The 41154-nt window shown below is 65.8% G+C and carries 38 protein-coding genes (1 of these 38 running past the window's edge); 22 read left to right on the top strand and 16 right to left on the bottom strand.

All coding sequences use genetic code 11. The annotated features are described in order from the left end of the window. The 5 genes in view from B0E49_RS18805 to B0E49_RS18825 are tightly spaced (at most 44 nt apart) and all read left to right on the top strand, a layout consistent with a single transcriptional unit that may run on beyond the window. A protein-coding gene (locus B0E49_RS18805; RefSeq protein ID WP_077564097.1) for a redox-active disulfide-containing membrane protein crosses the window boundary here: on the top strand, nucleotides 1-401 show its 3' portion. The gene continues 334 nt to the left of window position 1, outside the view; only the last 401 of its 735 coding nucleotides appear in the window; its start codon lies beyond the left edge, outside the window; the stop codon is at nucleotides 399-401. A gap of 22 nt (nucleotides 402-423) precedes the next feature. Further along, on the top strand, nucleotides 424-1632 hold the full coding sequence (locus tag B0E49_RS18810; RefSeq protein WP_077564098.1) for a COX15/CtaA family protein: 1209 nt from the start codon (nucleotides 424-426) through the stop codon (nucleotides 1630-1632). Beyond that, entirely contained in the window at nucleotides 1629-2525 is an 897-nt protein-coding gene (gene cyoE / locus B0E49_RS18815; RefSeq protein WP_077564099.1) for a heme o synthase, read from the top strand. The genes B0E49_RS18810 and cyoE overlap by 4 nt, the downstream gene beginning before the upstream one ends. A gap of 6 nt (nucleotides 2526-2531) precedes the next feature. Then, the gene (locus B0E49_RS18820) at nucleotides 2532-3137 is read left to right on the top strand and encodes an SCO family protein (protein WP_077564100.1); all 606 of its coding nucleotides are present in this window, start codon (nucleotides 2532-2534) and stop codon (nucleotides 3135-3137) included. A gap of 44 nt (nucleotides 3138-3181) precedes the next feature. Next, nucleotides 3182-3409: a sulfurtransferase TusA family protein gene (locus tag B0E49_RS18825; protein WP_077564101.1), complete on the top strand. Its 228-nt coding sequence runs from the start codon at nucleotides 3182-3184 to the stop codon at nucleotides 3407-3409. Here the strand turns inward: B0E49_RS18825 and galU are convergent, their stop codons facing one another. Continuing rightward, complete coding sequence (gene galU / locus B0E49_RS18830; RefSeq protein WP_144264629.1) at nucleotides 3410-4309, bottom strand: UTP--glucose-1-phosphate uridylyltransferase GalU; 900 nt, start codon at nucleotides 4307-4309, stop codon at nucleotides 3410-3412. 110 nt (nucleotides 4310-4419) lie between these two features. On the opposite strand from galU, the gene B0E49_RS18835 reads away from it, so the two are divergent. Further along, nucleotides 4420-5385 carry an NAD(P)-dependent oxidoreductase gene (locus B0E49_RS18835; protein ID WP_077564103.1) on the top strand — a complete coding sequence of 322 codons (966 nt, stop codon included), beginning with the start codon at nucleotides 4420-4422 and terminating at the stop codon, nucleotides 5383-5385. 28 nt (nucleotides 5386-5413) lie between these two features. Here the strand turns inward: B0E49_RS18835 and B0E49_RS18840 are convergent, their stop codons facing one another. From B0E49_RS18840 to B0E49_RS18855, 4 genes are all read right to left on the bottom strand, one after another. Further along, nucleotides 5414-8395, bottom strand: a complete 2982-nt coding sequence (locus tag B0E49_RS18840; RefSeq protein WP_077564104.1) for a valine--tRNA ligase — start codon at nucleotides 8393-8395, stop codon at nucleotides 5414-5416. A gap of 73 nt (nucleotides 8396-8468) precedes the next feature. Then, on the bottom strand, nucleotides 8469-8657 hold the full coding sequence (locus B0E49_RS18845; protein WP_077564105.1) for a DUF2783 domain-containing protein: 189 nt from the start codon (nucleotides 8655-8657) through the stop codon (nucleotides 8469-8471). Nucleotides 8658-8676: 19 nt separating this feature from the next. Then, nucleotides 8677-10431 carry an FAD-dependent oxidoreductase gene (locus B0E49_RS18850; RefSeq protein ID WP_077564219.1) on the bottom strand — a complete coding sequence of 585 codons (1755 nt, stop codon included), beginning with the start codon at nucleotides 10429-10431 and terminating at the stop codon, nucleotides 8677-8679. A 93-nt stretch (nucleotides 10432-10524) separates the two neighbouring features. After that, the gene (locus B0E49_RS18855) at nucleotides 10525-11154 is read right to left on the bottom strand and encodes a VOC family protein (RefSeq protein WP_077564106.1); all 630 of its coding nucleotides are present in this window, start codon (nucleotides 11152-11154) and stop codon (nucleotides 10525-10527) included. A gap of 267 nt (nucleotides 11155-11421) precedes the next feature. On the opposite strand from B0E49_RS18855, the gene B0E49_RS18860 reads away from it, so the two are divergent. From B0E49_RS18860 to queF, 7 genes are all read left to right on the top strand, one after another. Next, complete coding sequence (locus B0E49_RS18860; protein WP_077564107.1) at nucleotides 11422-11847, top strand: rubrerythrin family protein; 426 nt, start codon at nucleotides 11422-11424, stop codon at nucleotides 11845-11847. A gap of 86 nt (nucleotides 11848-11933) precedes the next feature. Further along, the gene (locus tag B0E49_RS18865; protein WP_077564109.1) at nucleotides 11934-13283 is read left to right on the top strand and encodes a (Fe-S)-binding protein; all 1350 of its coding nucleotides are present in this window, start codon (nucleotides 11934-11936) and stop codon (nucleotides 13281-13283) included. A 5-nt stretch (nucleotides 13284-13288) separates the two neighbouring features. Then, nucleotides 13289-13879 (top strand): DUF3501 family protein, encoded by a 591-nt coding sequence (locus tag B0E49_RS18870; protein ID WP_077564111.1) that lies wholly within the window; start codon nucleotides 13289-13291, stop codon nucleotides 13877-13879. A 202-nt stretch (nucleotides 13880-14081) separates the two neighbouring features. Continuing rightward, nucleotides 14082-14858: a peroxide stress protein YaaA gene (gene yaaA, locus B0E49_RS18875; RefSeq protein WP_077564113.1), complete on the top strand. Its 777-nt coding sequence runs from the start codon at nucleotides 14082-14084 to the stop codon at nucleotides 14856-14858. Between the two features lie 8 nt (nucleotides 14859-14866). Then, nucleotides 14867-15733: a 2OG-Fe(II) oxygenase gene (locus B0E49_RS18880; protein ID WP_077564221.1), complete on the top strand. Its 867-nt coding sequence runs from the start codon at nucleotides 14867-14869 to the stop codon at nucleotides 15731-15733. A 39-nt stretch (nucleotides 15734-15772) separates the two neighbouring features. Then, nucleotides 15773-16666, top strand: coding sequence for an alpha/beta fold hydrolase (locus B0E49_RS18885; protein ID WP_077564115.1), 894 nt, complete (start codon nucleotides 15773-15775; stop codon nucleotides 16664-16666). A gap of 25 nt (nucleotides 16667-16691) precedes the next feature. Further along, nucleotides 16692-17537, top strand: coding sequence for an NADPH-dependent 7-cyano-7-deazaguanine reductase QueF (queF, locus tag B0E49_RS18890; RefSeq protein ID WP_077564117.1), 846 nt, complete (start codon nucleotides 16692-16694; stop codon nucleotides 17535-17537). 44 nt (nucleotides 17538-17581) lie between these two features. Here the strand turns inward: queF and B0E49_RS18895 are convergent, their stop codons facing one another. After that, complete coding sequence (locus B0E49_RS18895; RefSeq protein ID WP_077564118.1) at nucleotides 17582-18448, bottom strand: enoyl-CoA hydratase-related protein; 867 nt, start codon at nucleotides 18446-18448, stop codon at nucleotides 17582-17584. A gap of 14 nt (nucleotides 18449-18462) precedes the next feature. After that, nucleotides 18463-18765 (bottom strand): hypothetical protein, encoded by a 303-nt coding sequence (locus B0E49_RS18900; protein WP_286138124.1) that lies wholly within the window; start codon nucleotides 18763-18765, stop codon nucleotides 18463-18465. Between the two features lie 206 nt (nucleotides 18766-18971). Here B0E49_RS18900 and B0E49_RS18905 point away from each other — a divergent pair, with 206 nt between their 5' ends. Both B0E49_RS18905 and B0E49_RS18910 read left to right on the top strand, forming a co-directional pair. Next, on the top strand, nucleotides 18972-19550 hold the full coding sequence (locus B0E49_RS18905) for a ferritin-like domain-containing protein (protein ID WP_077564120.1): 579 nt from the start codon (nucleotides 18972-18974) through the stop codon (nucleotides 19548-19550). A gap of 2 nt (nucleotides 19551-19552) precedes the next feature. Further along, nucleotides 19553-19942, top strand: coding sequence for a c-type cytochrome (locus B0E49_RS18910; protein ID WP_077564122.1), 390 nt, complete (start codon nucleotides 19553-19555; stop codon nucleotides 19940-19942). Between the two features lie 43 nt (nucleotides 19943-19985). Here the strand turns inward: B0E49_RS18910 and B0E49_RS18915 are convergent, their stop codons facing one another. Then, nucleotides 19986-21227 carry a DNA polymerase Y family protein gene (locus B0E49_RS18915; RefSeq protein WP_077564124.1) on the bottom strand — a complete coding sequence of 414 codons (1242 nt, stop codon included), beginning with the start codon at nucleotides 21225-21227 and terminating at the stop codon, nucleotides 19986-19988. A gap of 125 nt (nucleotides 21228-21352) precedes the next feature. Here B0E49_RS18915 and B0E49_RS18920 point away from each other — a divergent pair, with 125 nt between their 5' ends. The 4 genes from B0E49_RS18920 to B0E49_RS18935 all read left to right on the top strand — a co-directional run bounded on the left by B0E49_RS18920 (nucleotide 21353) and on the right by B0E49_RS18935 (nucleotide 26610). Beyond that, nucleotides 21353-22249 carry a c-type cytochrome gene (locus B0E49_RS18920; RefSeq protein WP_077564126.1) on the top strand — a complete coding sequence of 299 codons (897 nt, stop codon included), beginning with the start codon at nucleotides 21353-21355 and terminating at the stop codon, nucleotides 22247-22249. Between the two features lie 58 nt (nucleotides 22250-22307). Next, entirely contained in the window at nucleotides 22308-23129 is an 822-nt protein-coding gene (locus tag B0E49_RS18925; RefSeq protein ID WP_077564224.1) for an isocitrate lyase/PEP mutase family protein, read from the top strand. Nucleotides 23130-23334: 205 nt separating this feature from the next. Next, a complete protein-coding gene (locus tag B0E49_RS18930; RefSeq protein ID WP_077564128.1) occupies nucleotides 23335-25257 on the top strand; it encodes a chloride channel protein in 1923 nt (640 codons plus the stop codon). Between the two features lie 261 nt (nucleotides 25258-25518). Further along, complete coding sequence (locus tag B0E49_RS18935; protein ID WP_077564130.1) at nucleotides 25519-26610, top strand: tellurite resistance/C4-dicarboxylate transporter family protein; 1092 nt, start codon at nucleotides 25519-25521, stop codon at nucleotides 26608-26610. Nucleotides 26611-26615: 5 nt separating this feature from the next. On the opposite strand, the gene B0E49_RS18940 is transcribed toward B0E49_RS18935, so the two are convergent. The 6 genes from B0E49_RS18940 to argH all read right to left on the bottom strand — a co-directional run bounded on the left by B0E49_RS18940 (nucleotide 26616) and on the right by argH (nucleotide 34440). Beyond that, entirely contained in the window at nucleotides 26616-27761 is a 1146-nt protein-coding gene (locus B0E49_RS18940; protein ID WP_077564132.1) for an alpha-hydroxy acid oxidase, read from the bottom strand. Nucleotides 27762-27836: 75 nt separating this feature from the next. After that, a complete protein-coding gene (locus tag B0E49_RS18945; RefSeq protein ID WP_077564134.1) occupies nucleotides 27837-29330 on the bottom strand; it encodes a Do family serine endopeptidase in 1494 nt (497 codons plus the stop codon). Between the two features lie 96 nt (nucleotides 29331-29426). After that, nucleotides 29427-30806 (bottom strand): phospholipase D-like domain-containing protein, encoded by a 1380-nt coding sequence (locus B0E49_RS18950; RefSeq protein ID WP_077564135.1) that lies wholly within the window; start codon nucleotides 30804-30806, stop codon nucleotides 29427-29429. Nucleotides 30807-30917: 111 nt separating this feature from the next. Beyond that, entirely contained in the window at nucleotides 30918-32261 is a 1344-nt protein-coding gene (locus tag B0E49_RS18955) for a sensor histidine kinase (RefSeq protein WP_077564137.1), read from the bottom strand. After that, nucleotides 32258-32917, bottom strand: a complete 660-nt coding sequence (locus B0E49_RS18960) for a response regulator (RefSeq protein ID WP_077564139.1) — start codon at nucleotides 32915-32917, stop codon at nucleotides 32258-32260. Before B0E49_RS18960 ends, B0E49_RS18955 begins: the two co-directional genes overlap by 4 nt. A gap of 107 nt (nucleotides 32918-33024) precedes the next feature. After that, nucleotides 33025-34440, bottom strand: coding sequence for an argininosuccinate lyase (gene argH, locus B0E49_RS18965; protein WP_077564141.1), 1416 nt, complete (start codon nucleotides 34438-34440; stop codon nucleotides 33025-33027). Nucleotides 34441-34461: 21 nt separating this feature from the next. Here argH and B0E49_RS18970 point away from each other — a divergent pair, with 21 nt between their 5' ends. From B0E49_RS18970 to B0E49_RS18980, 3 genes are read left to right on the top strand one after another with little or no spacing between them, the layout of a single operon-like run. After that, a complete protein-coding gene (locus tag B0E49_RS18970; RefSeq protein ID WP_077564143.1) occupies nucleotides 34462-35508 on the top strand; it encodes a sensor histidine kinase in 1047 nt (348 codons plus the stop codon). A 22-nt stretch (nucleotides 35509-35530) separates the two neighbouring features. Next, entirely contained in the window at nucleotides 35531-36280 is a 750-nt protein-coding gene (locus B0E49_RS18975; protein WP_077564226.1) for a LytR/AlgR family response regulator transcription factor, read from the top strand. A gap of 29 nt (nucleotides 36281-36309) precedes the next feature. Further along, nucleotides 36310-37491: an AI-2E family transporter gene (locus B0E49_RS18980; protein ID WP_077564145.1), complete on the top strand. Its 1182-nt coding sequence runs from the start codon at nucleotides 36310-36312 to the stop codon at nucleotides 37489-37491. 12 nt (nucleotides 37492-37503) lie between these two features. On the opposite strand, the gene B0E49_RS18985 is transcribed toward B0E49_RS18980, so the two are convergent. Both B0E49_RS18985 and ppc read right to left on the bottom strand, forming a co-directional pair. Beyond that, the gene (locus tag B0E49_RS18985) at nucleotides 37504-38046 is read right to left on the bottom strand and encodes a sterol desaturase family protein (RefSeq protein WP_077564147.1); all 543 of its coding nucleotides are present in this window, start codon (nucleotides 38044-38046) and stop codon (nucleotides 37504-37506) included. Nucleotides 38047-38138: 92 nt separating this feature from the next. Further along, the gene (gene ppc, locus B0E49_RS18990; RefSeq protein WP_077564149.1) at nucleotides 38139-41024 is read right to left on the bottom strand and encodes a phosphoenolpyruvate carboxylase; all 2886 of its coding nucleotides are present in this window, start codon (nucleotides 41022-41024) and stop codon (nucleotides 38139-38141) included. Nucleotides 41025-41154: the final 130 nt, after the last annotated feature.

Genomic DNA, 41154 nt, shown 5'->3' on the forward strand with positions numbered 1-41154 from the left:
TCGAGGGTCAGTGGCTGCTGCTGAGTGTGGCCGATGCTGCGTGTAACGCCGACTGCCAGCAGCGGCTGTACCTGCAGCACCAGATGCGCGTGAGCCTGGGCAGGAACATGGACCGTGTGGACTGGGTCTGGCTGGTGGCCGACGACGCGCCAGTGCCTGCCGCCCTGCTCCCGGCCCTGGCGGACGCGACCGTGCTGCGTGTTCCCGCAGCGACGCTGTCGCAATGGTTGCCGCCGGCCGCCGGGCATGACCTGCGTGAGCATTTGTATGTCGTCGACCCGATGGGCAATCTCATGATGCGGTTTCCGGCGCATCTGGAAATTGCCAACGCCGGCAAGGCCAAGGGCGACCTGGACCGGCTGCTGCGCGCCTCCGCGGCGTGGGACAAGGCCGCGCGCTGAGGCGCGTGATCAAGGCATATCGATGGCTGCTCAACCGCTGTACGACCTGTCACCGCTGGCGCAACTGCTGCTCGCGGGCATCCTGGCGGCCTTGGGGCCGCTGGTGTGGGTCTGGCTGCGCAACCGGCAATCCTCCAGTGCGCGCTGGCTGCAGGCCTTGACGCTGCTGACCCTGTTCCTCACGTTCGACCTGGTGCTGTTTGGCGCGTTCACGCGGCTCACGGACTCCGGCCTGGGCTGCCCGGACTGGCCGGGCTGTTATGGCAACGCCAGCCCGGTCGGCGCCACTGCGGCCATCACGGCCGCGCAGACCGCCATGCCCACCGGTCCGGTGACCCACGGCAAGGCCTGGGTCGAGATGATCCACCGCTACCTGGCCACGGGCGTCGGCGTCCTCATCCTGACGCTGACCGTTACCGCCTGGGTGCAGCGGCGCCGAGCTGCCCGCGCGGGCGCTTCCGCTGCAAGTTCCACCATCAACCCCTGGTGGCCCACGCTGACCCTCTTGTGGGTCTGTCTGCAGGGCGCGTTTGGCGCGCTCACCGTGACCATGAAGCTGTTCCCCGCCATCGTGACGCTGCATTTGCTGGGCGGCATGGTGCTGCTGGCCTTGCTGTGCGCGCAGGCGGTGCGCGCGACACAGGCGCTGGAAGGTGGCGCCGCCGCGGCGCTGCCCATCTCAACGCGCCTGCTGCTCGGGCTGACCTGTGCGCTGACCGCCTGTCAGATTGCGCTGGGCGGCTGGGTCAGCACCAACTATGCCGTGCTCGCATGCACCCAGTTCCCCATGTGCCAGAACAGCTGGTGGCCTGCCATGAATTTTCATCAGGGGTTTCAGATCTGGCGCGGCCTGGGCCTGACGCCGGACGGCGGCCACATTGATTTTTCCGCGTTGACCGCGATTCACTTCACGCATCGCCTGTTTTCCTATGCCGTGTTCCTGGCCCTGGGTTTGCTGGCCTGGCGCCTGCGCCCCACCGCCCTGCGTCCGCAGGCGCGCTGGATCGCCGCGCTGGCGCTGTGCCAGTTTGCCACGGGCCTGAGCAACGTGGTGCTGGGCTGGCCACTGGTGGCCGCGGTGTCGCACACGGGTGGCGCGGCGGCGCTGGTGCTGGTGCTCACGTGGTCCTGGTTCGCCAGCCGCAGCGCGCCTCGCCCGGCGGCGGACGCGGCCGTCAATCATCTCGCCACGGCGTCCCAACGTTCTCCCTCAACAAGGCTATCTGCATGAATACCGTGGCCAGCGCGACCCCGATGTCGCATTTCAAACAGTATTACGCGCTGACCAAGCCGCGCGTGATTCAGCTCATCGTGTTTTGCGCATTGATCGGCATGTTGCTGGCGGTTCCCGGCCTGCCGTCGGCCGCCGATGTGCAGCGCGCCCTCATTGCCTGCGTGGGCATCTGGCTGGTGGCCGCGGCCGCCGCCGCATTCAATTGCCTGGTCGAGCACAACATCGACGCCAAGATGAAACGCACCGCGTGGCGCCCCACGGCCAAGGGTGAACTCGGTGACGGGCAGGCCCTGCTGTTTTCGGCCGTGCTGTGCTCGCTGGGCTCGTGGGTGCTGTATGTGTGGATCAATCCGCTGACGATGTGGCTGACCTTCGCCACATTTGTCGGTTACGCGGTGATCTACACCGTGATCCTCAAGCCGCGCACGCCGCAAAACATCGTCATCGGCGGGGCCTCGGGCGCGATGCCACCGCTGCTGGGCTGGGCCGCCATGCGCGGCGACGTGGGGCCGGAGGCGCTGATCCTGTTTCTGATCATTTTTCTGTGGACGCCGCCGCATTTCTGGGCGCTGGCGCTGTACCGTGTGGACGACTACCGCAAGTCCGGCCTGCCCATGCTGCCGGTCACGCACGGCAACGCCTTCACCCGGCTGCAGGTGTTTTTGTACACGCTGATTTTGTTCGCCGGCTGCCTGATGCCGTTCATCTACGGCATGAGCTCCTGGCTTTACCTTGCCGCCGCGGTGATCTTGTGCACCGGTTTTTGCACCTACGGCTTTCGGCTCTGGCGTAACTACTCGGACGCGCTGGCGCGCAAGACCTTCCGGTTTTCCCTGATTCACCTGAGCCTGCTGTTCGCGGCGCTGCTGGTGGATCACTACCTACTCTGATCGATCATGCATAAACGTAACGCTATTAGATTGATAGCCGGTAGTGCTTTGTTGGTGGGGGCTGCAGGCCTTATTTCTGCATGCTCGAAGGACAAGCCAGCGTTCAGGAACATCGACATCACGGGCGCCGACTATGCCAAAGACTTCTCGCTGACCGACCAGAACGGCCAGCTGCGCAGCCTGAAGGATTTCAGGGGCAAGGTGGTGATCCTGTTCTTCGGCTACACCCAGTGTCCCGACGTGTGCCCGACCACCATGGCCGAGCTGGCCGAAGTCAAGAAGGCGCTCGGCAAGGACGGCGACAAGCTGCAGGTGCTGTTCGTCACGGTCGATCCCGAGCGCGATACGCCGCAGGTGCTCAAGGGCTACATGACCAACTTCGACCCGAGCTTTCTGGCGCTGCGTCCCACGCCCGACAAGCTCGCCGAGGTCGCGAAGGACTACAAGGTGTATTACAAAAGGGTCGATGGCAAGACGCCCACCAGCTACACCATGGACCATTCGGCAGGCAGCTACGTGTACGACCCGCAGGGCAACCTGCGGTTGTACTACCGCTACGGCAGCGGCACGCAGGCGCTGGTGTCGGACATCGAGTTGTTGCTCAGGGCCTGATCCCGAATTGCTTAAAATTGCGGCAACCCCAAGGATTTCAAACCATGCAAGTTAACAAAGAACTCGACACCCGCGGCCTGAACTGTCCGCTGCCCATCCTGAAGGCCAAAAAGGCGCTGACCGATATGCTCAGCGGCCAGCTGCTCAAGGTGGTGGCGACCGATGCGGGCTCGGTGCGGGACTTTCAGGCCTTTGCCAAGCAGACCGGCAACGAGCTGGTCGAGCAGCAGACCGTGGGCGCCGACTTCATTCACATCCTGCGCCGGCGCTGATCAAATCTGGAGGCCCTGCAGATAGCTGCGGAAGTCCTCGCCCACCTCGGGGTGCTCGAGTGCAAGCTCCACGGTGGCCTGCAGAAACCCCTGCTTGCTGCCGCAGTCGTAGCGCTTGCCCTCGTATTGCAGCGCGTACACCGCCTCGGATTGCATCAGGCGCGCGATACCGTCGGTGAGCTGGATTTCCCCGCCGACACCGCGTGGCTGGTTGCGTATCTGCTCGAAAACGCCGGGCGTGAGAATGTAGCGCCCGGCCACACCCATGCGTGACGGCGCGGTCTCGGGGCTGGGTTTCTCCACCATGCTGCTGACCTTCAGCACGCGCTCGTTGTGGAGCCCGGCGACCGGGTCACCCGCCACGATGCCGTAGCGGCGCACCTGATCCAGCGGCACTTCCTGCACCGCGAGCAGCGAGCCACCGAGACGCCCGAAGGCGTCCACCATCTGGGTCAGCACGGGCGGCCCGCCCGCGGGCCCGACCATCAGGTCGTCTGCCAGCAGCACCGCAAACGGCTCGTTGCCGACCAGGTGTTCGGCGCACAGCACCGCATGCCCCAGTCCGAGCGAACGCGGCTGGCGCACATAGGAAAGGTGCATATCTTCAGGCTGCAGGGAGCGCACCAGGGCCAGCAGCTCGTCCTTGTGGCTGGCCTCCAGCTCGCTTTCCAATTCGTACGCGGTGTCGAAATGGTCCTCGATGGCGCGCTTGTTGCGTCCCGTCACGAAGATCATGTGGCGAATGCCTGCGGCATAGGCTTCTTCCACGGCATACTGGATCAGCGGCTTGTCCACCACCGGCATCATTTCCTTGGGCTGGGCCTTGGTGGCTGGCAGAAACCGCGTTCCCAGACCGGCAACAGGGAAGACGGCTTTCCTGATGGGCGTGATTTTTTGCATCGACATGAAAACCGTTCGTAGTTAAAGTATTGAAGCACGGCGAATGCCGTACCCCATGTGCAGCGCCTGGCGCGGCGTCAAAAAATGCGAATGAGACAAAGGCAGGCTCGTTGGACATCTTACTTCTAGAGACGTTGATACCGCAGGCCAGGCAATGGCTCGAGACGCGCCACACTGTGAGCTACCAGCCGCAACTCGCCGACGACCCGAGCGCGCTGCGCCGCGCCGTGTACAAGACGCAGGCCCTGCTGGTGACGCCCAAGGTCGCCGTCACCCGCGAGTTGCTGGGCTTCGCGCCCCGCCTCAAGGTCATTGCCTGCCTGTTCGATGGCACCGACAACATGGATCTGGAGGCTTGCCACGAGCGCGGCATCCGCGTGATCCAGCCCGCCAGCGCCCCTGTGCGGGCCCATGCCGAATACCTTCTCGGCGGCCTTTTGATGCTGCTGCGCCGCGGCTTCGGCGTCTCGCTGGGCGGCAGTCGCCGTCCCGACATTCGCCTGGGCCGCGAGCTGGGCGACAGCGTGATCGGTATCCTGGGCCTCACACCGGCCGCCCACACCCTGGCGCACATGCTGGCGCCGCTGGGCGCCAAACTGATCGGTTACGAGCCGGCGCTGCATCACAGCGCCGCCATCTGGGAGCGCCTGCACATCCAGCCGGTCGGGCTGGCGGAGCTGATGGCGCAGGCCGATGCGGTCTCGCTGCAAATGCTGTATGCCTCGCGCTATGCCGGCTTCATCAATGACGCCGCGCTGATGCACTGCAAGCCCGGACAGGCCTGGGTCAGCATCAGCCGCTCGGCGCTGTTCGAGCCGCAGGCGCTGGCCAGTGCTTTGAGGGACGGGCGCATCGATGCCTGCCTGCTCGATGGCGTCGATTACCGTCTTGTGGCGCAGGGCGCGCCGCTGCACGGCCTGAACAACCTGATCGTCACGCCCTGCGTGGCCGCGCACACGCGCGAGTCGCGGCTGCGCGCCAACTGGTATCTGGTGGACCGCATCCATGAAGCGGCGCCCGCCGCCGCCGGCATGGCGCCGGCCGGGCCTGCCAGCGCGCGCGTGGCGGCGCGTTAGCCCGCCAGCCGTACCGGCGCCGTGTGGGTCAGCCCAGGCGCGCGAGCTGCTCCTGCACCTTGATCAGCGTCGCCGTGAAATCCGCCAGGCGTTTGCGCTCCTGATCGATCACGGCGGGTGGTGCCTTGGCGACAAAGGCCTCGTTGCCCAGCTTGCCCTGGGTCTTGGCGATCTCGCCTTCGAGACGCGCGGCTTCCTTGCCCAGACGGGCTTTCTCGGCGGCGACGTCGATCTCCATGTGCAGGCAGATGCGCGTCTCGCCGACCACCGCCACCGGTGCGGCCTGGGCGGCGCCGGCCCACGCGGCCTCATCGTCGAACACTTTCACTTCGCTGAGCTTGGCCAGCGCGCGCAGCACCGGCGCCGCCTGCTGCATGAAGGCGGTCTCATCGGCGTTGTGCGCCAGCGCGAAGAGCGGTAGGCGGGTTGCGGGCGACACCTTCATTTCGCCGCGCAAATTGCGGCAGGCATCGACCAGCGACTTGAGTTTGGCGACGTGCGCGATCGCGGCTTCGTCGATCTTGGCCGGCTGGCTGACCGGGTAGGGCGCAATGCTGACCGACTCCCCGCCAATGCCGGCCACCGGTGCAACTTTTTGCCAGAGCTCTTCCGAGATGAACGGAATGAGCGGGTGCGCCAGCCGCAGGATCGCCTCGAGCGTGCGGATCAGCGTGCGGCGCGTCGCGCGCTGCTGGGCAGCGTCACCGGTCTGGATTTGCACTTTGGCGATCTCCAGGTACCAGTCGCAAAACTCGTCCCAGACAAACTGGTAGAGGGCGCCGGCCACGTTGTCGAGACGGTAGTCTTCGAAGCCCCGGGCCACCTCGGCCTCGACCTTTTGCAGCAGCGAGCTGATCCAGCGGTCCGCGGGGCTGAAGCGCAGGTAGCCGTGAAAGGGCTGGCCCGGTGCACATTGCGCCTTGGTGTGTTCTTCGAGGCCACAGTCCTGACCCTCGCAGTTCATCAGCACGAAACGCGTCGCGTTCCAGAGCTTGTTGCAGAAGTTGCGGTAGCCCTCGCAGCGCCTGGCGTCGAAGTTGATGCTGCGCCCCAGGGTGGCGAGCGCGGCGAAGGTGAAGCGCAGCGCGTCGGCGCCAAAGGCCGGGATGCCGTCGGGAAATTCCTTCTCGGTGTTCTTGCGCACCTGCGGCGCCGTCTCGGGCTTGCGCAGGCCGACCGTGCGCTTGTCGAGCAGGGGGCCAAGCGCAATGCCGTCGATCAGGTCCACCGGATCGAGCACATTGCCCTCCGACTTGCTCATCTTCTGGCCGTGCGAGTCGCGCACCAGGCCGTGGATGTAGACGTGCTTGAATGGCACGCGGCCCGTGAAGTGGGTCGTCATCATGATCATGCGCGCGACCCAGAAGAAGATGATGTCGTAGCCGGTGACCAGCACGGAGGAGGGCAGGTACAGGTTGTAGTCGTCGGTGGGCGCATCGCCCTGGTTCGGCCAGCCCATGGTGGAAAACGGCACCAGCGCCGACGAGTACCAGGTGTCGAGCACATCTTCGTCGCGCGTGAGCTTTTTGCCGGGCGCCTGGGCCTGCGCCTCGGCCTCGTTGCGCGCCACATAGACTTGGCCAGCTTCGTCGTACCAGGCCGGAATCTGGTGGCCCCACCAGAGCTGGCGGCTGATGCACCAGTCCTGGATGTTGTTCATCCACTGGTTGTAGGTGTTGACCCATTGCTCGGGTACGAAGCGCACCGCGCCGCTGTCCACCGCGTCGATGGCTTTTTGCGCGATGCTCCGCGTGTCGCTGACCTGTTCTCCGGCGCCGGGCCGCCCCAAGCCGGGGATGGCCCCCTCGGGGGGCAGCGAACCACGCGAAGCGGGGAGCGTGGGGGCTCTGTTCATGGCCACGAACCACTGGTCGGTTAGCATGGGCTCGATCACCTGGCCGGTGCGGGCGCAGCGCGGCACCATGAGCTTGTGCTTCCTGACCTCCACCAGCGCCCCGATGGCTTCGAGATCGGCGACCACCTGCTTGCGCGCCACGAATCGGTCGAGTCCGCGGTATTTCTGCGGCGCGTTGTCGTTGATGGCGGCGTCCAGCGTGAGCACGCCGATGATCGGCAGTCCATGGCGCTGGCCCACGGCATAGTCGTTCACGTCATGGGCCGGGGTCACCTTGACCACGCCCGTGCCGAAGGCCCTGTCCACGTAGTCGTCGGCAATCACGGGAATCTTGCGGTCGCACAGGGGCAGCATCACTTCCTTGCCGATCAGGTGCCGGTAGCGCTCGTCCTCTGGATGCACCATCACGGCGACGTCGCCGAGCATGGTTTCGGGGCGCGTGGTGGCAACCGTGAGGGCGCCCGAGCCATCCGCCAACGGGTAGGCGATGTGCCACAGAAAACCGTCTTCCTCCTCGCTCTCGACTTCGAGATCGCTGACCGCGGTTTTCAGCACCGGGTCCCAGTTCACCAGGCGCTTGCCGCGGTAGATCAGGCCCTGTTCATACAGCCGCACGAAGGTTTCGGTCACCACACCGGACAGCTTGGGGTCCATGGTGAAGTACTCGCGGCTCCAGTCCACGCTGTCGCCCATGCGGCGCATCTGCGTGGTGATGGTGTTGCCGCTTTGCTCCTTCCACTCCCAGACCTTGCTCACGAAGTTCTTGCGCGCCACATCGGGCGTGGGGCCCATGTCATGGCGGCTGATGCCCTGTTCCTGCAACTGGCGCTCCACCACGATTTGCGTGGCGATGCCGGCATGGTCGGTGCCCGGCACCCAGACCGTGTTGGCGCCCTTCATGCGGTGGTAGCGCGTCAGGCTGTCCATGATGGTCTGGTTGAACGCGTGGCCCATGTGCAGCGTGCCCGTCACGTTGGGCGGCGGCAGCTGGATCGCGAACGACGCTTCGCCGGCCTTCGGCGCCTTCGTGCCGCGGTAGCCGGCGACCGCATAGCCGCGGCGCTCCCACTCGGGGCCCCAGTGGGCTTCCAGGGCGGCGGGCTCGAAAGACTTGGAAAGGCTGTTGAGGCCGGGTTGTTGCAGCGTGTCGGTCATGTGGGGCTTCAGGGAAACGGAAAACGGCACCCGTGAGGTGCCGTTTGCGAGCTGGTTGCGGGATGGCCCGATTTTACTTCGGGGTCGCCCTGGCCGCCGCGATGCACTCCGCCAGCACGCGGTCGTCGCCCACCTGGTTGGCCAGCAGCAGGATCAGCCGGGCGTTGAGCAGCTGCGAGTCCTCCGGGCTCAGGCCCGTGTGGGCGTCGAGCAGCTGCTCGTAGAAGGTGTCGGCGTCGTGGAAATTAAGGGTGGTTTTCATGGTGTTGTCTTCGCGTCCATTACTGGTGGCCGAGGCATTTCTCAATCGCGTGGACCAACTGGTCGTCCACGGCCTCGCCGGTGGCGGCCAGGTAGCCGTCGGGGCGCACCAGCGCCCAGGCGTGGCCAAACACGTGGCAGGCGCCCTGCAGGTGGCCTTTCGGGTCGCGCACGTGCTCAAATGCCTGCGGCTGGCCGTCGGTGCCCACCACCTGCACGCTGCGCACCGGCCTGCCGTTCGTGAGCTGACGCAGGCGCTGGCTCGCGGCGGCAGAAACATCACCGAACACCAGCACCAGCAAATGGCCCTGGGCCCAGGTCAGCAGGTCGTTCACCACGCCCTGCGAGCCGGGCCGGGTGCCATTGCTCCCGGCTTCGCCATCGGCCCAGCTGAACGCCACGTTCTGCACCGACAGGCCGCCCGTGGGCCCGCAAATGGGTGAGCGCGTGTAGCTGTTGGCCACCGCCATGCGGCCGGTGTTGATCAGGCTGCGCGCAAACGCATACTGCTTGGCCAGGCTGATGGCGGCGCTGCGAAACAGCCGCTCCACGCCATCGGCCGGGCGCAAAAAGCGTGCCGTGCGGTTCGTGACCAGCACGTTCTGCCGGGCCGCCTCGTGGCGCTCGTCGTGGTAGCTGTCCAGGAGCGCGGGCCTGGCCTGGCCGCGCAGCACGGCGGCCAGCTTCCAGGCCAGGTTGTCGGCATCGGCCACGCCGGTGTTGCCGCCGCGCGCGCCGAACGGGCTGACGACCTTGGCGGTGTCGCCCATGAAAAACACGCGTCCCATGCGCAGGCGGTCGACGCACTGGCTGCGGTAGGCGTAGGGGCCGACCCAGACGATGTCTACGCCCACGTCGGGGCCGAACTGGCGCGCCAGGCGCTCGCGCACCACGTCTTCGCGGCTGACATAGTTTGGGTCGGCGTTTGGCGCCATCTGGTAGTCGATGCGCCACACGTCGTCGGCCATCAGGTGCTGCCAGACCGCGCGGTTCTCGTTGAACGGCGCCTCGATCCAGGTGTGGCGCTCCACCGGCGGGTGCTTGGTGAAGCGCACGTCGGCAATGCACCAGCGGTCGTCGCCGCGTTTGGTCTGCAACGTGGCGGCGCACCACTGGTGGAACGGCGTGCTGCAGCCCGTGGCGTCGATCACGTGATTGGCTTCGATCTGGTAGCTGCCAGCCGGGGTTTCCACGGTGAGCGTGGCGAATTCGTCGTTCTGCTTGAAGGCCGTGACGCGGTTCTTCCAGCGGAGGTCCACGTGGCCCAACTCGTAAATCCGCTCGACCAGAAAGCCTTCGATGTAGAACTGCTGGATGTTGATGAACGGCGGCTGCGTCGAGAGGTTGAAGTTGCTCTGCTCGCGCAGGTCGAACGAATACACCTCATCGTGGCCCGCGAAGGTGCGGCCCACGCTCCACTGCACGCCCTTTTTGGCGATGCGCTCGTAAATGCCCAGCCGGTGGAAAATTTCCAGCGACTTTTGCGTGTAGCAGATGCCGCGCGAGGATGCGCCCTTCACGCCCACGGTGTTGTCCTCGTCCAGCAGCACGGCGTCGACGCCCAGGCGCGCCAGCGAACAGGCCAGCGTCAGGCCGGTGATGCCGCCGCCCACGATGACCACCGGATGGCGCACCACGGCGCCGCTCTGGAGCTCGGGCGGCACCACAAACGGGTATTCGGGCAACGCGTAGCCGGCGCCGCCAGTGAATTCGTAGCCGGGCGGCGGGGCGATCTCGCGCCAGGCGGGGTGGGTCGGGGTGTTTGTCTCTGGCATGGCATGCAATGCTCAAATTTTTTGATTGTTAACCAAAAGCGGCCTTGGTCCATATGGGGTATACACAAGTCGCTATCAAAAGCATAGTAAACACTACTGCGGGGCGCTTTTCCTGGTGAACTCCGGACGGTCATTTTGCTGCGGTTTGAGCGCTGACGTGGTCTTGCCGGCGGCGCGCTCGCGGCGCCACTGCTCCTTGCGCGCCGTCCACTCGGCCAGCCGGGCGTGCGCGGTTTTGCTCTCCTGCAGCATCTGGAACTCGTCGGCCAGCTGCGCGCTGAGCTCCAGCCGCACGCCGTTGGGGTCGAAAAAATAAATGCTGTGGAAGATGTGGTGGTCGGTGATGCCCAGCACTTCCACGCCGTGGGCCTCGAGCCGGGTCTTCATGTCCTTGAGTGTCTGCACCGAGTCCACCCGAAACGAAATGTGGTTGACCCACGCCGGATTGTTGGGTGAGGGCAGCGCCGCCTCGTCGTTGCCCAGATCGAAGAAGGCGATGAACGAGCCGTCCTGCAGGCGGAAGAAAAAGTGCGTGTACGGGCAGTACTCGCCGGTGCTCGGCACCACATCGCTCTGGATGATGTGGTACAGCGGCAGCCCCAGGATGTCCTCATAGAAGTGCCGTGTTTCCTCGGCGTCCTTCGCGCGGTAGGCCACGTGGTGCAACTGGTGAATCGGCGCGGGGGCGGGCAGGTGGGCAAGGTCTTTCAGAACGGCAGCCATGAGTGTCTCCGGGTCAAATGAAATTTACTAATGCGTAATTCGTTTACTATACCGTAATTCATCTTTTAAGCCAATGATGGCGCGCGTGGAGCGACTTTGGTATCGAGAATGGTTATCAACACTATCGATGCAATAGCCAACTGCAATTCAAGGCATTGATTCAGACAATTAGACGTGCGCCTCTATCGGGGCTACCCTTCAGTGGTCTTTGACATGAATCGTTCAAAGCGACCGGGTCAATTTGTTCAACCTCTATAGGAGAAACCCATGGCAGCACTCAAAGGCTCCAAGACGGAGCAAAACCTGAAGGACGCCTTCTCAGGCGAATCCCAGGCCAACCGCCGTTATCTGTATTTCGCCAACAAGGCCGACGTGGAAGGCCAGAACGACGTGGCGGCGCTGTTCCGCTCGACCGCGGAAGGTGAAACCGGTCATGCGCACGGCCACCTCGAGTTTCTCGAACATGGCTCCGGCGATCCGGCCACCGGCCTGCCGATCGGCCCGACCCGTGACAACCTCAAGTCGGCTGTGGCCGGCGAGACCCACGAGTACACCGACATGTACCCCGGCATGGCCAAGACCGCGCGCAGCGAAGGCTTCGACGAGATCGCCGACTGGTTCGAGACCCTGGCCAAGGCCGAGCGCTCGCACGCCAATCGCTACGTCAAGGCGCTGGGCGAGCTCGTGGACTGACCCCGAGTCTTGCGTGTTGGGCATTGCTTTGGCAGTGCCCAATGCAGAACACTCCGCACCCGCTTGAGAAAAAGGAAGGATCCCTCATGGCCACCGAAGGCAACCTGCAAGCCCCCACGCGTCACGCCATCGACTGGAAAAATCCCGGGTTCTACAACGAAGACGCCGCATTGCAGGAGATGGAGCGCATCTTCGATATCTGCCATGGTTGCCGCCGCTGTGTGAGCCTGTGCGGCGCGTTTCCTACGCTGTTCGACCTGATCGACGAAAACAAGACCATGGACGTCGAGGGCGTCGATAAAAAAGACTACTGGAAGGTGGTCGATCAGTGCTACCTGTGCGACCTGTGCTACATGACCAAGTGCCCCTACGTGCCGCCGCATCCGTGGAACGTGGACTTCCCGCACACCATGCTGCGCGCCAAGGCCATCAAGTTCAAGAAGGGCGAGGTCGGCGTGGGCGAGAGGCTCCTCGCCTCGACCGACGTGCACGGCCAGATCGCCGGCATTCCCATCGTGGTGCAGGTGGCCAATGCGGTGAACCACACGAAGCTGGCGCGCGGCCTGATGGAGAAAACGCTGGGCGTGGACAAGGACGCGTGGCTGCCGGCGCTGGCGACGCGCAAATTCCGCTCGCACACGCCGGTATCGAAAGACTATCCGGTGCGCGACGGCGAGAAGACGCCCGGCAAGGTGGCGATCTTTGCCACCTGCTACATCAACTACAACGAGCCCGGCATCGGGCACGACCTGTTGAAAATCCTCGACCACAACGAGGTGCCGTATGTGCTCGTCGAAAAGGAAAAATGCTGCGGCATGCCCAAGCTGGAGCTGGGCGATCTCGACGGCGTCAATGAACACAAGGAAGCCAACATCCCGGTGCTCGCGAAGTATGCGAGGGACGGCTACGCGATCCTCGCGGCGGTGCCCAGCTGCGCGCTGATGTTCAAGCAGGAGCTGCCCTTGATGTACCCCATTGATGCCGATGTGCAGCTGGTCAAGGAACACATGTGGGACCCGTTCGAGTACCTGATGGCGCGCAAGCGCGACGGCCTGCTGAAGACCGAATTCACGACGCCGCTGGGCAAGATCAGCTACCAGATTCCGTGCCACGGCCGGGTGCAGAACATCGGCAAAAAGACCGAGGAAATGCTCAAGATGGTGCCCGGCACCAGCGTGCAGACGCATGAGCGCTGCTCGGGCCACGCGGGCACCTTTGGCGTGAAGAAGGCCACGCACCAGCAGGCCATGAAAATCGGCAAGCCGCTGTTCAAGGCCATGGCCCAGCACAAGGATGGCGGCCTGCCCGACGTGATCAGCAGCGACTGCCCGCTGGGCGGCCACCACATTGCGCAGGGCTTTGAAGTCAACCAGCTGGGCGCGCCGCCGCAAAAGCACCCGCTGACCCTGATCCGCACCGCCTACGGCCTGGAGTAAACACCATGCAACTCACCGGAAAAATCACGCCCGACAGCCTCATGAGCCTGGAGGCCTACAGCAAGTGGCGCAAGGCGCACAAGGCCGAGGTGATGGCGCACCGCAAGCTGCGCTCGGTGCACCTGGGCGAGCACATCAACCTGCAGTTCGAGAGCGAGACCACGATCCGCTACCAGATCCAGGAAATGCTGCGCGTGGAGAAAATTTTTGAAGAAGAGGGTATCGAGCAGGAGATCGAGGCCTACGCGCCGCTGGTGCCCGACGGCAGCAACTGGAAGGCCACGATGATGATCGAATACACCGACATCAACGAGCGCCGGCGCGAACTGGCGCGCCTGATCGGCGTGGAAGACCGCCTGTTCGTCGAGGTCGAGGGCCACGCCCGCGTCTACGCGATTGCCGACGAGGACATGGACCGTGAGAACGACGAGAAGACCTCGGCCGTGCACTTCGTGCGCTTCGAGCTCACGCCCGCGATGTGCGCGTCGGTCAAGGCCGGCGCCGGCGTCAAGCTCGGCTGCGACCACACGCACTACCTCGCGCACACGCAGGTCGCGCCCGAGACACTGGCCTCGCTGGCCGGAGACCTTCGATAACCCACCGGCGCTTCCATTCACGATAATGAAGGCTTCCACTGCGAAGCCTTTTTATTTTGAAGGGCACTTTTATAAATGGCGCTGTCATCCCCGCGGAGGCGGGGATCCACTGTGTCCTTGCAAGTCAACTGCGTTTGCGACATGGATTCCCGCCTTCGCGGGAATGACAAATGTCTGTATTATTTTTTCAGAAGTTTGAGCCATGCTGTTTTTGTTGTCCCCTGCCAAAGCTCTCGACTACGACACTCCGGTGGGAGACGACGTGCCGCACACGCAGCCGCAGTTTGTGCGCCAGTCGACGGAACTGATCAAGGTGCTGGCGCAAAAGTCGCCGCAGCAGGTGGCCGAACTCATGCACCTGAGCGATGCACTCTCCAGCCTGAACGCGGCGCGCTACCAGGCCTGGGTGCCGCGCTTCACGGCCCAAAATTCGCGTCAGGCGGCGCTTGCGTTCAACGGCGATGTGTACGGCGGGCTCGATGCCAGAACGCTCAAGCCGCCGCAGCTGGCGTGGGCGCAGGACCATCTGTGCATCCTGAGCGGCCTGTACGGCGTGCTGCGCCCGCTGGACCGCATGCAGCCGTATCGGCTGGAGATGGGCACCCAGCTGCCGACCAAAAAGGGCAAGAACCTGTACCAGTTCTGGGGCGCGCAGATCGCGGAGCACCTGAACGAGCGGCTGCAGTCCGACAGGACGCCGGTGATCGTGAACCTGGCATCGGCGGAGTATTTCAAGTCGGTGGACCGCAAGGCGCTCAAGGCGCGCGTCGTGGAGTGCGTCTTTGAAGAGTTCAAAAACGGCCGCTACAAGGTCATCAGCTTCTTCGCCAAGCGGGCGCGCGGCCTGATGGCGCGCTATGCCGCCACGCACCGCATCGGTACGCCCAAACGGCTCGAGGCGTTCGACCTCGAGGGCTATGCGTTCGACGCGGGCGCATCGAGCCCCGAGCGGCTGGTGTTTCGCCGGAAAGCAGCGTGAGCGACGTCATGAGCGATAGCCCGCAACACATCACCCCCGAACTGCGCCAGTGGATCGTGGCGCAGGCCGCGTCCGGGCAGCCGCCGCAGAGCATGCTCGACTCCATGGTGGCCTCCGGCTGGCACGAGGACGGGGCGCTGGTGGCGCTGCAAAAGGTCCTGAGCGAGCACCTCGCCAGGGAGGCGGCGCGGGCCGAGGAGGACGAGCTGCCGCCGGCCGTGCCGGTGCCCGAGCCGGCGCTGGCCGGGTCGCCGCTCTATCTGGATGCGGGCGACCGGCGCGTGCATGTGCTGCAGGCCATGACGGATCCGCGCCTGGTGGTGTTCGGCAACCTGCTGGGCGACGACGAATGCGACGCCCTGATCGCGGCGGCGCGCCCGCGCATGGCGCGCTCGCTCACCGTGGCCACCGAGGAACGCGGCGAGGCACCGAGCGATGACCGCACCAGCCGCGGCATGTTTTTCGAACGCGGCGAAAACGAACTGGTGGCGCGCATCGAGGCGCGCATTGCGCGGCTCGTCAACTGGCCAGCGGAAAATGGCGAAGGCCTGCAGATCCTGCACTACCCACCGGGCGCGGAGTACAGGCCGCACTACGACTATTTCGACCCGGACGAGCCCGGCACGCCGGCCATTCTCGAACGCGGCGGCCAGCGCGTGGCCACGCTGGTGATCTACCTGAGCGAGCCCGAGAAGGGCGGCGGCACCACGTTCCCGAATGTGCATCTGGAAGTCGCCCCGAAACGCGGCAACGCGGTGTTCTTCAGCTACGAGCGGCCGCACCCCAGCACCTTTACCCTGCATGGCGGCGCGCCCGTGATTGCCGGCGAGAAGTGGATTGCCACGAAGTGGCTGCGCGAACACGAATTTATATAAAACAGGGCTGTAGCCCATATGGAGAAATGACAGTTAGCTATGAAAATAAGAGCAAACGGCATTGATATCGAAGTCGAAGACAGCGGCCCCGGCGCGCCCGGCGAGGCGCGCCCGGCGGTGCTGCTGATCATGGGCCTGGGTATGCAGCTGGTGGCCTGGCCACCCGCGCTGGTGCAGGCGCTGGTGGACGCCGGCTACCGCGTGATCCGGTTTGACAACCGCGACATCGGCCTGTCCCAGCATTTCGACCAGCTCGGCAAACCCAACCTGCTGTGGCAGGGGCTCAAGCTCAAGCTCGGCCTCACGCCGCGTGCGCCCTACAGCCTGGCCGACATGGCGCTGGACGCGATCGGCGTGCTGGATGCGCTGCATATCGACAAGGCGCATGTGGTCGGCGTCAGCATGGGCGGCATGATTGCCCAGCGCGTTGCCATTGCGGCGCCCGAGCGGGTGCTCAGCCTGACCAGCATCATGAGCTCGAGCGGCGCACGCGGCTTGCCGCAAGCCCGCCCCGAGGTGATGCGCGCCATGCTGGGCCGGCCCGCGAGCAACGCGCTGGCGGACGTGGCCGACTACTACGTCAAACTGTTCAAGGCGATCGGCAGTCCGGGCTTCCCGATGACCGATGCGCAGATGCGCGAGCGCATCCTGATCGGCATCCAGCGCAGCTTTCATCCGGTCGGTACGCTGCGCCAGATGCTGGCCATCGTGGCCGATGTCACGCGAGCGGCCGATCTTGCGCGCGTTCAAAGCCCGACGCTGGTGCTGCACGGCAAGGCCGATCCGCTGGTGCCCTACGCCTGCGGCGAAGACACGGCGCGGCGCGTCCGCGGCGCACGGCTGGTCGGTGTCGAAGGCATGGGCCACGACCTGCCGCCCGGCGTGATCGAGCGGCTGCTCGAACCCCTGATTCCGCACCTCGACGCCACCTGAAGCCGCGCCGCACAGATCACTCGCCATGAACAACCCCGAAGACTCCCTGCTCGGCAAGCCGGCCAGTTACGTCGATCACTACGACGCCGCGCAACTGTTCCCGATTCCACGCGCCGCCAAGCGCGCGGAGATCGGGGTGGTCGGCGCGCCGCCCTTTTTTGGCGCCGACCTGTGGACCGCGTTCGAGCTCAGCTGGCTCAACCTGCGCGGCAAGCCGCAGGTGGCGCTGGCCCACATCATGGTGCCGTGCGAGTCGCCGAACATCGTGGAGAGCAAGTCGTTCAAGCTCTACCTGGGCAGCTTCAGCAACACGAAGTTCGCCGACGTCGAGGCCGTGCGTGCCTGCATCCGCGCCGACATCACCGAGGCCGTGTGGCGCGGCGGCCCGGTGCAATCCTCCGTCGGCGTGAAGGTGTTGCTGCCCGAGATGTTCGACCGCGAGCCGGTGCATGAACTCGACGGCCTGAGCCTGGACCGGCTCGACGTCGAGTGCAGCCAGTACACGCCGGCGCCCGAGCTGTTGACGGCCGCGTTTGACGAGCAGCCCGTGACCGAGGTGCTGACCAGCAACCTGCTCAAGAGCAACTGCCTGGTGACCGGCCAGCCCGACTGGGGCAGCGTGCAGATCAGCTACAGCGGCCCGCAGATCGAGCAGGGCGGCCTGCTGCAGTACCTGGTCAGCTTTCGCAACCACAACGAGTTCCACGAGCAGTGCGTCGAGCGCATCTTCATGGACCTGTGGACGCGCTGCCAGCCCACGAAGCTGGCGGTGTATGCGCGCTACACGCGCCGCGGCGGCCTGGACATCAACCCGTTTCGCACCAGCTACCCGCAGACGCTGCCGCCGAATATCCGCACCGCGCGGCAATAGGGTTGCTACTGAAATAGTAGCTGCTTGCGAAGACCCGGTATTGGCTACAGGTCGATTTCTCTAAAAGATTGGAGTTCTGACAGCGCCGTGAAATTGCCCACGCGTTTCTCTTTCATGGCGGTCACGGCCTCGCGCACATGGGCGTTGCTCCAGATCGCGCCCTGGATCCAGCCCATCTGCTTGAGCGCATCGTCCACCGTGTGATCGCGGGCGTAGTGGATGACCTGCTTGGTGCCCCAGATGGCGACCGGCGGCTTGCTGGCGATCTCCCGGGCGCATTGCAGCGCGGCGGCCAGCAGGGCCTCGGGCGTGTCGAAGACTTCGTTGACCAGGCCGTAGCCCAGCGCCTTCTGGGCCGACAGGCGCCGGCCGGTATAGGCCAGCTCCTTCACCACGCCGAGCGGGATCAGCTTCGGCAACCGCTGCAGCGTGCCGACGTCGGCCACCATGCCGATGTTGATTTCCTGGATGCAGAAGAACGCGTCCTTTGTTGCGTAGCGGATGCAGCAGGCCGTCACCATATCGACTGCGCCGCCGATGCAGCCGCCCTGGATCGCGGCGATCACCGGGATGCGCAGCGTCTCCAGTTGGGTGAAGGTGGCCTGCATGTCGGTCAGCAGATCGAAGATGGCGGCGCGCCCTTCGGCGCTCTGGTCGTCCATGGCGATGGCGCCGCCAAAGGTGTCGAGCGCCATGCCGGCCGAAAAATGCTTGCCGGTGCTGGAGATCACCAGCGCGCGCGCCGTGCCGTCCTTGTGCAGCGTGGTCAGCACCTGATCGAGCTCGCGCCAGAACGCCGGGTTCATGGTGTTCAGCGCCTCGGGGCGATTCAGCACCAGGTGCGCCACATGATCCGTGGTCGTGAGGGAGAAGCAGCTAAGGCTGGACGGGGTCGTGGTGGTGGTGTGCATGCCCGCACTGTAGTTCAGCCGGCGGCGTCCAGCCAGTCACACCTGAGACGCTGCGTCTCGTGGGCACGCGTGCGCCAGCCCACGTACAGGCGCGGCGACCCGATCGCCAGCACGCACAGCGGATAGGCCCACGGCGCCCCAAACGCAAAGGCCGGCACCCAGCCCACCCAGCCCATGACCCACAGCGTCAGCATCGCGTCCCACAGCTGGTACTCCAGCGGATGGTCGGCCTTGTGTGCGACATGCCACCGCTTGATGCGCTGGAGCCGGGTCAGCGTCAGAGGATGGCTTGGGCGATGCGTCAGGTGGCGGTTCATGAAAGCCTCCAGTAGCTTTTCAAGAGTAAGTTACGCGTAAGCTTGTGTCAATGCCGTCGCGCGCGCTACGCAGGCGGCGGGCTGCTGGATTCAAATCCTCAATGCCCGACAAACCCCAGGGGACAAGCTGAATCCGTCGTTGCGGGCCGCCGCGTAAAGCAGGTGTCGCAACCATTTCGGCGACGGCAACCCACAAGGAGATTCACATGCAACTCATCACCCCCCCTGCGGCATCGCGTCGTTCATTCCTGGGCACCACCGGCGGCCTGTCCGCGGTGGCCGTGGCCATGCTGGCGGGCAAGGAAGCACTGGCACAAGGCATGGGCGGCGACATGTCCAAGGACGTGTCCATCCTCAACGTGGCGCTTGGCCTCGAGCACGAGGCCATCAACGCCTACCAGCTCGGCGCCACCAGCGGCCTGCTGCAACCGGGCCCGCTCAAGGTGGCCGTGCTGTTCCAGAGCCAGCACAAGGGGCACCGCGACGCGCTCATCGCCACCATCAACAAACTGGGCGGCAAGCCCGTGGCCGAGAAAACGCTGGCCCAGTACGCCGCCGAACTGCACGCCAACACGCTGAAGAACCAGACCGACGTGCTGGAGCTGGCGACCCGGCTCGAACTCGGCGCGGTCAATGCCTACCTTGGCGTGATCCCGGCCTTCGGCAACCGCGACCTGGCCAAGGTGGCGGGCCGCCTGGCGGCGGACGAGACCATGCACTACACCGCGCTGCTCGGTGCGCTGGGCCGGCCGCTGCCGAACGACGCGCTGAGCTTCGGGGCCTGAACATGGCGCGCGGCAAGCGGCCGCGGCGGGCGCCGGCTGTGCTGGGCGCGCTGCTGCTCGCCATCGGCGCCACGTCTGCCGTGGCGCAGGACAGCGGTTCGGCCACGCGCGGCCAGGCCTTGTACGAGTCCCGCTGCGGTGCCTGCCACAGCGTGGACGCGAATCGCGTGGGCCCGATGCACAAGGGCGTGCTGGGGCGCATGTCCGGCAGCGTGCCGGGCTACGACTACTCGCCGGCGCTGGCGCAAAGTCATTTCCTCTGGACGCGCGAGAAGCTGCTGCTGTGGCTGAAGAACCCCGAAGGCCTGGTGCCCGGCCAGAAGATGAACTACCAGGTGGACGATGCGCAGGACCGCGCCGATCTGGTGGCCTACCTCGCGACGCTGAAGTAGCGGTTGGGCCGTTCCGGTGCGCCTTGCGCGGGCGCGGCCGGGTTCAAAACAACTGGTCCGTGGTTGCTATTGAATCGGTAGCTGATTGCGAATATGTGGTATGGGCTAAAGACGCATTTGATTCAAATTCCCGGGCCTCTTCCGCCTTCAAAAGCGAGCCCACGCGCACGCCCAGCAGGCGCAGCCGCTGCGCCAGCGGCACGCGCTTGAGGCACAGGCCGGCGGTGTGGCGAATGGTCCTGGCGTCCGCCGTGTAGTGGGCGATGGTCTGGTCGCGCGTCACGCCCTTGAAGTTGTCGTAGCGCAGCTTGATGCCGATAGTCTTGGCGACAAAGCCCTTGCGCTGCAGGTCGCCGGCCAGCTTCTCGCACAACGCGGTGAAGATCGCGCCCAGCTCGGCCCGGTCGCGCACCGCGTGCAGGTCGCGCTCAAACGTGGTCTCCCGGCTGATGGAGACCGGCTCGCTCTCCAGCACCACGGGCCGCGCGTCGCGCCCGTGCGCCGCCTCATGCATCCAGGCGCCCGTGGCCTTGCCGAAATGCTCGATCAGCCATTCGCGGCTTTGCGCCGCGAGATCGCCAATGGTGTGGATGTGCAGCCGCGCCAGCTTCTCGTCCGCCTTCGGGCCGATGCCGTTGATCTTGCGGCAGGCCAGCGGCCAGATCAGGCTTTGCAGATCGCCTTCGTGCACGATGGAGATGCCGTTGGGTTTGTTGAACTCGCTGGCCATCTTGGCGATCAGCTTGTTCGGCGCCACGCCGATCGAACAGGTCAGGCCGGTCCGGTCGAACACGGCTTTCTGGATCAGCCGCGCCAGCACGCGCCCGCCCTCGCGCTGGCCGCCGGGCACCTCGGTGAAGTCGATGTACACCTCGTCCACACCGCGGTCTTCCATGAGCGGCGCGATCTCCAGGATGGTGGCCTTGAACAGGCGCGAGTACTTGCGGTACTCGTCGAAGTCCACCGGCAGCAGGATGGCCTGCGGGCACAGCCGGGCCGCTTTCATCAGCCCCAGCGCCGAGCCGACGCCGAACTGCCGCGCCGCATAGGTGGCCGTGGTGATCACGCCGCGGCCCGTGTAGTCCCGCAGCACCGGAAAGGCCGCCACCGGGATGTCGGCCAGACCGCGTTCGCCCTGCAGCGCGCGCAGGGCTTCGTCGGCGGCGCGTCGGCCCCCGCCGATGACCACCGGCAAGCCCTTGAGCTGCGGATAGCGCAGCAGCTCGACCGAGGCGTAAAACGCGTCCATGTCGAGGTGGGCAATGCGGCGGATCGGGGCACTCATGCGCAGCAGGATAGCAAGTGGTGGCGCCTCGTTTTGACAAAGTGCCGGGCCAAGTCTAAAGTCGGCAAATGTAAAGTTAAGTAAAGACAAAAAAGATCAACATTTCGATCCGAGAGGAGACTCACATGAAACGCTGGCTCAAATGGGCGGCCTGGGTTTTGGCTGTATTGGCGCTGCTGGTGGTCGCGACCGCCGTGCTCGGGACACAGCTGGCCGAGCGCAAACGGGCGCGCCAGATTTCTCTGGCCGTCCAGGCGGTCGCCTTGCCGACCGATGCGGCCAGCCTGCAGCAGGGCCGCTATCTCTTCATGTCGCGCGGCTGCGCCGAGTGCCACGGCGCCAATGGAGGTGGGCGCGACTTCATCAATGACGGCAAGGGCATGCACATTGCCGGCCCCAACATCACCCCCGGCGGCGTAGTGGCCCGCTACCAGCCCGAAGACTGGGTGCGCACCATCCGCCAGGGCATCAAGCCGGATGGCCGCGCGGTCTTCATCATGCCGGCCGAGGATTACAACCGGTTCACCGACGCCGACCTGGGTGCGCTCATCGCCTACCTGAAGAGCCTGCCGCCCCTGCCGGGCGGGGCCGCCGTGGTGGAACTTCCCCTGCCGGTCAAGGTTTTGTACGGCTTTGGCGCCATCCAGGATGCCGCCGAGAAGATCGATCATTCATTGCCGCCCGCGCAGCCGGTTCCCGTCGCTGTCTCGGTGGCGCACGGCGCGTACGTGGCGAACATGTGCATCGGCTGCCACGGTGCCGGGCTGTCGGGTGGCAAGATTCCCGGTGGCCCGCCCGACTGGCCCGCCGCCGCCAACCTGACGCCGGGCGAGGGCAGCGTCATGGGCCGCTATCCGGATGCCACGCATTTCATTGCCATGCTGCGCAGCGGCAAGCGCCCGGACGGCAGCGCCATTGCCGTGATGCCGTTTGAGTCGCTGGGCCAACTCGACGACATTGATGCGCAGGCGGTGTACGCGTTCCTCAAGACCGTTCCCGCAAAGCCGCATGGGCAACGCTGACAAGGCTGGCGGCGCAAAATTGGACCTGCTGGCAAACGTACGCCAGAAAGGGAAAGTGATGCCATCTCAACGGGAAAAAGCCGACCGGTTTCGCGCGCTGCACCAGCAGGACCACGCCTTCATCATTCCCAACCCGTGGGATGTGGGTACGGCGCGGCTGCTGGCGTCACTGGGCTTCGAGGCGCTGGCCAGCACCAGTGCCGGCTACGCATTCTCAACGGGCCGGCGCGATGGCGCGGTCGGTCGCGACCAGATGATGCTGCACCTGGCGGAGCTGGCGTCGGCCACGGAGCTGCCGCTCAGCGCCGATCTCGAAAACGGCTTTGGCGATGAGCCCGAAGCGGTCACGCAAACCATTTCGCGCGCGGCAGCGGCAGGCGTGGTTGGCGGCTCCATCGAGGACGCCACCCGACGTCCCGGCGATCCGATTTACCCCCTGGATGTGGCGGTCGGGCGCATCCGCGCCGCCGCCGCCGCGGCGCGCGCGCTGCCGTTTGCGTTCACCCTGACGGCGCGCGCGGAAAACTACCTGCACGGCCGGCCGGACCTCAAGGACACCATCGCCCGATTGCAGGCCTATCAGGAGGCGGGGGCCGACGTGCTGTATGCGCCGGGCCTCAAAACCCGCGAGGACATCGCCGCGGTGGTCAGTTCGGTGGATCGCCCCGTCAACGTGCTTGCGGGGCTGCAGGGCATGGACCTCACGCTGGAGGCTCTCTCGAAGCTGGGCGTCAGGCGCGTCAGCATTGGCGGCTCCCTCGCGCGCGCCGCCTTCGGCGCCATGCTGCGCGCCGGGCGCGAGATGCGCGAGCACGGCACCTTCGGCTTCACGCAGGACGCCGTGAGCCACGCCGACATCAGCGCGATGTTGCCGCCCTGACCGGCGGATTCGATCAGTCAATGCCGCCGCATCGATAGCCTGGCAGGCGGCGATATAATTGCCTCCCGCTGCGGGGAGCGATGGGCGTCGTTTGCGCGAGTGACACCTGGCGTAGGTTGGGCCCTGTCGGCGCATCGGTGACGCTGGCCCTTCCGTTTTCCCTGCCGCCAGCACAACATCCCGCTTATACCTTTGTGAAGAATCCATGACGCCGCCTAATGACAAGCTGGCCGGGCACCTTGACGTGCGCACTCTTGGCAGCACCGACGCCTTACCGGTAGCGCCGGCACTCGGCGTATCGCTGGATGCGGCGCACATGCCCCGCGAGTCAACCCTGGTGACGCACCGCATCTTGCTGATCAGCGCGCTGGCCGTCGTATTGGGTGCCGCTGCAGCATGGGTTGCGCAATTGTTGATGTTGCTGATCAATTTGATTACCGACATCTGCTTTTACGGCCGTGTGTCCGATGTGCTGGGTCCCCATGCGAGACAGGGCTCGTTTGTGTTGTCGCCAGCAGACAATCATTTGGGCGCGTGGGTCATCTTGCTGCCGGCGGTCGGCGGTCTGGCCGCCGGTGTCATGGCGCGTTGGGGGTCGCGCGCGATTCAGGGTCATGGCATTCCCGAGGCGATGGAGCAAATCCTCACCAACGAGTCGAAAATTCCCGCGCGCATTACCTGGCTCAAACCGCTGTCGGCAGCCTTCACGATTGGTACCGGCGGTCCGTTCGGCGCCGAGGGGCCGATCATCTCCACCGGGGGCGCGCTGGGCTCGCTCATTGGCCAGTTGCTGCGGGTGACAGCCAACGAGCGCAAGGTGCTGCTGGCCGCCGGCGCGGCCGCTGGCATGGCGGCGGTGTTCGGCGCGCCGCTCGCAGCGCTGGTTCTGGCCGTGGAGTTGCTGCTGTTCGAACTGCGCCCGAGCTCATTGATCCCGGTGGCTTTGGCGACCGTGACGGCGGTGGGCGTGCGCTATGCCACCTATGGCGCCGCCCCGGTATTTCCCATGCCCAACGTGATCGAGCCCGGGGGCTGGGCGCTGGCCACCTATGTCGTGGTTGGCGGCGTCGTCGGCTTTGCCTCGGTGTGGGTGACCAAGGCGGTGTATGGCGTCGAGGACCTGTTTGAGAAGCTGCCGATCCACTGGATGTGGTGGCCGGCACTGGGCGCCCTCGTCGCCGGGGTCATCGGCTGGATCGAGCCACGGACCCTGGGTGTGGGCTACGACAATATCGACGCGCTGGTGCAGGGCCGTTTTGGGGCTCTCTTGCTGTTCACCTTTGGCACGCTCAAGTTTGTGTCGTGGGTCATCTCGCTGGGCAGTGGCACATCAGGCGGTACGCTGGCGCCGCTGTTCATGATTGGTGGCTCCCTCGGCGCGCTGCTCGGCGGTGGTGTCATTGATGTGCTGCCCTGGTTTCACGTTGACATTCGCATTGCGGCATTGGTGGGCATGGCGGCCATTTTTGCCGGCTCCTCGCGGGCATTCTTGACAGCGATCGTGTTCTCCTTCGAGACCACGCGGCAAGCCGCCTGCCTGTTGCCTCTACTCGGCGGCTGCACCGCGGCCTATCTGATTTCCGCGCTGTTGATGCGCAACACGATCATGACGGAGAAGATTGCCCGGCGTGGTGTGCGCGTGCCGTCCGAGTATGCAGCCGACTATCTGGACCAAATCACCGTGGGGAAGGTGTGTTCGCGCGGGGTGTATTCGCTGCGTGCGGACCAGACCCTGGAGGATGTCCGGCGCTGGCTCAGCGAGGGCTCATCGCAGTCTCGGCATTATGGGTTCCCGGTGGTGGACGAGGCGGGCCAGGTGAAGGGTTTGGTGACCTTGCGCGCCTTGCTGAACCCGCAGTTGCATGGCACGGCCACCGTCGGCGAGTTGGCGACTCGCGCGCCTGTCATGGTCAATGAGGACCATTCGCTGCGCGCCGCCGCCGATTTGATGGTGGCGCAGCGGGTGGGCCGGCTGATGGTGATCACCCAGACTGCACCGCACGAGCTGGTTGGCATGCTCACGCGCGGCGACATCATTGCCGCGCATGGCAAGCGTTTGCGCGAGGGAAGCCGTAGTCGAAGGCATATCCGGTTCAGCAAGCCGCGCAAGCCGACACGGCGCGCCTGAAGCGGCAGGCCCCGCGGGCCTTGCGCGCGCACCGGGGCGCGGGCGGCGGACGACCTACACCACCCTGCTGGATCAACATGGGAGCCATGGTCACCTCCACGCTGGCCGGCTTGCTAATGATCGCCAACGCACCCGGCGCGAACGTCGCTACCCAGTTGTGCATTGACCTGACATAGATCAACAACCCGCCACGGCCGGCGCACTCCAGGCACGCACCCTCCACTATATTGCGAGCATGAGCTTGCATGCACGGCCGCAACCATGACTGCGCCAGCACGGACCGCCCCTCAGCACAGGCGCCTGGCGAATCAACGTCTGGCAGGCTTGGCCGGTCTGTCGCCCGCCTATTTCGCCATGGTCATGGCGACCGGTGTTGTGTCACTGGCAGCATTTCAGCAGGGGCTTGAACTTGTCGCGCGGGCACTGTTTGGGCTCAATGTGGTGAGCTGGCTCCTGCTGTCGCTGCTCAATGGCATTCGCCTGCTACGCTACCCGCGGGCTTTCTTCGGCGACATGGTGGATCATCTGCGCGGGCCTGGGTTTTTCACTTCGGTGGCCGCCACCGCGTTGCTGGGCACCCAGTTCGTGATGCTGGTGGGCGGCGGCGAACGGATCGCCTTCGCCTTGTGGCTGCTGGCGCTGGTGCTGTGGGCGGGTCTGACCTACACCATCTTTACGGCCTTCACCATCAAGGAAGTCAAGCCCACGCTGGACAAGGGCATTAGTGGCGCCTGGCTGCTGGCGGTGGTGGCGACACAGTCGCTGGCGGTGCTCAGCGCGTTGCTGGCAGCGCATACCCCTCAGCCATGGCGGCTGGAGTTGAACTTTTTCGCGTTGTCAATGTGGCTGTGGGGCGGCATGCTGTACATCTGGATGATGTCGCTGATCTTCTATCGCTACACGTTTTTTCATTTCTCCCCGGACGACCTGACACCGCCCTACTGGATCAACATGGGCGCGATGGCCATCTCCACGCTGGCGGGTTCGTTGCTGATCATGAATGCACCCGATGCGCCGTTTTTGCAATCGCTGGTGCCATTCCTCAAGGGCTTCACGGTTTTTTACTGGGCCACCGGCACCTGGTGGGTGCCGATGCTGCTGGTGCTGGGCGTCTGGCGCTATGTGTACAAGCGCTTTCCGTTCGAATACGACCCGCTCTACTGGGGCGCGGTATTCCCGCTGGGGATGTATTCAGCGTGTACCTTCCGGATGGCGCAGGCCATGTCGTTTGGTTTTCTGAGTGCCCTGTCGAGCGCTTTCCTGGCGGCGGCGCTGGCTGCCTGGGCGCTCACCTTTGCGGGCCTGCTGTTTCAGCTGGCGCGCCGGCTGAGGGGTGTAAACCGGCGCCCCTGACAGGATCAGAACGTTCCCGGCAGCAAGATGCCCTTATCCACCGAATTGATGTCGGTGTGGCCGCAAAACGCCATGGTCAGGTCCAGCTCGTTGTGGATGATCTCCAGCGCGCGCGTCACGCCGGCCTCGCCCATCGCGCCCAGGCCGTAAAGCATCGAGCGGCCGATGTAGGTGCCCTGGGCGCCCAGGGCCCTGGCCTTGAGCACGTCCTGCCCGGAGCGAATGCCGCCATCCATGTGCACCTCGATCTGGTGCCCCACCGCCTCGACGATAGCCGGCAGCGCCGAGATAGAGGAGGGCGCGCCGTCGAGCTGGCGCCCGCCGTGGTTCGAGACGATCAGCGCGTCGGCGCCGCTGTCCACGGCCAGGCGCGCATCCTCCACGTCCTGAATGCCCTTGAGAATCAGCTTGCCGCCCCAGCGCTTCTTGATCCACTCCACGTCGCTCCAGCTCAAGGCCGGGTCGAACTGCTTGGCGGTCCATTCCGACAGCGATCCCATGTTCTCCACGCCCTTGACGTGGCCGACGATGTTGCCGAACTGCCGGTGTTTGGTGCCCAGCATGCCCAGGCACCAGCGTGGCTTGCTCATCATGTTGAGGATGTTGGCCAGCGTCAGCTTGGGCGGCGCCGACAGGCCGTTTTTCAGGTCCTTGTGGCGCTGGCCGATGATCTGCAGGTCCAGCGTGAGCACCAGCGCGCCGCAGTTCGCCGCCTTGGCGCGGTCGATCAGCCGCTCGATGAAGTCGCGGTCGCGCATCACGTAGAGCTGGAACCAGAACGGCGCCTTGGTGTGGGCCGCGATGTCCTCGATCGAGCAGATGCTCATGGTCGATAGCGTGAACGGAATGCCGAACTTCTCGGCCGCGCGCGCCGCCAGGATTTCGCCGTCGGCATGTTGCATGCCAGTCAGGCCGGTCGGTGCTATGGCGACCGGCATCGCCACGTCCACACCGAGCATCTTCGTGCGGGTGCTGCGGCCCTCCATGTTGATGGCCACGCGCTGGCGCAGCTTGATGCCCTGGAAGTCAGCCTCGTTGGCGCGGTAGGTGCCCTCGGTCCACGAGCCGGAATCGGCGTAGTCGTAGAACATGCGCGGCACGCGCTTTTGCGCGAGCACGCGCAGGTCTTCAATGTTGGTGATTACGGTCACGAAAGCCTCCTCGGTGTGACCGCAATGGTAACGGGAGTGGGGGCCGGCCTGCGCCGGTCCCTTTTTTTGCGTGGGTCAACCCAGTTGCACCGGGACAAAAATCTTGTCGTCACCGCGCTGGATCAACAGGGCAACCGACTTGCCCGATTTGGCCAGCGCCGATCGCACCTGCTCGACACTCTTGACGGGCGTGCCATTGACCGCCAGCAGCACGTCGCCGGACTGAATGCCCGCCATGGCGGCCGGGCCGCTGGCGTCTTCGATCAGAACGCCGTGGTCAACACCGGCTTGCTGCTTTTCATCGCCTTGCAGGGGCCGCAGTGCCAGACCGATCTTGCCGTGGTCGGCCGCATTGGCGCTGCTGGCCACCGTCGCAGTTTTTTCGTTGGCATCGCCGAGCTTGGCCGTGACCGTGGTCGCGCTGCCATTGCGCCAGATCCCGAGCTTGACCGTGTCGCCGGGGGTATCCATGCTGATGATGGGGGGCAGGTCGCCGGACGACACGATGGGCTGGCCATTCACGCTCTGGATCACGTCGCCCGATTGCAGGCCTGCCTTGTCGGCCGGGCTGCCTTTTTCCACGCTGGAGACCAGCGCACCTTCGGGCGTGGCAAGCTTGAAGGAGTTTGCCAGCGTCTGGTTGACGTCCTGCACAGAGACCCCTAGCCGGGCATGCTCGACCTTGCCGGCGGTCGCCAGTTTTTGCTCAATCTTGAGTGCCGTGTCGATCGGAATGGCAAACGACAGCCCTTCGAAACCTCCGGTCTGGCTGTAGATTTGCGAGTTGATGCCAATCACCTGGCCGCGCGTGTTGAACAGCGGGCCGCCCGAATTGCCGGGATTGACGGCCACGTCGGTCTGGATGAACGGAACGGCGCTGTCGCCGGGCAGCGAGCGGCCCTTGGCGCTTACCACCCCGGCGGTCACCGAGTTTTCAAAGCCGAACGGCGAGCCAATGGCCAGCACCCACTCGCCCACCCGCAGATCGGCGGAACTGCCCAGCGCCACCACGGGCAGGTTCCTGGCGTCGATCTTGAGCACCGCCACGTCGGTCTTCGGGTCCGCCCCCAGCACCTTGGCGCGGAACTCGCGGTGATCGGTGAGCTTGACAATCACTTCCTTCGCGTTGCGCACCACGTGCGCATTGGTCAGGATGATGCCGTTCGGATTGATGATGAAGCCCGAACCCTGGGCCCGCGAGGGAACTTCGCGCGGCACCCCCTGGCCATCCTGCCCCTGCTGGAAGCGGCGGAAGAATTCAAAGAAAGGGTCGTTGCCAAACGGATCGTCCTGCCCGTTGCGCCCGGCCATGGGCAGCTCATTGGACGTCTTGGTCAGGCCGGTCACGGTGATGTTGACCACCGCCGGGCCGTAGCGCTGGGTGATTTGCGCAAAGTCCGGCAAAGCCGTCGGGGTGCTGGTCGATGTGGACAGGCTGGCTGCGACCACCGGCGCCGGCGCCGCATGGGCGTGCTCGGCATGAAAGGCTGTCACACCGGCGCCACCAATGACGCCGGCGGCGAGCAGTGCGATCACCAGGCGGGTGCTTTTGAGGGATACGGTTTTCATGGGCTGGGCTCCTGTAGGTTGAATCGATATCGATGATCCAACTATGGGCAGGCCCGCTTAGGTGAAACTTAAAGGGACGCGGCGGCGCAGGCGGCGTCAGATCTGGAAGCCCAGCCAGCGCACCAGACCCTCCAGGATGTCGCGCCACAGCGATGCGGCGCGCGCTACATAGCGGCGCGCGCCGCGGAAGTTGGCGGCGATCCAGTGGTCGACGGCCGCGATGTCTTCGGCCGCATAAAAAGCCACCATCAACTCGAAGTTCAGGAACAGGCTGCGCGCGTCCAGGTTGAGCGAGCCGCACAAGGCCAGCGTGTCGTCCACCACAATTGCCTTGGCATGCGTCATGCCGGCCGTGAGTCGCACCTGCGCACCGGCAGTCGCGAGATCGCGCAAGGCGCGCTGGCGCGCAATATCGGCCAGCCGGTGGTTGGAGCGGGCCGGCACGATCAGTTCCACCCGCACACCGCGCTGGGCGGCCAGGCGCAGGGCAGTCAGCAGGTTGTCGTCCGGCACGAAGTAGGGCGTCACCGCCACCACCCGCTGGCGCGCCCGGTAGATCGCGGTCAGCAGTAGCGCGTGGACCGTGTCCTCGGCCTGGTCCGGGCCGCTGGGCACCATCTGGGCCAGATGCTGGCCCGGGCCGGGCGCTGGCCCGGCCGGCTCCGGTGCGGTTTTCTGGCGACTGTTTTCCTGTGGGCCGCTGGTGTGGCGCCAATGCGATTCAAACAGGTCCAGCGCCTCGCCCACCAGCGGACCGTGCACGGTGAAACTCAAATCGATCCACGGCGGCGTGCGACCATCGCCCATGAAGTATTCCGCCGCCAGGTTGCGCCCGCCGCTCCATAGCTGCTTCCCGTCGGCAATGGCCAGTTTGCGGTGGTTGCGCAGGTTTACGCGCCCGCGCATCGGGTTGTGCAGCAGGGGCATGAACCAGCGCACCTCCACGCCGGCCGCGCGCAGCCGTTCGATCTGCCGGCGCGAGGTGCGCAGGCTGCCCACCGCATCGAGCAGCAGGCGCACGCGCACGCCGGCGCCGGCCCGCTCCTGCAGCAGTCGCACGACACACTGGCCCACCTCGTCGTTGGCGAGAACATAGGTGCAGATGTCCAGCTGGCTTTGGGCGCTACCGATCACGGCCACCAGTTCGTTCCACGCCGCCTGGCCATCGGCATGGAAGCGCACGGCCCGCTGGGGCTGGGGCGCGGCCAGGCCCATGCCTTGCAGTGTGGCGATGGCCGCGGCCCGCGGTGTGTCGTCATACCCCTGCGTCACGGCGCCGGGATGGCGTGGCGGCCGCACAAACTTGCGCGATCCGAAGAAAAGATAGAACGGCAGGCCGATGTACGGCAGCAGGGCGATCAGCAGCACCCACGCAATGGCGGCCGACGGATGGCGGCGCTGCCCGCCGACGTGGGTGTTGATCGCATAAATCAACAGGCAGATCAGGACGAAGACAAAGTGACCGAGGACTAGCAAGGTAGGGCGCGGTGAGGGAGGTGCCGCATCCTAACGCAGCGAAGGGCTGTCCCGAGCAAGTTCGGCCCCTGAGGGGGCAGCGCAGTACGCGAAGCGACAAGCGTGGGGGCCCTAACTCGGTGCAGGCGCCGCGTCCGCCAGCGGGAAGCGCACCTCGACCAGCAGACCTCCGAGGCGTTCAGACCGATCGAGCCTGATCGTCGCACCGTGGCGATCCGCGATGGTCTTGACGATGGCCAGCCCCAGTCCGCTGCCGCTGGCCCCCGCGTCACTGGCGGCGCGAAAGAAGCGGTCGAACACGCGCGTGCGGTCAGGCGGGGCTATGCCCGGCCCGCTGTCCTCCACCACCAGCACGGCGTGCGCGCCCACGATGCGCAGCGCGACATCGACCCGGCCCGGCGGCGGCGTGTACTTGAGCGCGTTGTCGAGCAGGTTGCGCAGCAGGATGCGCAGGGCGTCAAGCTGGCCGTGCACCCAGGCGGGTTCGGTGTCCCCCACGCCCAGATCGATGTGGCGAACCTGGGCCTGCGGCAACACGTCGGCCACGGCGAATTGCACCGCATCCTGCAGATTCAGGCGCTCGCCGGCAGCCGGGTGCCCCGGACCGGCTTCTTCGCGGGCCAGCGCAAGGAGCTGCTCGACCAGCCGGATCGCGCGGTCGATGCCCTGGTTCAGGCGCGCCACGGATACTTCGCGTGCGGCCTCGTCGCCGCTGCGGCGCAGCGCCTGGGCCTGCAGCTTGAGGGCCGTGAGCGGCGAGCGCAGTTCATGCGCCGCATTCGCCACGAACTGGGTCTGCGCGTCGAACGCCGTGCGCACACGGCCCAGCAGCAGGTTGAGCTCATCGACCAGCGGACGCACTTCTTCGGGCAGGCCCTCGCCCGGCAGGGGCGACAGGTCACCGGCGCTGCGGCTGGCCACCTGGCGGCGCGTGCGCTCCACCGGTGCCAGCGAACGGCTGATCACCCACCACACCACCAGCATGAGCAGCGGCGCCATCAGCGCGATGGGCAGCACCGCGTGCGCGGCCAGGGCGCGCGCGCGCGCCAGCCGGGCGCTCATGTTCTGCGCGATCTGCACGGTTTGCAGCGGCGTCTGCACGGAATACACGCGGTAGCTGGTGCCGCCCACGGTCACGTCGGAAAACCCGAGCACGGCCTGCGGCGGCAGCGCCCTGGGGGCCGAGCGGAAGATCTGGGCGCCGTCCGGGCCCCAGATCTGGACGTAGAAGTCGAAATCGCCCGGTGCGTCACTGTCGGGCGCAGGCGGCCCGAGCGGGATGCCGCCGCGCAGCGAACGCGCCATCTGCTGCAGGTGGTAGTCGAACATGTCGTCGGCCTGCTGCAGTGCGCCGCGATATGCCGAAACCCCCTGCACCACAGAGGCCAGCAAGATCGCCAGCAGTAAAAAAAACAGCAGGCGTTTGCGCAAAGAGTGTGTGGCAGGGGGATTCATTGCCGCGGCACCAGGTAGCCCAGGCCGCGCACCGTCTGGATCAGCTCGCTGCCCAGTTTCTTGCGCAGGCCATGGATGTAGACCTCCACGGCATTGCTGCTGATGTCGTCCTTCCAGCTGTAGAGTTTTTCTTCCAGCTGGGTGCGCGACAGCACCATGCCGGGGCGCGCCAGCAGGGGCTCGAGCACGGCCCACTCGCGCGCCGACAGGTTCACCGCCTCGCCGTTGACGCTGGCCTCGCGCGTGGCAGGGTTCAGGCTCACGCCCTTGTGCTCGAACGCCGGCTCGCCGCGCCCGGCGCTGCGCCGCAGCAGCGCGCGGATGCGCGCCAGCAGCTCGTCCGTGTCGTAGGGTTTGACCACGTAGTCGTCGGCGCCGGCGTCCAGGCCGGCGACGCGGTCACCCACGGCATCGCGCGCGGTGGCAATCAGCACCGGCACGGTCTCGTGGCGAGCGCGCAGGGCCCGCAGCACCTCGATGCCGTCGCGCCGGGGCAGGCCCAGGTCCAGCAGCACGAGGTCGTATTTCTGCGTGGCCAGCGCCGTATCGGCCATGGCGCCGTCCCTGACCCAATCCACGGCGTAGTGCTCGGAGCGCAACAGGTCCAGCACGGCCTCGCCGATCATGGTGTCGTCCTCGACCAGCAGCAATCGCATCTTTTCGGTCCTCGGGTTGAAAAGATTATGGGTCGCCGCGGCTTAGGCGAGGCTTAAGGTCGCAGCTGGCCGCGCACCCGGGGCCGTGCTGCCGGTGCCCGGCCGCTTCAGGCCAGTCGCGTCCGATGCCGCACGATCTGCGCACGCACTTGCGCGGGGGCGGTGCCGCCGAGGACGTTACGGGCACCCAGCGAGCCACGCAGGCTGAGCACGTCGTACACGTCTTTCCCGATCTTCGGGTTGAACTGCTGGAGCACGTCCAGCGGTAATTCGGACAAGTCCACCTTGTGGGCGATCGCCGCCTTCACCGCGTGTGCCACAGCTTCGTGCGCATCGCGGAACGGCAGGCCTTTCTTGACCATGTAGTCGGCCAGATCGGTCGCGGTGGCGTAGCCCTTGAGCGCGGCGCGCTCCATGGCCTGCGGCTTGACCGTGATGCCGCCCACCATTTCGGCAAAGATGCGCAGTGTGTCCTTCAAGGTGTCCACCGTATCGAACAACGGCTCCTTGTCTTCCTGGTTGTCCTTGTTGTAGGCCAGCGGCTGGCCTTTCATGAGCGTGATCAGACCCATCAGATGGCCGACCACGCGGCCGGTCTTGCCGCGCGCCAGTTCGGGCACGTCGGGATTCTTCTTCTGCGGCATGATCGACGAGCCGGTGCAAAAACGGTCGGCGATGTCGATGAAACCAAAACTCTGGCTCATCCACAGCACCAGTTCTTCGCTGAGGCGGCTGATGTGGATCATCGCGAGCGCGGCGGCCGCGCTGAATTCAATTGCGAAATCGCGGTCGCTCACGGCATCCAGGCTGTTCTGGCAGACGCAGGCGTGGCCCTGCTCATCGACCATGCCCAGGGTTCTGGCGACGCGTTCGCGGTCCAGCGGGTAGCTGGTGCCGGCCAGCGCGGCGGCGCCGAGCGGCAGGCGATTCACGCGCCGGCGCACGTCTGCCATGCGCTCGGCATCGCGGCTGAACATTTCCACATAGGCCAGCATGTGATGGCCGAAGCTCACGGGCTGCGCCACCTGCAGGTGCGTGAAGCCGGGCAGGATGACCTCGACGTTCTTCTCGGCAATGTCCAGCAATGCTTTTTGCAGGCTGGTCAGCAGGCCGCCAATCAGGTCGATCTCGCCGCGCAGCCACAGGCGCACGTCGGTGGCGACCTGGTCGTTGCGGCTGCGCCCGGTGTGCAGGCGCTTGCCGGCATCGCCCACCAGCTGGGTCAGGCGCGCCTCGATGTTGAGGTGCACATCTTCCAGTTCGAGCTTCCATTCAAAGGCACCGGACTCGATCTCCGTCGATACCTGCGCCAGACCCTGCTGAATGGCCGCATGGTCGGCGGCGCCGATGATGCCCTGCGCGGCCAGCATCTCGGCATGCGCCAGCGAGCCGGCGATGTCGGCCTGCCACAGCCGCTTGTCGAAAAACACGCTGGCGGTATAGCGCTGGACCAACTCGCTCATGGGTTCCGAGAACAGAGCCGACCACGCTTCGGATTTTTTATCGAGTTGGTTTTGGGACATGTGGGGCAATAATGTTGGTGAATGAAGGACTCCCAAATTTTATCGACCTTCTCGGAACTGTCGGCGCCGGCCGTCCTGGAGCTGCCGCTCCAGCCGCCGCCCAGGGTGCTGGTGTTCGACGCCTGCCATGTGGGTGTGATCTTGCGCGCGGTGCTGTTCATGGAGGCCGTGATCGCGGTTGGGGCGATGTTTGGGGTGCATACCTTCCTGGACTGGCTGGGTCGCCTGTCGCTGCTCACGGGCGGTGCGTTGCCGGCCACGCTGGCCTGGCTGATTGCCGCCTGCAGCCTCAAGAAGCCGCTGGCGCGCCTGCCGCGCGCGGGGCAGTACGTCGCCGGCGTCCTGCTTGGCGCGCTGGCGGGTCTGTACGGCTGTGGCCTGCTGGCGCTGGCGGGATTCACCGAATCGATGCCCTGGCTCGCCAGTGCGTTTTTGGGTGCCTTGCTGTCGGCCCTGCTGGTGGTCGCGCTGGTGCTGCGCGCCAAGGGCCGCACGCCGGCCGCCACCGCCGCGCGCCTGAGCGAGCTGCAGGCGCGCATCCGCCCGCATTTTTTATTCAACACGCTGAACAGCGCCATTGCGCTGGTGCGCGAAGACCCGGCGCGTGCCGAGACCATGCTGGAAGATCTGAGCGACCTGTTTCGCCACGCGCTGGCCGACCAGGGCGAGTCCGTGACGCTGGCCGAAGAGATTGCGCTGGCCCGGCGCTATCTGGCGATCGAACAGGTGCGTTTTGGCGAACGGCTGCGCGTGGAGTGGGTGCTCGACGGGCAGGCGGACAACGCCAGGCTACCGCCGCTGCTATTGCAGCCGCTGGTGGAAAACGCCGTCAGGCACGGGGTCGAACCCAGTGCGACGGGCGCCCAGGTCAAGATCTCGACGCAGCGCCGCGGCAGCTCGGTCGTCATCAAGGTCACGAACACGGTGAGCGCCCCCGGCCGGCCCGGCCACGGCGTCGCGCTGGAAAATGTGCGTGACCGCCTGAGCCTGCTGCACGACGTGCAGGGGCAGTTCCAGACGGCGCTGAAAGACGGCGTGTTCCAGGCCCGGATCGAGGTGCCTGCATGAATACCGGAAGGCCCCGCACATGATGATCCTCAACGTGCTGCTGGTGGACGACGAAGCGCTGGCGCGCTCGCGCCTGCGCACATTGCTGGGCGAGTGCACCTCGCCCCGGGCCATCCTCGGCGGCGAGGCGGCCAACGCGGTGCAGGCGGTGGCGCTGCTGCAGCGCCACGCGTTCGATGCGGCGCTGCTGGATATCAACATGCCAGGCACCGACGGCCTGGCCCTGGCGCAGACCCTGCGCAGTCTGCCGCAGCCGCCCGCCCTGGTGTTCGTCACGGCCCATGCCGAGCATGCCGTCACGGCGTTCGAGCTCGAGGCGGTCGACTACCTGACCAAGCCGGTGCGGCTCGAGCGGCTGCAGGCGGCGCTGCAAAAAGTAGAGCGTATTGTGACCGCCCGGGAAGGGGTTCAGCCCGATTTTGTGAAAGACTTTCTGATTATCCAGGACCGCGGGCGGACCGAACGCGTGCCGCTCGCCGAGGTGGTGTACCTCAAGGCCGAGCTCAAGTACGTGACCGTGCGCACCGCCGCCCGCAGCTACGTCATCGACGACAGCCTGAGCGAGCTCGAGGAGCGCCATGCCCCGCGGTTCCTGCGCATCCACCGCAACGCGCTGGTTGCTCGCCATGCGGTGCGGGCCCTGGAAAAGCACTTCGACCCCGAGGAGGGCGAAGGCTGGGCGGTGCGGCTCAATGGTGTTGACGAGGTGCTCGCGGTGTCGCGGCGGCAGTTGCCCGCGGTGCGGGATACCATTGCGGGCGCGGAGGATTGAACCGTGGCCCGAATTTCCAGGAAACACCCATGACAGACCAGTCCTCAACGCCGGCTGCCGGCCCCCCGCCACTGACCGAGACCGCTGTTCCGGCTCTAGACCCGCGCGTGCTGCTGCACATGCCGGTCGATGTGCGCAGCCTGTCGCTGGTGGTGCTGGCCCTGCTGGGCAGCCTGTTTGTGCTGCGCTGGGCCAGCGCCGTGTTCATTCCGCTGCTGCTCGGGGTGCTGTTCAGCTACGCGCTGTCGCCGGTGGTGGACTGGATGCAGCGCTGGCATATTCCGCGTGTGCTGGGTGCGGCGGTGCTGCTGGCCGCCCTCCTGGGAGGCGCTGGCTGGACCGTCTATTCACTCAGCGACGACGCCGCCTCGTTGATCGAGTCGCTGCCGGTGGCGGCGCAAAAGCTGCGCCAGTCGGTGCGGGCGCGGCGCGGCGCGTCGGAAGGCGCCATTGCGACGGTGCAAAAGGCCGCGACCCAGCTGGAGCAGGCGGCAGAAGACAGTGGCGCCGCCAAGCCGGCTGCCAGTCCGGGGGTGACGCGGGTGCAGGTCGAACGGCCCAGGTTCGACATCAAGGACTACCTGTGGAGCGGTACCGTCGGCCTGATCGGCCTGCTGGGTCAGATGCTGGTCGTGATGTTCATCACCTACTTTCTGGTCGCTTCCGGCGACGTTTTTCGCCGAAAACTGGTGAAGGTGGCCGGTCCGACCTTCAGCAAAAAGAAAATCACGTTGCAGGCGCTCGACGAAATCACCGGGCAGATCCAGCGCTACCTGCTGGTGCAACTGTTCACCAGTGCCCTGGTGGGCCTGGCCACGTGGCTCGCGTTCTGGTGGATGGGTCTGGAGCACGCCGCGGTGTGGGGCATTGTGGCGGCCGTCCTCAACCTCATCCCCTACATCGGCTCCATTGTCGTGGCAGGCGCATCGGCGATGGTCAGCTTTCTGCAGTTCGGCACGCTCGAGATGGCCGCGCTCGTGGCCCTGGTGTCGTTCGTGATCCACAGCATTGAAGGCTACGCGATCACGCCCTGGCTGACCAGTCGCGCCGCCAGCATGAATCCGGTGGCGATCTTCGTGGGGGTGCTGGCCTGGGGCTGGCTGTGGGGCGTGTGGGGGCTGCTGCTCGGCGTGCCCATTTTGATGGCCATCAAGGCGGTGTGCGACCGTGTCGATGACCTCAAGTCGGTCGGTGAGTTTCTTGGTACCTGAACGCAGGCCCGGCTACTTCAGGGTGCGAAACACAGTGTCCCAAAACGAGGTGGTGACGCCGTAGTAGCCCGCCTCTTCGCTGCGATGGTGCAGTGCGTGGCAGTACTTGCGCCGCCGCAGCCACTTGCCGCCGCCGTGCCAGTGGTGCACGGCGTGATGCACACACGAATAGGCCAGGTAGCCCACCAGCACACCCAGTGTCAGCGCGCTGCCGCGCCACAAATTGCTCAGCAGCAGCGCCGGCAGAAAAACCAGCACGGTGATCAGGGAGCCACTCAGGAGCGTGGGCGTGCAAATCAGGGCCGTAGGCCGCGCGTGGTGGTCCGCATGCCAGGTGCTGAACGGTGGCACGCCGTGCAGCACAAAGCGGTGCGCTACATACTCCATCAGGGTCCAGCCCAGCAGGCCCAGCACGACCAGCGTGGCCATGACGGGCCAGTCGGTGCGCGGGCCGGCCGCGAGCAAGGCGTAGGCAATCAGCACCACGGCCAGCGCGTAGACCACGAAGTCGGCGCGGTAGGCCAGTTTGCTGTGTTCGAGTGCAAAGCTTCCCATGCACGTCCTTCTGTGTTGCTTGTCCGACGGACCACGGTGTGGCCCACTCCCGATTCATCTTACGCGATTGATCCGCCAGCCGGCATGACCCCTCAACCGGTATTGCGCAGCCCCGCCGCAATGCCGTTGATGGAGATGTGAATGCCGCGGTGCACCCGCTCGTTCGCCTGCCCCGCGCGGTAGCGGCGCACCAGTTCCACCTGCAAATGGTGCAGCGGGTCGATGTACGGAAAGCGGTGGCGAATGGAGCGCGAGAGCGCGGCGTTGCCGGCCAGGCGCTGCTTCTCGCCGGTGATCAGCGCCAGGGCGTCGGTGGTGCGCTGCCACTCCATCTCGATCGCGCTGAAGATTTTCTTGCGCAGGCGGGCGTCGCCCACGAGGTCCGCATAACGCGAGGCCAGCGCCAGGTCGCTCTTGGCCAGCACCATGTCCATGTTGGACAGCAGGGTGCGAAAGAAAGGCCACTGGCGGTACATTTTTTGTAGCAGGACCAGTGCGTCCTTGCTGGGCTTGTGGCCTTTTTCATGTTCATTGCCGTGCAGGAAGGTCTGCACCGCCGAGCCAAAGCCGTACCAGCCCGGTAGGGTGAGCCGGCACTGGCCCCAGCTGAAGCCCCAGGGAATGGCGCGCAGGTCTTCGATCTTTTGCGAGGCCTTGCGCGAGGCGGGACGCGAGCCGATGTTGAGCTCGGCGATTTCGCGGATCGGCGTGGCGCTGAAGAAGTAGTCGGTGAAGCCGGGTGTCTCGTACACCAGCGCGCGGTAGGCCGCCATGCTGGTTTGCGACAGCACGGCCGCGGCCTCCAGAAAGGCCTTGGTGGCCGGCTTGGTCGGCTGCAACAGGGTCGCCTCCAGCGTGGCGGCGACGAGGGTTTCCAGGTTGCGCCGGCCGATCTCGGGGTTGGCGTACTTGGAGCCGATCACCTCGCCCTGCTCGGTCAGGCGGATCTGGCCGCGCACCGTGCCGGGCGGCTGCGCCAGGATGGCCTGGTAGCTCGGGCCACCGCCGCGCCCCACGGTGCCGCCGCGGCCGTGGAACAGGCGCAGCTGCAGCTTGTGCGAGCTTGAGAGCTCGTCGAACAGCTCGACCAGCGCGATCTCGGCGCGGTACAGCTCCCAGTTGCTGGTGAAGATGCCGCCGTCCTTGTTGCTGTCGGAGTAGCCGAGCATGATGTCCTGCTCGGCGCCGCTGCGCTGCACCAGCGCAGCCACGCCGGGCAGCGCGTAGAACTCGCGCATGATGGGCGCGGCGTTGCGCAGGTCCTCGATGGTCTCGAACAGCGGCACCACGATCAGGTCGCAGGTCGCGTGGGAGTCATCGAGAACGCCGTGCATCAGCCCCACTTCCTTTTGCAGCAGCAGCACCTCCAGCAGGTCGCTCACGGTCTCGGCGTGGCTGATGATGTAGTGGCGAATGGCCTGTTCGCCAAAGCGTTCGCGCATCACTTTGGCGGTCTCGAAGATGGCCAGCTCGCCCTGCGCCAGCGCTGAGTAACTGGCGCCGAGCACGCGCAGCGGCCGTGCGTCGTTCAGCAGCCGCAGCAGCAGCGCGCGCCGGGCCAGCTCGTCCAGGCCGGCGTAGTCGGGCTCGACGCGCGCCACCGCCAGCAGCTCGGCCAGCACGTCCTCGTGTTTGTCCGAGCTCTGGCGCAAATCCACCGTGGCCAGGTGAAAGCCGAACACTTCGACCGCGCGGATCAGCGGGTGCAGGCGCTGTGCGACCAGCGCCGCGCCATGGTGGGCCAGCAGCGAGGCCTCGATGGTGCGCAGGTCGGCGCACAGGTCCTGCGCTCTCAGATACGCGTTTTGCGGGGCCACCGCGTGGCGCGCGGCGTCGCCGCCGGTCAGGTCCTTCAGGCTCGCCGCGAGTCGTGCATAAATGCCGGTGAGGGCGCGCCGATACGGCTCGTCCTGGCGATGCTCGTTGGTGTCGGGCGAGTTTTCCGCCAGCGCCTGCATCTCGGGGCTGACCTGCACCAGCATGGCCGACAGCGACAGTTCGCTGCCCAGCAGGTGCACCTCGGTCAGGTAGTGGCGCAGCGCGACCTCGGCCTGGCGGCGCAGCGCGTAGTCAAGCGTTTGCGCGCTCACATTGGGGTTGCCGTCGCGGTCGCCGCCGATCCACTGGCCCATGCGCAAGAAGCTGTGCACCGGGTGGCTGCCCAGCTCGTGTTCCAGTTCGGCGTACAGCTTGGGGATCTCGCGCAAAAAGGTGGCCTCGTAGTAGCTCAGCGCGTTCTCCACCTCGTCCATCACGGTGAGCTTGGAAAAGCGCAGCAGCCGCGTGTGCCACAGCTGCATCACGCGCGCGCGCAGCTGGGCTTCGTTGGCGGCCAGCTCGCGCGGGGTGAGCGCGTCCCGGCTTGTGGGATTCAGCGCCGCGCGGCTTTTGATCTCGTCACGCGCGGCCAGCAGCTGCGCGATGTCGCGCTCGGCGTCCAGAATGCTTTTGCGCTGCACCTCCGTCGGGTGCGCTGTCAGCACCGGCGACAGATACGCGTGGGCCAGCGTGTTGGCGATGGTTTTGGGCGCAATCCCGGCCCAGCGCAGGCGGGCCAGAGCCACTTCGATGCTGCCTTCCTGGGTATTGCCCGCGCGTTCGTGGATGGCGCGGCGGCGGATGTGGTGGCGGTCCTCGGCCAGATTCGCGAGGTGGCTGAAGTAGGTGAAGGCGCGGATCACGCTGACCGCCTGCTCGCCGCTCAGGCTCTTGAGCAGTTTCTTGAGGGCCTTGTCGGCCTCCTGGTCGGCGTCGCGGCGGAACGCCACCGAGAGCTTGCGCACCTGCTCCACCAGCTCGTACGCGGCCACGCCATCCTGCTCGCGGATCACGTCGCCCAGAATGCGTCCCAGCAGGCGGATGTCCTCTACCAGCGGTCGCTCATTGTCGCGGGATCTGCCTGGCGCTCGCTCGTTGTTTTTGGGCCCGACGGCGCCTGCAATGCGTTTTGGGGGTTGATCCTTGTCGGCCGTTTTCATGGGCGCGTATCCTTGGCGGGTGAGCTGGTTTGGGGTGAGTGGGTGGGGAGCGTGCATGCTAGCATTGCCTTCTCCCGCAAACCCCCCAGAAGATTACGAACAGGTTACGACTTTGAGTTCGCCCGCCCGC

It is taken from the genome of Polaromonas sp. C04 (assembly GCF_002002705.1).
Taxonomy (GTDB): Bacteria; Pseudomonadota; Gammaproteobacteria; order Burkholderiales; family Burkholderiaceae_C; genus Rhodoferax_A.

Coding starts and splice junctions, on each gene's coding strand:
- B0E49_RS18980 (WP_077564145.1), top strand. CDS start 36,310: ATGACAGACCAGTCCTCAACGCCGGCTGCCGGCCCCCCGCCACTGACC.
- B0E49_RS18895 (WP_077564118.1), bottom strand. CDS start 18,448: ATGCACACCACCACCACGACCCCGTCCAGCCTTAGCTGCTTCTCCCTC.
- B0E49_RS18870 (WP_077564111.1), top strand. CDS start 13,289: ATGCAACTCACCGGAAAAATCACGCCCGACAGCCTCATGAGCCTGGAG.
- B0E49_RS18850 (WP_077564219.1), bottom strand. CDS start 10,431: ATGCCAGAGACAAACACCCCGACCCACCCCGCCTGGCGCGAGATCGCC.
- B0E49_RS18970 (WP_077564143.1), top strand. CDS start 34,462: ATGAAGGACTCCCAAATTTTATCGACCTTCTCGGAACTGTCGGCGCCG.
- B0E49_RS18860 (WP_077564107.1), top strand. CDS start 11,422: ATGGCAGCACTCAAAGGCTCCAAGACGGAGCAAAACCTGAAGGACGCC.
- B0E49_RS18985 (WP_077564147.1), bottom strand. CDS start 38,046: ATGGGAAGCTTTGCACTCGAACACAGCAAACTGGCCTACCGCGCCGAC.
- B0E49_RS18975 (WP_077564226.1), top strand. CDS start 35,531: ATGATCCTCAACGTGCTGCTGGTGGACGACGAAGCGCTGGCGCGCTCG.
- B0E49_RS18885 (WP_077564115.1), top strand. CDS start 15,773: ATGAAAATAAGAGCAAACGGCATTGATATCGAAGTCGAAGACAGCGGC.
- cyoE (WP_077564099.1), top strand. CDS start 1,629: ATGAATACCGTGGCCAGCGCGACCCCGATGTCGCATTTCAAACAGTAT.
- B0E49_RS18930 (WP_077564128.1), top strand. CDS start 23,335: ATGACGCCGCCTAATGACAAGCTGGCCGGGCACCTTGACGTGCGCACT.
- B0E49_RS18865 (WP_077564109.1), top strand. CDS start 11,934: ATGGCCACCGAAGGCAACCTGCAAGCCCCCACGCGTCACGCCATCGAC.
- B0E49_RS18820 (WP_077564100.1), top strand. CDS start 2,532: ATGCATAAACGTAACGCTATTAGATTGATAGCCGGTAGTGCTTTGTTG.
- yaaA (WP_077564113.1), top strand. CDS start 14,082: ATGCTGTTTTTGTTGTCCCCTGCCAAAGCTCTCGACTACGACACTCCG.
- galU (WP_144264629.1), bottom strand. CDS start 4,309: ATGCAAAAAATCACGCCCATCAGGAAAGCCGTCTTCCCTGTTGCCGGT.
- B0E49_RS18915 (WP_077564124.1), bottom strand. CDS start 21,227: ATGAGTGCCCCGATCCGCCGCATTGCCCACCTCGACATGGACGCGTTT.
- B0E49_RS18845 (WP_077564105.1), bottom strand. CDS start 8,657: ATGAAAACCACCCTTAATTTCCACGACGCCGACACCTTCTACGAGCAG.
- B0E49_RS18935 (WP_077564130.1), top strand. CDS start 25,519: ATGACTGCGCCAGCACGGACCGCCCCTCAGCACAGGCGCCTGGCGAAT.
- B0E49_RS18960 (WP_077564139.1), bottom strand. CDS start 32,917: ATGCGATTGCTGCTGGTCGAGGACGACACCATGATCGGCGAGGCCGTG.
- B0E49_RS18920 (WP_077564126.1), top strand. CDS start 21,353: ATGAAACGCTGGCTCAAATGGGCGGCCTGGGTTTTGGCTGTATTGGCG.
- B0E49_RS18900 (WP_286138124.1), bottom strand. CDS start 18,765: ATGAACCGCCACCTGACGCATCGCCCAAGCCATCCTCTGACGCTGACC.
- B0E49_RS18945 (WP_077564134.1), bottom strand. CDS start 29,330: ATGAAAACCGTATCCCTCAAAAGCACCCGCCTGGTGATCGCACTGCTC.
- B0E49_RS18910 (WP_077564122.1), top strand. CDS start 19,553: ATGGCGCGCGGCAAGCGGCCGCGGCGGGCGCCGGCTGTGCTGGGCGCG.
- ppc (WP_077564149.1), bottom strand. CDS start 41,024: ATGAAAACGGCCGACAAGGATCAACCCCCAAAACGCATTGCAGGCGCC.
- B0E49_RS18955 (WP_077564137.1), bottom strand. CDS start 32,261: ATGAATCCCCCTGCCACACACTCTTTGCGCAAACGCCTGCTGTTTTTT.
- B0E49_RS18905 (WP_077564120.1), top strand. CDS start 18,972: ATGCAACTCATCACCCCCCCTGCGGCATCGCGTCGTTCATTCCTGGGC.
- B0E49_RS18825 (WP_077564101.1), top strand. CDS start 3,182: ATGCAAGTTAACAAAGAACTCGACACCCGCGGCCTGAACTGTCCGCTG.
- B0E49_RS18855 (WP_077564106.1), bottom strand. CDS start 11,154: ATGGCTGCCGTTCTGAAAGACCTTGCCCACCTGCCCGCCCCCGCGCCG.
- argH (WP_077564141.1), bottom strand. CDS start 34,440: ATGTCCCAAAACCAACTCGATAAAAAATCCGAAGCGTGGTCGGCTCTG.
- B0E49_RS18810 (WP_077564098.1), top strand. CDS start 424: ATGGCTGCTCAACCGCTGTACGACCTGTCACCGCTGGCGCAACTGCTG.
- queF (WP_077564117.1), top strand. CDS start 16,692: ATGAACAACCCCGAAGACTCCCTGCTCGGCAAGCCGGCCAGTTACGTC.
- B0E49_RS18925 (WP_077564224.1), top strand. CDS start 22,308: ATGCCATCTCAACGGGAAAAAGCCGACCGGTTTCGCGCGCTGCACCAG.
- B0E49_RS18840 (WP_077564104.1), bottom strand. CDS start 8,395: ATGACCGACACGCTGCAACAACCCGGCCTCAACAGCCTTTCCAAGTCT.
- B0E49_RS18880 (WP_077564221.1), top strand. CDS start 14,867: ATGAGCGATAGCCCGCAACACATCACCCCCGAACTGCGCCAGTGGATC.